At 41.0% G+C, this 57,671-nt stretch carries 54 protein-coding genes, 1 riboswitch and 2 other annotated features (2 of these 57 cut by a window edge); of the genes, 49 read left to right on the top strand and 5 right to left on the bottom strand.

The annotated features are described in order from the left end of the window. The 7 genes from dnaE to pyk form a co-directional block, all read left to right on the top strand. A protein-coding gene (dnaE, locus tag AA980_RS19760) for a DNA polymerase III subunit alpha (RefSeq protein ID WP_024028592.1) crosses the window boundary here: on the top strand, positions 1–1,417 show its 3' end. The gene continues 1,949 nt to the left of window position 1, outside the view; only the last 1,417 of its 3,366 coding nucleotides appear in the window; its start codon lies beyond the left edge, outside the window; its stop codon occupies positions 1,415–1,417. 126 nt (positions 1,418–1,543) lie between these two features. After that, positions 1,544–2,782: an NAD(P)-dependent malic enzyme gene (locus AA980_RS19755; RefSeq protein ID WP_024028591.1), complete on the top strand. Its 1,239-nt coding sequence runs from the start codon at positions 1,544–1,546 to the stop codon at positions 2,780–2,782. A 56-nt stretch (positions 2,783–2,838) separates the two neighbouring features. Beyond that, positions 2,839–3,426 carry a FadR/GntR family transcriptional regulator gene (locus AA980_RS19750; protein ID WP_034724081.1) on the top strand — a complete coding sequence of 196 codons (588 nt, stop codon included), beginning with the start codon at positions 2,839–2,841 and terminating at the stop codon, positions 3,424–3,426. Between the two features lie 175 nt (positions 3,427–3,601). Beyond that, positions 3,602–4,480: an acetyl-CoA carboxylase, carboxyltransferase subunit beta gene (accD, locus tag AA980_RS19745; RefSeq protein ID WP_024028589.1), complete on the top strand. Its 879-nt coding sequence runs from the start codon at positions 3,602–3,604 to the stop codon at positions 4,478–4,480. Next, complete coding sequence (accA, locus tag AA980_RS19740; RefSeq protein WP_024028588.1) at positions 4,474–5,451, top strand: acetyl-CoA carboxylase carboxyl transferase subunit alpha; 978 nt, start codon at positions 4,474–4,476, stop codon at positions 5,449–5,451. The genes accD and accA overlap by 7 nt, the downstream gene beginning before the upstream one ends. A gap of 303 nt (positions 5,452–5,754) precedes the next feature. Continuing rightward, the gene (gene pfkA / locus AA980_RS19735; RefSeq protein WP_024028587.1) at positions 5,755–6,714 is read left to right on the top strand and encodes a 6-phosphofructokinase; all 960 of its coding nucleotides are present in this window, start codon (positions 5,755–5,757) and stop codon (positions 6,712–6,714) included. Positions 6,715–6,746: 32 nt separating this feature from the next. Then, positions 6,747–8,510: a pyruvate kinase gene (pyk, locus tag AA980_RS19730; protein WP_024028586.1), complete on the top strand. Its 1,764-nt coding sequence runs from the start codon at positions 6,747–6,749 to the stop codon at positions 8,508–8,510. A gap of 37 nt (positions 8,511–8,547) precedes the next feature. Here pyk and ytvI read toward each other — a convergent pair whose 3' ends face one another. Further along, positions 8,548–9,663: a sporulation integral membrane protein YtvI gene (ytvI, locus tag AA980_RS19725; protein WP_024028585.1), complete on the bottom strand. Its 1,116-nt coding sequence runs from the start codon at positions 9,661–9,663 to the stop codon at positions 8,548–8,550. A 156-nt stretch (positions 9,664–9,819) separates the two neighbouring features. On the opposite strand from ytvI, the gene AA980_RS19720 reads away from it, so the two are divergent. From AA980_RS19720 to AA980_RS19605, 23 genes are all read left to right on the top strand, one after another. Continuing rightward, complete coding sequence (locus AA980_RS19720; RefSeq protein ID WP_024028584.1) at positions 9,820–10,281, top strand: DUF441 domain-containing protein; 462 nt, start codon at positions 9,820–9,822, stop codon at positions 10,279–10,281. A gap of 357 nt (positions 10,282–10,638) precedes the next feature. After that, entirely contained in the window at positions 10,639–11,757 is a 1,119-nt protein-coding gene (gene citZ, locus AA980_RS19715) for a citrate synthase (protein ID WP_024028583.1), read from the top strand. A 119-nt stretch (positions 11,758–11,876) separates the two neighbouring features. After that, positions 11,877–13,145, top strand: a complete 1,269-nt coding sequence (gene icd / locus AA980_RS19710; protein WP_024028582.1) for an NADP-dependent isocitrate dehydrogenase — start codon at positions 11,877–11,879, stop codon at positions 13,143–13,145. Between the two features lie 66 nt (positions 13,146–13,211). Further along, on the top strand, positions 13,212–14,150 hold the full coding sequence (mdh, locus tag AA980_RS19705) for a malate dehydrogenase (protein ID WP_024028581.1): 939 nt from the start codon (positions 13,212–13,214) through the stop codon (positions 14,148–14,150). A gap of 82 nt (positions 14,151–14,232) precedes the next feature. Continuing rightward, positions 14,233–14,709: a MaoC/PaaZ C-terminal domain-containing protein gene (locus AA980_RS19700; RefSeq protein ID WP_024028580.1), complete on the top strand. Its 477-nt coding sequence runs from the start codon at positions 14,233–14,235 to the stop codon at positions 14,707–14,709. Between the two features lie 283 nt (positions 14,710–14,992). Next, a complete protein-coding gene (locus AA980_RS19695) occupies positions 14,993–15,709 on the top strand; it encodes a response regulator transcription factor (protein WP_024028579.1) in 717 nt (238 codons plus the stop codon). Further along, on the top strand, positions 15,706–17,130 hold the full coding sequence (gene pnpS / locus AA980_RS19690; protein WP_024028578.1) for a two-component system histidine kinase PnpS: 1,425 nt from the start codon (positions 15,706–15,708) through the stop codon (positions 17,128–17,130). The genes AA980_RS19695 and pnpS overlap by 4 nt, the downstream gene beginning before the upstream one ends. Positions 17,131–17,135: 5 nt before the next feature. Continuing rightward, entirely contained in the window at positions 17,136–19,772 is a 2,637-nt protein-coding gene (polA, locus tag AA980_RS19685; RefSeq protein WP_024028577.1) for a DNA polymerase I, read from the top strand. A gap of 26 nt (positions 19,773–19,798) precedes the next feature. Then, positions 19,799–20,626 (top strand): DNA-formamidopyrimidine glycosylase, encoded by an 828-nt coding sequence (gene mutM / locus AA980_RS19680; protein ID WP_024028576.1) that lies wholly within the window; start codon positions 19,799–19,801, stop codon positions 20,624–20,626. A 205-nt stretch (positions 20,627–20,831) separates the two neighbouring features. Continuing rightward, entirely contained in the window at positions 20,832–21,467 is a 636-nt protein-coding gene (ytaF, locus tag AA980_RS19675) for a sporulation membrane protein YtaF (RefSeq protein ID WP_024028575.1), read from the top strand. A 21-nt stretch (positions 21,468–21,488) separates the two neighbouring features. Beyond that, entirely contained in the window at positions 21,489–22,094 is a 606-nt protein-coding gene (gene coaE, locus AA980_RS19670) for a dephospho-CoA kinase (protein ID WP_024028574.1), read from the top strand. Positions 22,095–22,259: 165 nt separating this feature from the next. Next, positions 22,260–23,291 carry a glyceraldehyde-3-phosphate dehydrogenase gene (locus AA980_RS19665; protein ID WP_024028573.1) on the top strand — a complete coding sequence of 344 codons (1,032 nt, stop codon included), beginning with the start codon at positions 22,260–22,262 and terminating at the stop codon, positions 23,289–23,291. Positions 23,292–23,608: 317 nt separating this feature from the next. Then, positions 23,609–23,983, top strand: a complete 375-nt coding sequence (gene speD, locus AA980_RS19660) for an adenosylmethionine decarboxylase (protein ID WP_024028572.1) — start codon at positions 23,609–23,611, stop codon at positions 23,981–23,983. Between the two features lie 109 nt (positions 23,984–24,092). Further along, positions 24,093–24,473, top strand: a complete 381-nt coding sequence (locus AA980_RS19655; RefSeq protein WP_024028571.1) for a hypothetical protein — start codon at positions 24,093–24,095, stop codon at positions 24,471–24,473. 100 nt (positions 24,474–24,573) lie between these two features. Continuing rightward, positions 24,574–25,035 carry a transcriptional regulator NrdR gene (gene nrdR / locus AA980_RS19650; protein WP_024028570.1) on the top strand — a complete coding sequence of 154 codons (462 nt, stop codon included), beginning with the start codon at positions 24,574–24,576 and terminating at the stop codon, positions 25,033–25,035. A 57-nt stretch (positions 25,036–25,092) separates the two neighbouring features. Further along, positions 25,093–26,481 (top strand): replication initiation and membrane attachment family protein, encoded by a 1,389-nt coding sequence (locus tag AA980_RS19645; RefSeq protein ID WP_034724079.1) that lies wholly within the window; start codon positions 25,093–25,095, stop codon positions 26,479–26,481. 12 nt (positions 26,482–26,493) lie between these two features. Continuing rightward, positions 26,494–27,420 carry a primosomal protein DnaI gene (gene dnaI / locus AA980_RS19640; RefSeq protein ID WP_024028568.1) on the top strand — a complete coding sequence of 309 codons (927 nt, stop codon included), beginning with the start codon at positions 26,494–26,496 and terminating at the stop codon, positions 27,418–27,420. Positions 27,421–27,578: 158 nt separating this feature from the next. Then, positions 27,579–28,460 carry a putative sporulation protein YtxC gene (gene ytxC / locus AA980_RS19635; RefSeq protein WP_024028567.1) on the top strand — a complete coding sequence of 294 codons (882 nt, stop codon included), beginning with the start codon at positions 27,579–27,581 and terminating at the stop codon, positions 28,458–28,460. A 410-nt stretch (positions 28,461–28,870) separates the two neighbouring features. Then, positions 28,871–30,802: a threonine--tRNA ligase gene (thrS, locus tag AA980_RS19625; RefSeq protein WP_024028566.1), complete on the top strand. Its 1,932-nt coding sequence runs from the start codon at positions 28,871–28,873 to the stop codon at positions 30,800–30,802. 165 nt (positions 30,803–30,967) lie between these two features. Further along, positions 30,968–31,099: a sequence feature (ribosomal protein L20 leader region), on the top strand. Positions 31,100–31,233: 134 nt separating this feature from the next. Next, positions 31,234–31,737, top strand: coding sequence for a translation initiation factor IF-3 (infC, locus tag AA980_RS19620; RefSeq protein ID WP_024028565.1), 504 nt, complete (start codon positions 31,234–31,236; stop codon positions 31,735–31,737). A gap of 17 nt (positions 31,738–31,754) precedes the next feature. Then, positions 31,755–31,955 (top strand): 50S ribosomal protein L35, encoded by a 201-nt coding sequence (gene rpmI / locus AA980_RS19615; protein ID WP_024028564.1) that lies wholly within the window; start codon positions 31,755–31,757, stop codon positions 31,953–31,955. Positions 31,956–31,993: 38 nt separating this feature from the next. After that, the gene (gene rplT, locus AA980_RS19610) at positions 31,994–32,353 is read left to right on the top strand and encodes a 50S ribosomal protein L20 (RefSeq protein ID WP_024028563.1); all 360 of its coding nucleotides are present in this window, start codon (positions 31,994–31,996) and stop codon (positions 32,351–32,353) included. A gap of 63 nt (positions 32,354–32,416) precedes the next feature. Then, entirely contained in the window at positions 32,417–32,677 is a 261-nt protein-coding gene (locus tag AA980_RS19605) for a DUF1294 domain-containing protein (RefSeq protein ID WP_024028562.1), read from the top strand. 17 nt (positions 32,678–32,694) lie between these two features. On the opposite strand, the gene AA980_RS19600 is transcribed toward AA980_RS19605, so the two are convergent. Then, positions 32,695–33,072 carry a hypothetical protein gene (locus tag AA980_RS19600; protein WP_024028561.1) on the bottom strand — a complete coding sequence of 126 codons (378 nt, stop codon included), beginning with the start codon at positions 33,070–33,072 and terminating at the stop codon, positions 32,695–32,697. Between the two features lie 88 nt (positions 33,073–33,160). Between AA980_RS19600 and AA980_RS19595 the strand changes: the two genes are divergently transcribed. Continuing rightward, positions 33,161–33,652 carry a dUTP diphosphatase gene (locus AA980_RS19595; RefSeq protein WP_024028560.1) on the top strand — a complete coding sequence of 164 codons (492 nt, stop codon included), beginning with the start codon at positions 33,161–33,163 and terminating at the stop codon, positions 33,650–33,652. A 75-nt stretch (positions 33,653–33,727) separates the two neighbouring features. Beyond that, on the top strand, positions 33,728–34,813 hold the full coding sequence (locus tag AA980_RS19590; RefSeq protein ID WP_024028559.1) for a M42 family metallopeptidase: 1,086 nt from the start codon (positions 33,728–33,730) through the stop codon (positions 34,811–34,813). 90 nt (positions 34,814–34,903) lie between these two features. Here AA980_RS19590 and sspI read toward each other — a convergent pair whose 3' ends face one another. Continuing rightward, the gene (gene sspI / locus AA980_RS19585) at positions 34,904–35,110 is read right to left on the bottom strand and encodes a small acid-soluble spore protein SspI (RefSeq protein ID WP_024028558.1); all 207 of its coding nucleotides are present in this window, start codon (positions 35,108–35,110) and stop codon (positions 34,904–34,906) included. Positions 35,111–35,224: 114 nt separating this feature from the next. Here sspI and AA980_RS19580 point away from each other — a divergent pair, with 114 nt between their 5' ends. The 4 genes from AA980_RS19580 (at position 35,225) to AA980_RS19565 (ending at position 41,240) form a co-directional block, all read left to right on the top strand. Continuing rightward, on the top strand, positions 35,225–35,992 hold the full coding sequence (locus AA980_RS19580; protein WP_024028557.1) for a TrmH family RNA methyltransferase: 768 nt from the start codon (positions 35,225–35,227) through the stop codon (positions 35,990–35,992). A gap of 236 nt (positions 35,993–36,228) precedes the next feature. Continuing rightward, positions 36,229–36,476, top strand: a binding site (T-box leader). A gap of 68 nt (positions 36,477–36,544) precedes the next feature. Next, positions 36,545–37,582: a phenylalanine--tRNA ligase subunit alpha gene (pheS, locus tag AA980_RS19575; protein ID WP_024029198.1), complete on the top strand. Its 1,038-nt coding sequence runs from the start codon at positions 36,545–36,547 to the stop codon at positions 37,580–37,582. 12 nt (positions 37,583–37,594) lie between these two features. Continuing rightward, complete coding sequence (gene pheT, locus AA980_RS19570) at positions 37,595–40,009, top strand: phenylalanine--tRNA ligase subunit beta (RefSeq protein ID WP_024029199.1); 2,415 nt, start codon at positions 37,595–37,597, stop codon at positions 40,007–40,009. Between the two features lie 211 nt (positions 40,010–40,220). After that, on the top strand, positions 40,221–41,240 hold the full coding sequence (locus tag AA980_RS19565) for a nuclease-related domain-containing protein (protein ID WP_024029200.1): 1,020 nt from the start codon (positions 40,221–40,223) through the stop codon (positions 41,238–41,240). A 267-nt stretch (positions 41,241–41,507) separates the two neighbouring features. Here the strand turns inward: AA980_RS19565 and AA980_RS19560 are convergent, their stop codons facing one another. Next, complete coding sequence (locus tag AA980_RS19560; protein ID WP_024029201.1) at positions 41,508–41,798, bottom strand: 4a-hydroxytetrahydrobiopterin dehydratase; 291 nt, start codon at positions 41,796–41,798, stop codon at positions 41,508–41,510. A gap of 18 nt (positions 41,799–41,816) precedes the next feature. Beyond that, a complete protein-coding gene (gene rnhC / locus AA980_RS19555) occupies positions 41,817–42,833 on the bottom strand; it encodes a ribonuclease HIII (protein ID WP_024029202.1) in 1,017 nt (338 codons plus the stop codon). A gap of 118 nt (positions 42,834–42,951) precedes the next feature. On the opposite strand from rnhC, the gene zapA reads away from it, so the two are divergent. From zapA to AA980_RS19490, 13 genes are all read left to right on the top strand, one after another. Then, positions 42,952–43,212, top strand: a complete 261-nt coding sequence (gene zapA / locus AA980_RS19550; RefSeq protein WP_024029203.1) for a cell division protein ZapA — start codon at positions 42,952–42,954, stop codon at positions 43,210–43,212. A 6-nt stretch (positions 43,213–43,218) separates the two neighbouring features. Continuing rightward, positions 43,219–43,740, top strand: coding sequence for a CvpA family protein (locus AA980_RS19545; protein WP_024029204.1), 522 nt, complete (start codon positions 43,219–43,221; stop codon positions 43,738–43,740). Positions 43,741–43,845: 105 nt separating this feature from the next. Next, positions 43,846–45,561 (top strand): DNA polymerase/3'-5' exonuclease PolX, encoded by a 1,716-nt coding sequence (gene polX, locus AA980_RS19540; protein WP_024029205.1) that lies wholly within the window; start codon positions 43,846–43,848, stop codon positions 45,559–45,561. Positions 45,562–45,578: 17 nt separating this feature from the next. After that, positions 45,579–47,936 carry an endonuclease MutS2 gene (locus AA980_RS19535; RefSeq protein WP_024029206.1) on the top strand — a complete coding sequence of 786 codons (2,358 nt, stop codon included), beginning with the start codon at positions 45,579–45,581 and terminating at the stop codon, positions 47,934–47,936. Positions 47,937–47,954: 18 nt separating this feature from the next. Beyond that, on the top strand, positions 47,955–48,362 hold the full coding sequence (locus AA980_RS19530) for a DUF350 domain-containing protein (RefSeq protein WP_024029207.1): 408 nt from the start codon (positions 47,955–47,957) through the stop codon (positions 48,360–48,362). 303 nt (positions 48,363–48,665) lie between these two features. Beyond that, on the top strand, positions 48,666–50,372 hold the full coding sequence (locus AA980_RS19525) for a long-chain-fatty-acid--CoA ligase (RefSeq protein WP_024029208.1): 1,707 nt from the start codon (positions 48,666–48,668) through the stop codon (positions 50,370–50,372). A 298-nt stretch (positions 50,373–50,670) separates the two neighbouring features. Further along, entirely contained in the window at positions 50,671–51,255 is a 585-nt protein-coding gene (locus AA980_RS19520) for a TetR/AcrR family transcriptional regulator (protein WP_024029209.1), read from the top strand. A gap of 32 nt (positions 51,256–51,287) precedes the next feature. Next, positions 51,288–52,061: an enoyl-CoA hydratase gene (locus AA980_RS19515; RefSeq protein ID WP_024029210.1), complete on the top strand. Its 774-nt coding sequence runs from the start codon at positions 51,288–51,290 to the stop codon at positions 52,059–52,061. Between the two features lie 106 nt (positions 52,062–52,167). After that, positions 52,168–52,941: an electron transfer flavoprotein subunit beta/FixA family protein gene (locus AA980_RS19510; RefSeq protein ID WP_047771883.1), complete on the top strand. Its 774-nt coding sequence runs from the start codon at positions 52,168–52,170 to the stop codon at positions 52,939–52,941. A gap of 41 nt (positions 52,942–52,982) precedes the next feature. Continuing rightward, on the top strand, positions 52,983–53,960 hold the full coding sequence (locus AA980_RS19505; RefSeq protein WP_024029212.1) for an electron transfer flavoprotein subunit alpha/FixB family protein: 978 nt from the start codon (positions 52,983–52,985) through the stop codon (positions 53,958–53,960). A 167-nt stretch (positions 53,961–54,127) separates the two neighbouring features. Further along, on the top strand, positions 54,128–54,442 hold the full coding sequence (gene trxA, locus AA980_RS19500; RefSeq protein ID WP_024029213.1) for a thioredoxin: 315 nt from the start codon (positions 54,128–54,130) through the stop codon (positions 54,440–54,442). Positions 54,443–54,597: 155 nt separating this feature from the next. Then, a complete protein-coding gene (gene uvrC, locus AA980_RS19495) occupies positions 54,598–56,373 on the top strand; it encodes an excinuclease ABC subunit UvrC (protein WP_024029214.1) in 1,776 nt (591 codons plus the stop codon). 67 nt (positions 56,374–56,440) lie between these two features. Then, positions 56,441–56,618, top strand: a riboswitch (Lysine riboswitch). Between the two features lie 112 nt (positions 56,619–56,730). Further along, a protein-coding gene (locus tag AA980_RS19490) for an aspartate kinase (protein ID WP_024029215.1) crosses the window boundary here: on the top strand, positions 56,731–57,671 show its 5' portion. Its footprint extends 277 nt past the window's final position; only the first 941 of its 1,218 coding nucleotides appear in the window; the start codon lies at positions 56,731–56,733; its stop codon lies off the right edge, out of view.

The raw sequence follows: 57,671 nt of genomic DNA, 5'->3' as shown, positions 1-57,671 counted from the left end.
AGAGAACACATATGGTGTTATTGTCTATCAAGAACAAATCATGCAAATTGCTTCGGTAATGGCGGGATTCTCACTTGGTGAAGCCGACCTATTAAGGCGGGCAGTCGGGAAGAAGCAAAAAGAGGTACTTGATAAAGAGCGTCATCACTTTGTTCAAGGGGCCCTAAAGAAGGGCTACAACCAATCTCTTGCCAATGAGATTTATGATTTAATTGTCCGCTTTGCAAATTATGGATTTAATCGCAGTCACGCAGTGGCATATAGTATGATAGCCTATCAGCTTGCCTTTTTAAAAGCTAATTTTCCGGTTCATTTTATGGCAGGGCTGCTTACCGCGGCAATAGGAAATGAAACAAAAATTGCTCAGTATATCATGGAAACAAAGCAAAAGGAAATTACGGTCCTGCCTCCATCTATTAACCATAGCGGTTTTTCATTTCAAGTAGAACAAACAGGAGACATCCGGTACAGTCTTGCTGCCATCAAAAGTGTGGGTGCTCAAGCATTGAGGGAAATCTTCCAAGCAAGGAAGAAGAAAAAATTTGCTGACTTATTTGATTTCTGTATTCGAGTTTCTTCTAAAGCGATTAACCGGAAAACACTGGAGTTCCTTGTTCACTCAGGATGTTTTGATGAGTTCGGTGAGGATCGGGCAGTCTTGCTGGCAAGTTTAGATGTTGCGATTGAGCATGCTACCATTTTTAAGCCTGACGATGACAGTCAAATTGATTTATTCGATGATGAATTTGTCCCTAAGCCGAAGTATGTTCAAGTCGATCCGATTAGTCAGGAGCATAAGCTGACATTTGAAAAAGAGGCACTTGGTTTCTATCTTTCTGATCATCCCATTTCTATTTTTGCAAAAGAGCTTAAAGTGTGCGGTGCAGATGTTTTATTCGATTTGAAAAATGAGGCAAAAAGGGTTTTTACGGGTGTCTATCTTTCATCAGTGAAAGCTATCCGCACCAAAAAAGGGGATTCAATGGCCTTTTTAACGATAAGTGACGCAACTGGTGAAATGGAAGCAGTCGCCTTCCCGATGGTCTATAAAAGGTATATACAGCTTTTAAAACAGGGGAACTTTGTGCTGCTAGAAGGTAAAATCGAAGAACGAGTTGGGGAACTGCAATTTATCATTCAGCAAGTTTCTGACTTAGAACAATGGATTCAAACAAAATTAGCAAAGCAGTCAGTACTATATTTAAAAATTGTTGAGAATAAACAGGATGAGCCATCACTGAAAAAAATAAATCAACTCCTTAAAGAAAATAAGGGGGAAGCTGGCGTAATTTTGCATTATGAATCGACCCGAAAAACAGTAAGACTCGGTAAGGAGATTAATGTCAATCCAACCTCCGAATTACTGCAGCAATTAAGAAAAATACTCGGTTCTAAAAACGTTGTCCTGAAAGATTAATTCTTTACAACTTTCGAAGATATGTTATAGTGATAAAGAGACAAGTGTGGTCTGACCACCAATGTCGGCTTGTTATTTAGAGGGATGTACCTATTCTTTTTGTACAAATCAAAGGGGTGACATATCTTGACTTTACGTGAAGAAGCATTACATATGCATCGAGTTAATAAGGGAAAGTTAGAGTCGAAATCAAAAGTTCCTGTCCGGAATGCTCATGATTTAAGTTTAGCCTATTCACCAGGTGTGGCAGAGCCATGTAAAGATATTTATGAAAAGCCAGAAACGGTTTATGATTATACTATGAAAGGAAACATGGTTGCGGTAGTATCCGATGGGACGGCCGTTCTCGGACTTGGTAATATTGGACCCGAAGCAGCACTTCCTGTAATGGAAGGAAAAGCTGTTCTATTTAAAAGCTTTGCCGGCGTTGATGCATTTCCAATCTGCCTAAACACGACAGATGTGGATAAAATTGTTGAAACCGTAAAGTTGCTTGAGCCTACATTTGGCGGTGTGAATTTGGAAGATATCGCTGCTCCCAATTGTTTCGTGATTGAGGAACGATTGAAGAAGGAAGCGAATATTCCAATTTTTCATGATGACCAGCATGGTACAGCCATTGTTACCGTGGCAGGCCTTGTCAATGCCCTTAAAATTATTGGTAAAAAAATGACGGAAATTAAAGTGATAGCAAGCGGTGCTGGTGCAGCCGGGATTGCGATCATTAAGTTGTTATATAGCTATGGTGTCAGAGACATTATTATGTGCGATACAAAAGGTGCCATTTACGAAGGACGCCCACAAGGGATGAATGCGGTAAAAGCAGAAGTAGCGAAATTTACTAATCGGGATAGCCTAACAGGAAATCTTGCTGATGTAATTAAAGGCGCTGATGTATTTATCGGGGTTTCAGTTGCTGGCGCATTAACTAAAGAAATGGTAGCATCGATGAATCCGGATTCGATTATTTTTGCGATGGCTAATCCAGACCCTGAGATTATGCCGGATGAAGCGAAATCAGCCGGAGCCAAAGTAGTTGGAACTGGCCGGTCTGATTTTCCCAATCAAGTAAACAATGTCCTTGCATTTCCTGGGATTTTCCGTGGTGCGCTTGATGTTCGCGCAACGCATATAAATGAAAAAATGAAAGTAGCAGCAGTGGAAGCTATTGCCGGCTTAATAAGTGAAGATGAGTTAAATGCTGACTATGTCATTCCAGCACCTTTTGACCCTAGAGTAGCTCCAAATGTGGCTGCAGCAGTAGCAAAGGCTGCGATGGAAACAGGGGTAGCCCGCATCAAAGTCGATCCAGAAGATATTAAAGAAAAAACACAAAGGCTCGCTATTATTGGTAAAAGTGAGTGATTAAGTAAGTGACGAGTACAAAAGTATACTTAGAGATTGTCAAGCAATTACGAGAAATGATAACCATAGATGGTCTAAAGACCGGAGATAAGATTCCATCGGAACGGGAATTGTCTGAGCGCCTGAATTTCGGGCGCTCTTCCGTTCGCGAAGCCCTAAGGGCATTGGAATTGCTCGGTTTAATTGAAACACGGCGGGGCGAAGGAACGTTTATCAGAGACTTTCGCGGCAATCAGCTTGTGCGTCTTCTCAGCACCTTTATTTTGCAGGATGAAAAAGCAAAACGGGATGTATTTGAAACCAAAAATTTTATTGAGATGGACTGCCTGCGCTTAAGTCTGCAACGAATGGACACTAAAAGTGTGGCCAATTTGCAGGAATGGGTAAGAACTGCAGACAGCTTTAGTGATGATGAGTTTTTTAATCGGATTATCGAGATGGCAGGTAATCACCTATTCGCCAGAATATGGCTTATTTTAAAGGATTATTACTATTCACTTGACTCGAAGCCAGTTGATTATAAGCGTAAGAACTATCAAATATTAATAGATGCATTAGCAGAAAAGGATGAGGAAAAAACACTTTCTGCTTATTGTGCTCTCCGAAATTTGTCTTTTTTATCGACAAATACTAACAGATTTTGAAATTATTTTATTTTATAGTAAAAGATATACAAGCCCTTGGGTAAGGGTATTTTTAATTGTCTAGTGGTCAGACCACTAAGTGAGTATAGAGTTGATAAAGGATAGAAAGACTTCTGAATAGACTATCAGGAAAAACCTGCTTGTTAGGCAGGAGTGTTACAAAGGAGGATACATTTTGGCACTAAAAGATCTTTTTGTGAAACCAAATCAAAAAAAGAAAAAATATGCAACAATTCCTACAGAGACTGCTAAACATGACGTACCTGAAGGAATTATGACTAAATGCCCTTCATGTAAAAAAATCATGTATACGAAGGAATTAGCGAAAAACTTTAAAGTTTGTTTACATTGCGGACATCATTTTCAAATGAATTCAAGAGAGCGGATTGACAGTTTTCTTGATGAAAAGAGCTTTGAAGAAATCAATGAAAATATGATATCTAAAAATCCATTGGATTTCCCGGATTACCTTGAAAAACTTGAAAAGGATCGCCAAAAAAGCAAATTAAATGAAGCAGTGGTTACAGGCATTGGAACTGTCAATGGCAATAAAATTGTCCTGGCAATCATGGATGCTTCGTTCAGAATGGGAAGTATGGGCTCAGTAGTCGGCGAAAAAATAACACTTGCGATAGAAAAAGCCAATGAACTTTCTGTACCGTTTATGATCTTTACTGCTTCAGGCGGTGCAAGAATGCAGGAAGGTGCCTTGAGTTTGATGCAAATGGCAAAGACAAGTGTTGCCTTAAAGAAGTTTAGTGAAAATGGCGGCTTAATTATTTCTATGATGACCTATCCGACAACAGGCGGTGTTTCCGCCAGCTTTGCGTCATTGGGGGATTTCAACTTTGCTGAACCAGAAGCTTTAATCGGCTTTGCCGGCCGCAGAGTAATTGAACAATCCATTCGTGAAGAACTGCCTGCAGACTTTCAAACGGCTGAGTTTCTCTTAAAGCATGGCCAGTTAGATGCAATAATTTCACGACTAGAATTAGTTGAAAAAATCACAAACATTTTAGAAATACATCAACCAGGAGGTGAACTCGAGTGGTAGGAGAATTGGAATTCGAACGCCCAATCGTAGAGTTAAGAAAGAAAATCAACGAAATAAAAGAGTTCACTAAAACTACAGATGTTGATTTAAGTTCAGAAATTGTTAAATTAGAAGCGCGGCTTGAAAAGTTGGAACAGGATATATATTCCAATATTAAACCGTGGGACCGCGTGCAAATAGCTAGACATCCAAACCGGCCGACAACACTGGACTATATTTCTTATTTATTTGAAGGATTCTTTGAATGTCATGGAGACAGAACCTTCGCTGATGATGCAGCCATTGTTGGCGGTATAGCAAGATTCAAGGGACTTCCTGTTACCGTTATTGGCCATCAAAGAGGAAAAGACACGAAAGAGAATATTCGCAGAAATTTTGGCATGCCGCATCCCGAAGGTTACCGAAAAGCCCTGCGTTTAATGAAACAGGCGGATAAATTTAAGCGCCCTATTATTTGTTTTATCGATACAAAAGGAGCCTATCCAGGTAAAGCTGCAGAAGAGCGCGGTCAGAGTGAAGCAATTGCCCGCAACCTATTTGAAATGGCAGGCCTCCGGGTACCGGTTATTTGTATTGTTATCGGCGAAGGCGGCAGCGGCGGTGCGCTGGCGCTTGGTGTTGGCAATCGGATATACATGCTTGAAAACTCAACCTACTCCGTCATTTCACCTGAAGGGGCAGCGGCTATTTTGTGGAAGGATGCAGCCCTCGCCAAAAACGCAGCGGAAACGATGAAAATTACGGCACCTGACTTAAAAGAATTAGGTGTTATCGATGATATTATTCCTGAAATCAAGGGTGGAGCCCATAAAGATGTGAAAAAGCAGGCTGAAGAAATCGAAAAGCTACTTAAGACTTCACTGCGAGAGCTCCTAAAACTTTCTGAAGAGGAGTTAATTGCCGATCGCTATAATCGATTTAGGACAATTGGCGAATATAATTTATTAAATGATTATATTGGTGTAAATTAAAAAAATCGTGCTCATGCGGGCACGATTTTTACGCATGTTCAGTTCATAAAATGTTCACGAAAATGTCTTAAAAAAGGTAATGATAACGTTTTCAAACAGTAATAAAACGTTTTCATCTTACTGACTATTCCGTCTTTTTTAATTACTAATATGAATCGGTTGTTAAGGGCATATCTTCATGGTATTTTATTATTATTCAAAGCTTTTATGTTAATAATAGAATTAGTTGTGGAAACAGTATCTTTCCAATCTTAATGATACTATATATATATGTTTTCTTATTCTATAATTGGGGTGATACACATGAAAAAAATAGGGGTACTTACAAGCGGCGGCGACGCTCCGGGAATGAATCCGGCGATTCGGGCGGTTGTCCGAAAAGCAATATTTCATAATGTGGATGTGTATGGCATTTATGGCGGTTACTCAGGATTAATTTCCGGAAATATTAAGAAGCTGGAACTTGGTTCTGTTGGTGATATCATTCATAGGGGCGGAACGATGCTTCATTCGGCACGGTGCATAGAGTTTAAAAATAAAGAAGGGCAGCAAAAAGGTATCGAACAGCTAAGAGCACATGGAATCGAGGGACTTGTTGTTATCGGTGGAGATGGCTCCTACCGCGGTGCAATGGCATTATCAGAGCAAGGATTTCCGTGTGTCGGTGTGCCGGGGACAATAGATAATGATATCCCAGGTACCGAACAGACAATTGGTTTTGATACAGCCTTAAATACCGTTATCGATGCGATTGATAAAATTCGTGATACAGCTACATCCCACGAAAGAACCTTTGTCATCGAAGTAATGGGCCGGAACGCTGGTGACATTGCTTTATGGGCTGGACTTGCCGGCGGGGCTGAAACGATTTTAATTCCTGAAGAGAACTATGATATGAACGAAATAGCAGAAAGGCTGCGCAGCGGCCAGGAACGCGGGAAAAAGCACAGTATCATAATTGTTGCTGAAGGTGTATGCAGCGGGTACGAATTTGCCCGTCAGCTTGAAGAAGCAACTAATTTTGATACAAGAGTATCGGTATTAGGCCATATTCAGCGCGGTGGTTCTCCAACTGCAGCAGACAGAGTGCTTGCCAGCAGATTAGGTGCAAGAGCTGTCGAGCTTTTAATTGAAGGAAAAGGCGGCCGGGCCGTAGGAATTGAAAAGAATAAGCTTGTTGATTACGACATTATTGACGCTCTAAACCAAAAACATACATTGGATCTTGACCTTTTTAATCTTTCAAAGGAATTATCTATCTAATTATTTGTTTTAACCAAATAGGAGGCTTTAAAATGTTACGAAAAACGAAAATCGTTTGTACAATTGGTCCTGCTAGTGAAAGTGTAGAAAAATTAATTCAATTGATTAATGCGGGTATGAACGTTGCCCGCTTAAATTTTTCACATGGTGATTTTAAAGAGCATGGTGCTCGAATCGAAAATATCCGCGAAGCGTCAAGAATTACGGGAAAAACGGTTGCCATCCTGCTGGATACAAAAGGTCCGGAAATCCGCACAAACAATATGCAGAACGGTGCGCTTGAACTTACTGCAGGCGAAAATATCATTGTTTCAATGATTGAAGTTGAGGGAACCTTAGATAAATTTTCTGTTACATACCCTGGTTTAATAGACGATGTTCATGTGGGTTCAAAAATTCTTCTTGATGATGGTTTAATTGGCCTTGAAGTAATAGAAATAAATAAAGCAGCTAATGAAATTCATACAAAAATATTAAACAGCGGTACATTGAAGAATAAAAAAGGTGTTAATGTTCCGGGTGTTTCAGTTAACTTACCAGGCATAACCGAAAAGGATACACAGGATATTTTATTTGGAATTGAACAAGGGCTTGACTTTATTGCTGCATCCTTTGTCCGCCGTGCAAAAGATGTGTTGGAGATTCGTCAGCTTTTAGAAGAAAACAACGCTGCACATATCCATATTATTCCTAAGATTGAAAACCAAGAAGGCGTCGATAACATTGATGAAATCCTTGAAATCTCTGATGGCCTGATGGTGGCACGTGGTGACCTCGGCGTAGAAATTCCGGCAGAAGAGGTCCCGCTTGTTCAAAAAATGCTGATTAAGAAATGTAATGCCCTAGGCAAACCGGTCATTACGGCTACCCAAATGCTTGATTCAATGCAACGGAATCCAAGGCCGACTCGTGCGGAAGCGAGCGATGTTGCGAATGCCATTTTTGATGGGACAGATGCCATCATGCTTTCTGGTGAAACGGCTGCGGGTCTTTACCCGGTTGAAGCAGTTCAAACAATGAACAATATTGCTTCAAGAGCCGAGCAGGCATTAGATAATAAAGAAATTTTATCAAGCCGCAGTAAAGATACGGATCATAATCTTACGGATGCGATCGGACAATCTGTTGCCCACACAGCTTTAAACCTAGACGTGAAATCAATTATTACTCCTACTGAGAGCGGTCATACTGCTAGGATGATTTCTAAGTATCGTCCGAAAGCATCGATTGTGGCTGTCACAGCAAATGAACATGTGTGCCGTCGTTTACAGCTTGTCTGGGGTGTTTATCCGCAGCACGGTCGGGTATGTACGACTACAGATGAAATGCTCGATATCGCTGTAGAAGAAAGTTTAAATAGCGGAATTGTTAAACATGGTGATTTAGTTGTTATCACTGCAGGCGTTCCTGTTGGGGAAGCTGGAACGACGAATTTAATGAAGATTCATGTTGTCGGTGAAACACTCGCCAAGGCGCAAGGAATTGGCCGCAAATCCGCTTTTGGTAAGGTGGTCCTTGCCCATGATGCACAAGAGGCCTTAGAAAAGGTTAAGCCGGGTTCAATTCTTGTGACAATCGGTTCAGACCGTGACATGGTACCAGCGATCGAGAAATGTGCTGCCCTTATTACTCAAGAGGGTGGATTAACCAGCCATGCAGCTGTTGTTGGTTTGAACCTTGGGATCCCAGTTATAGTCGGCGTAGATCATGCTTTGGATTTGTTCAAAGATGGCCAAGAAATAACCGTTGATTCTGCTAGAGGTGTCATTTATAACGGACACGCAAGCGTCCTATAATATAAAAAAACGTCAGCCCTTCAGAGCTGACGTTTTTTCATACTTCTTTTCCTTTTATAAATGCCCAGGCATCATGGAAGACATTTGCACGGTGGAGTGTACCAATAATGACAAGCATGACCGGTCCGACAATTAATCCTAAAAAGCCTATCGTTTTAAATCCAACAAATAACGCAATTAGCGTTGCTAAAGGATCTAAACCAATACTCGAAGAAAGAATTTTTGGCTCCGTAACTTGTCTTTGAACGAGTACGATTATATAAAGGACACCAAGACCGATAGCAAGACCTGTATTGCCGCTAATAGCCGTATAAATAATCCACGGAACAAACACAATACCTGTACCGAGATACGGGAGAATCTCTACAAGACCTGTTATTAGTGCAATCGTTATTGCATAATCGACACGTAGGATAAGCAATCCGATTAAAATAATAACAGTAGTAATTGAAATCAAGGTAATCTGTGCTTTAATAAAACCAAATAACGCCTTTTTTAAATCATTAAATACGGTTCTGCCGCTTCTCTTTGCTTTCTCGGGAACAAGTTTGCCGCCGATTACTGATAATCGGTACCAATCTTTGCTGATAAAAAAGGTTGCTAACAACGAAAATATCAGCACGGTTGCTGCATTCGGTAGCCAGGTTAAAATATTTGGAATGATTCCGAACAGGTTCTTAATAAACGAGCCCGCAGTTGTTCCGATTTTCTGTCCGATATTTTGAATATTATTGCTAATTGTCTCTCTCTGTCCTGCCCCAAGCTTATTAAATAAACTTGTTAAATGATCATAGAACGGAAGGATTTGTCCTGTAAAATAGTCCTCAATATAGTTAATCAACGTATCGAGATGCTCTGGTACTACTGTAGCTAAATAGTTTGCACCCGTAACAATTTCAGCAACTAAAAGTGTTATTAACCCCGCAAATACAGCAAAGATAATGATAAGCGCCACAAAAACGGCAAGGACACGTGGCATTTTCCACTTTTTTTCAAAGAAGTTAACAAGCGGATTAATGAAAAGGGCGATAATCAGCCCAATTAAAAATGGATACGTCAACGTCGACAAATAGTAAAAAGCGTAAAGTCCGAGTATAACACCACCTACAACAAGTAAAAATCTTATTGTCCGGTATATGTACTTAGGATTCAATGACAGTCCTCCTTTTTAATAATCTAGTTATTATAGTTTAACATTATATGAATGAAGCTGCATAATTTTCCAATAGAAAGTTACAACAATAATTATTATTTCGATTTTTTAGTGGATAATATAGTACGATAATTTAAGTGAAGGATGGATGGTTAAATGTTTAGTGAGTCATTATTATTCTTATTATTACTGCTATTGATAGGCTTTATTGCCAAAAACAGTTCACTAATGATTGCGATTGCAGTTTTGCTGCTCTTAAAGGCAATTGGTATGGAGGCAAAGTCGTTCTCTTTTATACAATCAAAGGGAATTAATTGGGGTGTCATCATTATCACAATAGCTGTTTTAGCGCCGATTGCAAGTGGAGAAATTGGCTTTAGGGACTTATCAGGGGCGTTTAAATCACCGTTTGCATGGATTGCACTTATATCTGGAATGATTGTAGCCTTACTGGCAAAAGGTGGTGTGAAATTACTAGCAGATGATCCGCATATTACAACGGCATTGGTTCTAGGAACCATCCTATCTGTTTCTATTTTTAAGGGTGTAGCGGTGGGGCCCTTAATTGGGGCTGGCATTGCTTATGCAGCGATGAAAGTTTTTAGTTTTTTTGGGTAGATTTTTTTTAAAATAATATTTTTTTTGTATTTTTCAACTCCTTTTGTTCACAAAAATTTGATAATTGTTTATAATAGGCTTGTAAGCGTATCCTTTTTTACATAAACCATATATATATGCTGATTTACTTGTAAAATAATTTTTTAATGCGAATGAAAGGGTATACAATCAATATGTGTAGAACTCGAGCAATCGCTCAGTCAGTTTAAACTGGATAACCTTTTTGGGGAATACTGGGACAGGACTTTATGCCAATTCTTCAGGCTATTCTGGAACAGGCAGGTTATCGCAGCGGCGTTGTTTTTGTTTACAAATTGAACAATGGGGAAATTAAGAATTGTGAAGGAGAGATTTATTATGACAGTAACAAGGGGTCTCGAAGGGGTAGTAGCAACAACTTCCTCAATCAGCTCTATTATTGATGACACGCTAACATATGTTGGCTATGACATTGATGATTTAGCTAAAAATGCCAGCTTTGAAGAGGTTATTTATTTGTTATGGCACCGTAAGCTGCCTAATGCAGAACAATTGGCAGAATTGAAACAACAGCTTTCTGAAAATGCTGCCCTTCCACCTGAGGTAATCGAGCATTTTAACATGTATCCGATTCAAAAGGTACATCCAATGGCAGCGCTTCGCTCAGCAGTCTCTTTATTAGGACTATATGATGATGAAGCTGATGTCATGGATACTGAAGCGAATTTCAGAAAAGCGATTCGACTCCAAGCGAAAATGCCTGCGATTGTGACAACTTTTGCTCGGGTTAGAAAAGGCCTTGAACCAATCGCTCCAAAACAGGATTTAAGCTATGCAGCTAATTTTCTTTACATGCTAACAGGCAAGGAACCAGAAAAGATCGCAATCGAGGCAATTGATAAGGCTCTTGTCTTACATGCAGACCATGAATTAAATGCTTCTACATTTACAGCACGTGTATGTGTGGCGACATTATCTGATATTTATTCAGGTGTCACTGCAGCAATTGGAGCTCTTAAAGGACCACTTCACGGCGGCGCAAATGAAGCAGTTATGAAAATGCTGACTGAAATTGGTACAATCGATAATGTTGAACCATATATTCACGGCAAGCTTGAAAACAAAGAAAAAATCATGGGCTTTGGTCACAGAGTTTACCGCAAGGGAGATCCTCGTGCCAAGCATTTGAAAGAAATGTCAAAAAAATTAACCGAGCTGACTGGCGAACCGCATTGGTATGATATGTCAGTGAAAATTGAAAGCATCGTTACGGGTGAAAAGAAACTGCCGCCAAACGTAGATTTCTATTCTGCCTCCGTTTATCACAGCTTAGGCGTTGATCACGACTTAATGACACCAATCTTTGCTGTAAGTCGTGTTTCCGGATGGCTGGCACATATTTTAGAGCAATATGAAAACAATCGTTTAATCCGTCCACGAGCAGAATACACGGGTCCTGGAATGCAAAAATACATTCCAATCGAGCAAAGAGATTAATATTTTACTTTTTTTAATATTATTGATGTAATAGTATTGAATGGGAAGGTTAGGGGCTCTGGCTCTCTAACCTTTGATTCAGGACAAAGGGTTTTTACATAATAGGAGGGAGAACAACTATGCTAGGCGAAAAAATTACGGTAAAAGATGGAGTATTAAATGTACCAAACAATCCAATTATCCCATTTATTGAAGGGGACGGTATCGGACCAGATATTTGGGCAGCTTCTGAGAGAGTTTTAAATGCAGCGGTTGAAAAAGCGTATAAAGGCGAACGCAAATTAGTTTGGAAAGAAGTTTTAGCAGGTGAAAAGGCCTTTAACCAAACAGGTGAATGGCTCCCATCAGCAACACTTGATGAAATCAATGAATATTTGATTGCGATTAAAGGACCACTAACTACCCCTGTCGGTGGCGGAATTCGTTCCTTGAACGTTGCACTAAGACAAGAATTAGACTTGTTTGTTTGCTTACGCCCTGTAAGATGGTTTGAAGGTGTTCCTTCACCGGTTAAGCGTCCGCAAGATACAGACATGGTGATCTTCCGTGAAAATACTGAAGATATTTATGCTGGAATCGAGTATGAAAAAGGTACTGAAGCAGTTAAAAAGGTTATCGACTTCCTGCAAAACGAAATGGGTGTTAATAAAATCAGATTCCCTGAAACTTCAGGTATCGGTATTAAACCTATTTCTGAAGAAGGTACATCTCGTCTTGTACGCGCAGCTATTAACTATGCGATAAAAGAAGGCCGTAAATCCGTTACACTCGTGCATAAAGGAAATATCATGAAATTCACTGAAGGTGCGTTTAAAAACTGGGGTTATGAGCTTGCAGAAAAGGAATTTGCCGATAAAGTCTTTACTTGGGCTCAATATGACCGCATTAAGGCAGAGCAAGGATCAGATGCTGCCAACAAGGCACAAGCTGATGCAGAAGCTGCTGGCAAAATCATCGTGAAAGATGCAATCGCTGATATTTTCTTACAACAAATTCTTACTCGCCCACGTGAGTTTGATGTTGTGGCTACAATGAACTTAAACGGCGACTTCATTTCAGATGCACTTGCGGCACAAGTTGGCGGCATCGGAATTGCTCCTGGAGCTAACATCAACTACGAAACAGGACATGCCATTTTTGAAGCTACACACGGTACGGCACCAAAATATGCTGGTCTTGATAAAGTAAACCCATCGTCTGTTATCTTATCCGGGGTGTTAATGCTTGAGCACTTAGGCTGGAACGAAGCAGCTGCAATGGTTATTAAATCCGTAGAAAAAACAATTGCATCCAAAGTTGTAACCTATGACTTCGCGCGCTTAATGGACGGTGCAACAGAAGTTAAAACATCAGAGTTTGCTGACGAACTAATTAAGAATATGGAATAAAAAAGCTGGGGCTTATTTTAAGCCCCGACTTGGATAATTAATATATCCGTAAAAGGGGAGAGTCACATGTCATTAAAACGTAAAAAGGTTTCTGTAATCGGCGGCGGTTTTACTGGCGCAACAACTGCATTTTTACTTGCGCAAAAAGAACTTGGAAATGTTGTTTTAGTTGATATCGCTCCAATGGAAAACCCTACAAAAGGTAAAGCGCTAGATATGCTTGAAGCAGGTCCAGTTCAAGGCTTTGATGCCTCAATCACAGGTACTTCTAATTACGAAGATACCCGCGATTCTGATATCGTTGTTATTACCGCTGGGATTGCACGTAAACCAGGCATGAGCCGTGACGATTTAGTGCAGACCAACCAAAAGGTAATGAAAAGTGTAACGCAAGAGATTGTGAAATACTCTCCAAATTGTACGATTCTTGTGTTAACAAACCCTGTTGATGCGATGACATATACTGTATTCAAAGAATCAGGTTTCCCTAAGAACCGTGTAATCGGTCAATCAGGCGTTCTTGATACAGCTCGTTTCCGTACATTTGTGGCTCAGGAATTAAATTTATCAGTTAAAGATATTACGGGATTTGTTTTAGGCGGACACGGAGATGACATGGTGCCGCTTGTACGTTATTCTTATGCTGGTGGGATTCCATTAGAAACATTAATTCCTAAGGACCGCTTGGAAGCAATTGTTGAACGGACAAGAAAAGGCGGCGGCGAAATCGTTAACCTTCTAGGGAACGGCAGTGCTTACTATGCACCTGCAGCTTCATTGGTAGAAATGTGTGAAGCGATTTTGAAAGACCAACGCCGTGTGTTACCATCGATTGCTTACCTTGAAGGGGAATTTGGTTATGAAGGTATCTACCTTGGAGTACCAACCATTCTTGGTGCAAACGGGATTGAAAAAGTAATTGAGCTAGAACTTACTGCAGACGAGAAAGCAGCCTTAGATAAGTCTGCTGAATCCGTCCGCGGTGTTATGAATGTATTGGCGTAATTGATAGGAATTCGGGGCCTTTTTGGGGTCCCCGGATTTTTTTCGATTTAATAATGAAATCGCTTTCAGTGAGGTGTGTTTGATGCTTTTAGGAAAAAAAAGAAAGCTTGGCCGAAGGATTGATGAAATAACGGTTGGTGAAAAGTTATCCTTGACGGAGAAAATCGAAGATAAAGATCTTCTGCTATATTTAGGATTAACTGATGACGCGAACCCTCTTTACATACAACATGACTATGCGTCACAGACGCCATTTGAAAAACCGATTGTTCCAAGTATTATGCTTACGGGGATGATTAGCTCAGCTATCTCAAAATATTTACCTGGACCAGGAAGTCATATCTTAAGCCAGGAAATTGAATTCACGAAGCCGGTCTATCATTACGGAACAGTTGAGTTTTTGTTTGAGGTGATTGAAGTAAATAGTGGTGAGCATACTGTGGTTATCAATGTTACTGGTACGAATGAAAAAAATGAAGCAGTTATCACCGGTCAAATAAAAGTCTGCCCGCCGCATCGATTGGAAGAATTCCATGGGAAGGCTTTGGAGAATTTCTAATTGTAGATCAGTTTTACCTCTGGAGAGTTCATGAGGACAAAAACCGATAGAAAAGAGCTGGAATTGTCCTCATGAAGGTTCATGAGGACAAAAATCGATAGAAGAGAGCAACCTTAAACGAATAGCATTCCTTTCAAATCCCACCTTTTTGTAAACTACAATAATTATACTTTTATAAAAAAAATCCCACCAATTACCCCTTTTTCTTTTACCAGTCCGTAAAACTAGATAATCCCTATTCCTTAACTATATAATGAAGGTATCTTGAATTGCGGGGGATCGTATGAAAAATAAAGTACTTGTTGTCGATGATGAGCAATCGATTGTAACCTTACTTCAATATAATTTTGAACAGGCTGGATATGAAGTTATCACGGCAATGGATGGGCAAACAGGAAAAAAATTAGCTGAAACTGAGTCACCCGATATGATTGTGCTCGATTTGATGCTGCCACATTTAGATGGGATGGAAGTTTGCAAACAGCTTCGCCAAAAGGGGATCATGACCCCGATATTAATGTTAACGGCAAAAGATGATGAATTCGACAAAATACTAGGCCTCGAGCTTGGCGCTGACGACTACATGGTTAAACCATTCAGTCCCAGAGAAGTGATTGCCCGTGTAAAGGCAATCCTAAGAAGAACCCAGGTTCAAACGGAGGCAGTTGAAGAGAACGATAATAATGAGGGGAACATTGAAATAGGGAATTTAACTATCTATCCTGAAAAATATGAAGCCTATTTCCAAGCCCAGCAATTGGAGTTGACCTTAAAGGAATTTGAATTACTGGTTTATCTCGCCCAGAATAAAGGCCGGGTATTAACTAGAGATCAATTACTAAGCTCTGTTTGGAATTATGATTTTGCGGGCGATACTAGAATTGTTGATGTACATATCTCGCATTTACGGGAGAAAATTGAAGTAGATACGAAGAAGCCGGTCTATATTAAAACCATCCGCGGTCTGGGCTATAAAATGGAGGAGCCTAAAGGAGAATGACAAAATTTCGAACTAGGCTTCTAATTACGCTAATTACCTTAATTATTACTGTACTAGTTGGATTAGGAATATTGCTTGGACAGATATTTAAAATTGATTTCTTAGACTCACTTAATGAAACTCTCCAATTGGAAATCTGGTGGAGCCTCTTGATTATTCTTGGGATTGCAGTGGCAATCATTATTTTTCTGGGATTAAGAATTACCTCCAGGTATACAAAACCGATTAAAGCGGCAACTGAAGTCGCAATCGAATTAGCTAATGGAAATTACCGGGCCAGAACAAAGGTTGAGCGTTTGGATGATGCAGGCATGTTGGGTAAATTCCTTAATATGTTGGCTGAAAATCTGCAAGAACTGACAAAAGCACATGAAATGCAGCAGGATCGTTTGTCCGCTTTAATTGAAAATATGGGGGCAGGGCTGGTCTTAATCGACAGCCGCGGGTACATAAATCTCATTAATAAAGGCTATAGTGATATTTTTCATGTAAAAACAACTGATTATTTATCAAAGCTTTATTATGAGGTAATTGAACAAGAAGAAATTTGCTCTATCGTCGCTGAGGTCTTCCGGACAGAACAGATGGTAACAAACCAGCTGCACATTCCATTAATCATCGAAAGAAAATATTTTGTTGTCTATGGTATTCCTATTATTGGAACGAACAATGTTTGGAAAGGTGTTTTGCTCGTTTTCCACGATATTACCGAACTAAAAAAACTCGAGCAAATGCGCAAGGACTTTGTCGCCAATGTTTCACACGAACTTAAAACTCCAGTTACATCTATTAAAGGATTTACAGAAACTCTCTTGGATGGAGCGATGAACAATCAAGAAACGTTAGAAGCATTTCTGTCGATTATTTTAAAAGAAAGTGACAGGCTGCAGTCGCTCATTCATGACTTATTAGAGCTTTCTAAAATTGAGCAGCAAGGCTTTGAATTAACACTCCAGCAGGTCGACTTGCATCCAATGCTCGAAGAAGTCATTGCCCTTCTGTCTGGAAAAGCAGAAGCGAAGAATGTTGCCCTTGAATTTTACAGCAAGCAGAAGCATGTACTCATTAACGGTGACTTTGATCGTTTAAAGCAGGTGTTTATCAATTTAATTGGAAATGCGATTACATATACGCCATCTGGAGGAAATGTGAAAATCATCCTTCTTGACTATGAGCGAAATGTTCGGATTCATGTTAAAGATTCAGGTGTTGGAATTAAAAAGGAAGAAATTCCGCGCATCTTTGAACGGTTTTACCGAGTGGACAGGGATAGGAGCCGTAATTCCGGAGGAACGGGACTTGGCTTAGCGATTGTTAAACATTTAGTAGAAGCACATCACGGAAAAATTAGTGTAAAAAGTGATGTCGGTGAAGGTAGTGAGTTTATTCTAGAACTAGACAAAAAGAATTTGGAAGGGTGAACAAGGTGGAAAAGAAAAAGCTTGTACTTATAGATGGGAATAGTATAGCCTACCGTGCTTTTTTTGCACTCCCCCTGCTTAATAACGATAAAGGAATTCATACAAACGCGGTATACGGTTTTACAATGATGCTGATGAAGATTTTGGAGGATGAAAGACCAACACACATGCTTGTCGCATTTGATGCTGGAAAAACTACCTTTCGTCATAAAACCTTTACAGAGTACAAAGGCGGAAGGCAGAAAACCCCGCCGGAATTATCAGAGCAATTTCCATTCATTCGTGAACTATTAGACGCCTACGGGATATCGAGATATGAGCTTGAAAATTACGAGGCGGATGACATTATCGGAACCCTTTCTTTAACCGCGGAAAAAGATGGCTATGAGGTAAAAGTGATCTCCGGGGATAAGGACTTAACACAGCTATCCTCTCCTGCTATAACCGTGGGAATCACCCGAAAAGGGATTACCGATATTGAAGAATATACCCCGAAGCATATCGGAGAAAAATACGGCCTGACTCCCGAGCAAATTATCGATATGAAGGGCTTAATGGGCGATGCTTCCGATAACATACCTGGTGTTCCAGGAGTAGGTGAAAAGACCGCTATAAAACTGTTGAAAGAGTTTTCAACGCTGGAAAACTTGTTAAACTCGATTGATCAAGTATCGGGAAATAAACTGAAGGAAAAGCTGGCGGAATTTAAAGACCAGGCAATCATGAGTAAAGAACTTGCGACAATTGAACGGCAAGCGCCAGTAGAAGTCGATATAGAAGCAATTGCCTATGAAGGGTTTACCCGGGAAAAACTAGTCGGTTTGTTTAAGGAATTAGGCTTTCAAACGTTATTAGACAAATTAGGCGATGATACAGCTGTAACAGAAGAGCCGGAGCTTGAAGAGGTTGACTATATTATCCCTACTGAAATAACAGAAGCGATTTTTGCTGATGACAATTATTTCTATGTGGAAATGCTTGATGATAATTATCATTATGCTGATATTATTGGTTTTTCCCTTGTGAATAAAAAAGGAAAATACTACTTGCCAACGGATCTTGCGTTAAAATCAGAAGCTTTTAAAAAATGGGCAGAAGATGAAGGAATCAAGAAAACGGTTTATGATGCGAAGCGTTCGGAGGTTTCCTTAAGAAGGTATGACATCCATTTAAAAGGGGCAAATTTTGATATTTTGATGGCTTCCTATCTCATTAATCCTTCAGAAAATATTGAAGATCTAGCCGCAATCGCGAAAAGGTACGATCTCTATAATATCCAGGCGGATGAATCGTTTTATGGGAAAGGTGCGAAACGAAGGGTTCCTGAAACTGCTAATCTTGCTGCACACCTGATTCGTAAAGGACTTGCCATGTCCGATTTAAGAGAAAAACTCGAAGATGAATTAAGACGTAATGAGCAGTATGAATTATTTACGGAACTTGAAATGCCTTTATCACTTATTTTAGCCGATATGGAATCATACGGAATCAGGGTTGAGCGAGAACGCCTTCAGTTGATGGGAAAAGAGCTAAATGAGCGATTAATTGAAATTGAAGAGAAAGTTTGTGAATTAGCGGGTGAGAAATTTAATATTAACTCACCAAAGCAGCTTGGGATTATCTTATTTGAAAAGCTCGGTCTGCATTCATTTAAGAAAACGAAAACAGGTCACTCAACTTCTGCAGATGTTTTAGAAAAATTAGCAGGCGACCACGAAATTATTGAACATATTCTGCTATATCGGCAGCTGGGGAAGCTCCAGTCTACTTATATTGAGGGACTGCTAAAAGTAATTAATCCAAAAACGGAAAAAATCCATACAAGATATCAACAGACATTAACTGCGACAGGCCGGCTGAGCTCGATAGACCCTAATTTGCAAAATATCCCGATTCGTCTTGAGGAAGGCCGAAAGATTCGTCAGGCTTTTGTTCCATCTGAAAAAGGCTGGGTCATTTTTGCCGCTGATTACTCGCAGATTGAACTTCGGGTCCTAGCAGACATTGCTGGCGATGAAAAGCTAATTCAAGCCTTTAAGGATGATCTCGACATCCATACGAAGACAGCGATGGAGGTCTTCCATGTTGAAAAGGATGAGGTTACCTCAAACATGAGACGCCAGGCAAAGGCTGTTAACTTTGGTATTGTCTATGGAATTAGTGATTATGGTCTTTCTCAATCGTTGGGGATTACAAGGAAAGAAGCCGGCCAATTTATTGAGCGTTACCTTGATACCTATCCGGGCGTAAAGGAATATATGGACGACATTATTCACTCAGCAAGACAAAAAGGGTATGTGACCACCCTGATGCAAAGAAGACGGTACATCCCTGAAATTACTGCCCGTAATTTTAACATTAGAAGCTTTGCGGAAAGAACGGCGATGAACACCCCAATTCAAGGCAGTGCTGCCGATATTATTAAAAAAGCAATGATTGACATGGACGAAGCATTGAAGGATAAGGGCTTAAAAACAAGGCTGCTACTACAGGTGCATGATGAATTAATTTTCGAAGCTCCCGAGGACGAAGTGGAGATTCTTAAAAGTTTAGTTCCTTTAGTGATGGAGAATGCCCTTGAATTAAAGGTTCCGTTGAAAGTGGACTATTCTTACGGTCCAACCTGGTTTGACGCAAAATAAATTTACAGCAAAGGTGGGCCTTCTATATGCCAGAACTGCCTGAGGTGGAAACCGTCCGGAACACATTAATACAGTTAGTTGCCAATAAGACGATCGATAATATTACCGTCTACTGGCCGAAAATCATTAAAAATCCGTTAGAGGTTGAGCAATTTATTGATGCCTTAAGAGGAGAGACGATTATAGATGTCGGCAGGAGAGGGAAATTTTTAATTTTTTATACGGATCATTACGCATTGGTGTCCCACCTGCGAATGGAAGGGAAATACGGACTTTACCCAAAGCACGAGCCATTTGATAAACATACCCATGTCATTTTTCACTTTACTGATGATACTGACTTAAGGTATCGAGACGTTCGAAAATTTGGCACGATGCATTTATATAAAAAAGGCGAAGAATTTCTAAAACCGCCCTTGCTTGACCTTGGTCCGGAACCTTTTTCAGAAGAATTTACGGAAAAGTATCTGGCTGGGAGACTGGAAAAAACGAACCGGAAAATTAAACCGGCGCTTTTAGACCAGAAAGTTTTTGTTGGTCTTGGCAACATTTATGTCGATGAAGCGCTCTTCCGGGCAGGAATCCACCCGGAGCGGCTTGCTAGCACATTAAATGAAGCGGAAATTGCCACCCTGCACCGTGAAATTGTTGCTACCTTGACTGAGGCGGTCAAAAAAGGCGGCAGTACAATCCGCTCATATGTTAATTCTCAGGGGGAAATAGGGATGTTTCAGCTTGAATTATATGCCTACGGGCGCAAGGGAGAAGAATGTAAACGTTGTGGAACTCCGCTTGAGAAAACGACTGTAGGGGGCAGGGGCACACATTATTGCCCGACATGCCAGAAACTTTAATGTAGACTTTGAGAACTGTCCAGCTCCAGCGCCTAGGGTCTCGCAGGTCTACAGCCAATCCGTCAAGAAGGCTAAAAAGCAGCCTTCTCGCCGGCTCGTCTAGATTCACGACCCTGATCAAGGCGCTTCCGCTTTTCTGTTAACATCGGATGGGCTCCTGCCATATACTATCTTAGTGATTGTGGAGGAAGGAGTCCTAAAAGCAATGGTTCAGTTGTTCTCACTTCTCATTTTAGCTTTTGCTCTCAGCCTTGACAGCTTTAGCGTAGGGTTTACGTATGGCTTGAGGCAAATGGTAATGCCGATTAAGTCAGTTCTCATTATTGCAACATGCTCGGCTGTTTCTTTAATGCTTGCCGTGTCAATCGGGCATGGCCTTGAAAAAATATTATCAGCGAGCATCACAGCAAGCCTGGGAGGAGTCATCCTAATAGGTCTCGGTGCCTGGGTTTTGTTTCAATATTTCCGGCCAGTAAAAGAAAAGGAAATCTTAAAACAAGAAAAAACAATTGTAAATTTTGAAATACGCTCCCTAGGATTAGCGATTAATATCCTGAAAAAACCTATGTCTGCTGATTTTGATCAATCAGGTACGATTACCGGAATTGAGGCGTTGATGCTTGGTTTTGCTCTATCACTAGATTCATTTGGTGCAGGAATTGGAGCAGCAATGCTTGGATACTCTCCCATTTATTTAGCGGCATCTGTTGCGATTATGAGCTCACTATTTGTCCTCTTAGGCATTAAAAGCGGAACTTTTTTTCATAAATTTGAATGGATTCAAAAGTTCACATTCTTACCAGGGATCCTGCTAATTATTATTGGGGTATGGAAATTATAATTATGTCGAAAGGAATAGCATATGTCACTAGTCATCGGGTTAACAGGCGGAATTGCCAGTGGAAAAAGTACCGTATCAAAGATGTTTAAAGAAATGGATATTTCAGTAGTCGATGCCGATGTAGAAGCACGCCTGGCGGTAGAAAAAGGAGAACCTGCTTACAATAAAATCATTGCTGAATTTGGTGCGGAGATTTTAATGGAGAATGGGGAAATTGACCGCCCGAAGCTTGGCTCAATTATTTTTCATCAAGTAGAGAAAAGACTTCTCTTAAACGAAATCGTCCATCCCGAAGTTAGAAGAAGGATGATGGAACAAATTGAGGCAGCTAAACAGAATGGCGAAAGCGTCATTGTTCTTGATATTCCTTTATTATTTGAAAGTAAATTAACCTATATGGTGGATAAAACGATTCTTGTTTACGTGGACGATGACACACAATTACAGCGATTAATCGACAGAAATCAACTGTCCAACGATGATGCCGAGGCAAGGGTACGCTCGCAAATGCCTCTGGCTAATAAAATAAAGCTAGCAGATGAGGTCATTGACAATAATGGAACGCTAGAAGAAACAAAAAAACAGCTCACCGATTTATTAAATCGCTGGGGAATTTATTCGAAATAAATGGGAGAAGGCACTCAGCCTTCTCTATTTTATTGTTGTTATTATCAGAATTATCGAACATTTAAGAAATCCGCCTTTTGTTCATCACAATTACACCTAATTATGTTATACTAATACCAACAAAACAAGTCATAAGTATAACATTAATACGGAAGGGGCCGTCAAATGAAGGCGAGAGTTGCAATTAATGGTTTCGGGAGAATTGGAAGGATGGTTTTTAGAAAAGCAATCCTGGAAAAAAAGCTGGAGATTGTGGCCATAAATGCGAGCTATCCGGCAGAAACATTAGCTCATTTACTTAAATATGATACAAACCATGGACCTTTTCAGGGAGATGTGATCCCTTTAGATAATGAGTTAATCGTGAATGGAAAAAGAATCAAGCTATTAAGTAATCGTAATCCCGAAGAGCTTCCTTGGAGAACACTTGGTGTAGATATCGTGATTGAGGCTACTGGAAAGTTTAATGCCAGAGAAAAGGCCGCTCTTCACTTGGAAGCAGGAGCCAAGAAAGTAATTTTGACAGCTCCGGGAAAAAATGAGGATGTTACCATTGTGATGGGTGTTAATGATGAAATGCTTGATATTTCGGAGCATGATATTATTTCAAATGCCTCTTGTACCACCAACTGCCTGGCACCGGTAGCCAAGGTGCTAGACGAAAGATTTGGAATTGAAAGCGGCTTAATGACCACCATTCATGCTTATACAAATGACCAAAAGAATATCGATAATCCGCATAAAGACCTGCGAAGGGCACGTGCATGCGGACAATCGATTATTCCAACGACAACGGGGGCTGCCAAAGCATTGTCACTTGTTTTACCACAGCTTCAGGGGAAATTGCACGGGATGTCACTCCGTGTTCCAACACCAAACGTTTCGCTGGTGGACTTAGTAGTAGACTTAAATCAAGATGTGACGGTTGATGATATCAATAAGGCTTTCATTGAAGCGGCCAACGGTTCATTAAAAGGAATCTTAGACTTCACAATGGAACCATTAGTATCCGTAGATTTTAATACCAATGATCATTCTGCTATCATTGATGGACTTTCGACAATGGTGATGGGAACAAGGAAGGTAAAAGTGTTAGCGTGGTATGACAATGAGTGGGGTTATTCCTCACGTGTAGTTGATCTAACTCTCTATGTAGCAAAACACCTGGCAAAAACGACGCAGGTGAAGGTCGGATAGTCCAATTAGGCGAAAGAATAAAAAATGCTGTCGATTGACAGCATTTTTTTGTTCCATTTAGGACAATTATGCATATTATAGCTTTGAAATTACTGTTTTTTTATTCATGCGCTTTTCGTGGATAAATTTTTTTTGATAGGTTGCAAAATAAATATAAACAAAGTATACTAGTCATCGTGAACTTCTTGAAATTAGGTGCCGATTAGCTGCTTAAAGGGTTAGGACCTCTTTGGACTAACTTTCCCCCGTGGCCGCTCAAAGATACCGTCAATAACGGATTTCAAGTGGGATCTCAAAAAGGTTAGGGGGAATTAAATATGGAAACAATGGGACGTCATGTCATCGCTGAACTTTGGGGATGCGACTTTGAAAAATTGAATGATATTGATTTTATTGAAAGAACTTTTGTCGATGCAGCTCTTAAATCAGGTGCAGAAATTCGGGAGGTAGCTTTTCATAAATTTGCTCCGCAGGGTGTAAGTGGAGTGGTTATTATTTCTGAATCACACCTTACCATTCATAGCTTTCCGGAACATGGATATGCAAGCATTGATGTCTATACATGCGGCGATCTAAATCCGAATGTAGCGGCTGATTATATTGCTGAAGCTTTAAATGCCGATACACGTGAAAATATTGAAATTCCACGCGGCATGGGTCCTGTAAATCTAAATCAGGCAAAGGCTCTGTAATTCTAATAAAAATTGTAGCTAAGAGGTGTATGTAATAGTACACCTCTTTTTATATTTCGTCGATAATGTTGTAAACTAAGAGAAAAGAAATGAATAATGGAGGGATAGTATGGTTAATTTATTTACTCGATTCAAGAAGCAAATTGAAACGTCTGACCGACAGACTGACGAATCTTTGAAAACGCATTATTATAAGGCAACCTTCAATCAGTTGTTTGCATCAGTTGAAAAGTTATTTCATGAGGATGCCGATTGCCGGGTGACGACCGTATCGAAAGAGCATGGAGAAATTGCAGTCGAAGTCAGTAAACCGTTTTCCTGCTTCTTGATTGTGACAATAGTATCTGTAAAACCGCTGGAAACTGCTGTTGATTTTAATATATCATCTGAAAAATTTTCACTTCTCGGTGCTTATCCCGACTTGAAAAAGCGAATTACCTCCTATTACGAGCGGATTAATCGAATACATACATCCTTAGGAACAAGATAAAACGGATAACACTTTTACTTGTATAAGAATCCTCTTTTTCATAAAATAAAGGTAAGGATTTTGTTCGGGTTTGATTGTGTAGATTTGGAGCTGATTATTAATGAAATGCCCCTCATGTCAAAATTATGGTACACGCGTGCTTGATTCCCGGCCTGTTGACGAAGGACGTGCAACAAGGAGAAGGAGGGAATGCGAAGAATGCGGCTATCGCTTTACTACCTTTGAAAAAATTGAAGAGATTCCTTTAATCGTCGTAAAAAAGGAAGGGACAAGAGAAGAATTCAGCCGTGATAAAATACTAAGGGGATTAATTAAGGCCTGTGAGAAACGGCCTGTTGCCCTAAAGGAATTAGAAGATATCACCCATGGTGTCGAAAAGGAGCTTCGCAGCCAGGGGATTTCCGAAATTAAAAGTGATGCAGTTGGCGAAATGGTGATGGACAGGCTGGCACATGTAGACGAAGTCGCCTACGTAAGATTTGCCTCAGTCTACCGTCAATTTAAAGATATTAATGTGTTTATTGATGAATTAAAAGAATTAATAAAACGAGAAAAATCCTGAGGAGCTAAAGGGGTCTTTGGCTCTTTTTTTCAATAAATGAGGAAAGGTTGGGTGGATATGGCGCAGCATTGGCAGGAAATTCTTCCTATCGACCGGTATCAAGTAGCGGCTAATGGGCTCTTGCATGAGTATGACCGAAAAGTGCTGACGTTTCTATATCAGCCTTTGATCGGCTCAACTTGCTTTAGTTTGTATATGACTCTCTGGGCAGAACTTGAGGAAAATCGGCTTTGGTCGGAATCCTCCACGCACCATCTTTTGATGAATTTATTAGGAATGAATTTAAAGGATATTTACGAAGCGAGACTAAAGCTTGAAGGTATTGGGTTAATAAAAACATTTGTCAAAACTGATGAAAATGGACGGTCGTTTATTTACGAGCTATCCCCTCCATTGAACCCAGAGCAATTCTTTTTAGATGGGATGCTAAATATTTATCTTTATCGAAAGATAGGAAAAAATCATTTTGCTCGGTTAAAACGATTCTTTACTGACCAGCTCATACAAGAGGAAAAAGAATATCAGGATGTGACAAAAGCCTTTCAGGATGTGTTTGAATCGGCCACACCTGCTAGTCTTCAGTATCTCCAGGATATTTCAACAGATATTGAAGCGGGTGAAAATCAGCAGTTTATCGGGCGAAATGAAGCAACCCCGATTCAGATTGATCATAGCACGTTCGATTTTGAATTATTAGAAGCAGGTCTGAATGAATCGCTTGTCCCGAAAAAGGCACTAACCACTAAGGTCAAGACTGTGATTAGCAATCTTGCATTTCTTTATAAAATTAATCCGATTGAAATGAAGAACTTCATTTTAGGCGCTGTTAATCCGAACGATGAGATTGATATTGAGGAATTAAGAAAAGGGGCTCGAGATTGGTATCAATTCGTCAATTATGACCAGCTGCCGAGTCTGATTAACCGAACCCAGCCAGCTGCCTTCCAAGTTCAATTAGATGAACCGAAAACCCAGGAGGAAAAATTAATCCGTTATTACGAAACTACCTCCCCGCTAACTGTTTTTAAAGATCGTTCAGGTGGAGTAGAGCCTTCAGAGGCAAATTTGAAGCTTTTAGAAGAAGTAATGATTAAATATAAGCTTCCTCCTGGCGTAGTAAATGTTTTAATTGATGTAGTCCTAATAGAAACGAAGATGAAATTTTCAAAGAACTATGTCGATGCCGTTGCCAGTACTTGGGCGCGGCTGCAGGTAAAAACGGTGAAAAAAGCGATGGATCTTGCAAAAGATAATAAAAATGCCCAAAATGAAAGAAAAAAGGCTGGAAAGAGTACTAACAAAAAGCCTATACGGAAAGAGCTAATCCCTGAGTGGTTTGATGAAAGCTCTGAAACAGCAGCAAAAGATGCTTCACAAGAAAATAAAACAGAAGATGAAGCGAAAAAGCGTGCCATAGAAGAAAAATTAAAGGCCTTTAGGAAGTAGAGGTGACTGATTGTGGAGAAAATAAATAAAACATTACAGCGGCTGGCCTCGAATGAAAATTTTCAAAAGCGTTATCAGCAGCAGCGTGAACAAGTCCTTCAACATCCGGATATTAAAGCATTTTTAGCTAAGCATCAAGCCGAGATGACACAAGAGATGATTGAAAAAAGCATGAGCAAACTATTTGAATACACAAATCAGAGCAAGGAATGCGATCACTGCGAAAGTCTTGAAAAATGTATTAACTTTATGAAGGGTTATCACCCTGAATTAGTGTTTGCCCGGAACTCTATTGATGTTATTTATAAACGTTGCCCAAGAAAAGTCATGGCCGATGAAAAGAAGAAAAATGAAAAGCTAATTAAAAGCCTTTATGTACCAAAAGATATTTTGGAAGCGACCTTCGAGGACTTTGAAGGGGATTCAGGAAGGCTTGATGCGGGTGATAAGGCCGCAACCTTCTTAATGAATTATGAAGCTGGTAAAAAAGCAAAAGGCCTATATCTTTACGGGAAATTCGGAGTAGGGAAATCCTATTTGCTAGGGGCGATTGCAAATGAACTAGCGAAAAAACAAATAGGCTCGATGATTGTGTATGTCCCGGAGCTACTTCGAGAAATGAAAAGCTCCATTGCGGATTCTACCTTAAACGAAAAGATTGAAGCCTTGAAAAAGGAATCTATCCTCATGTTAGATGATATTGGTGCTGAAGCGGTATCAAGCTGGACAAGGGATGAGGTGCTGGGACCAATTCTCCAGTTCCGGATGCTTGAAAGCCTGCCGACATTCTTTACTTCTAACTTTGATTTTGAAGCACTGGAACATCATTTGACCTACAGCCAGCGGGGCGAAGAGGAGAAAATGAAAGCAAGACGAATTATGGAGCGGATTCGAACCTTGAGCGAGCCAGTGCATGTAGTTGGACCGAATCGCAGATAAGTTAAAATAATTGCCAGGAACACTGAAAAATATCAGTGTTTCTTTTTTTATATTTATTTTCAGTAAATAATATAAAATGCTGCTGTCTGCCAACTTCTATTTTGGCCAAGTCCCCCATATATATTAAAACAGAGATTGGCTGAAAAGGGGGGTTTTGGTTGGCAGAAATCATCTTCCGAAGCAAGCAGGAGGCACAAAGGTTCTATAACCACTTGCTGAAATATTTATCGCTAAATCCAGATAATCAAAATATTCTTCTTTTAGAAGATCGACATATAGTAAAAATTTTAGATGGCGGCATTTCCATTGAGATGTTTGATTGGATTAAAACTGCATTTTATGATTTTATTACCAATGTCAAGCGCGATGACTGGTTTAGAGAGATATTAAAAGAACAATTTTACTATGAGGATTTAGAAGAGCAGCAGCAAATAATTGAGATTATTTACTCTGTATTTGATGGTCAAAGAAAGGACCTCGCTGTTTTCATAAAGGAAACAAGTATTGAACCCGATTATATTATGGCAGCAATCGATCATATTTTTCACGATGATATCTCATTTTCGTTTGATTCTTTCCTTAAATTCCGCCTGCGTCCCTATCTGCAGAATTTAGAAAGCTATGTAGAGATTGCAATTGATGAATATAAAATGGAACAGGAATATCAAATGTTTGTGCAAATGCTGAGGGAGTTTTTGGCAAACCGGGAGCCGAAAATGGAAATTCTTCATTTATTATTTGATGAGGAAATTACTTTTTATAATGAACTTTTTGTCGAGATAAAAAGAGGGGAATTAGCAAGAATGATTGATCGAAAATTATTAGTTAATCATCCTGTATATGTTGATTCTGTATCAATTGCACCGCTGTTATCGCTGGCACCGACATCTATTTATATTTATACAAAAGACCCTGACGAACCGCTGGTTAGAACAATCAAAAATATCTTTGAAGAAAGAGTGAACATCAAAACGTTTGCAGCCCTCCGTGAGCAAAGGAAATGGGCAGCTGAAAAAAATTCTTCAGAAAATCAGGCATAATGAATAAATTTATGACAATATTTAGTTTTATGTGCCTTGCTTTTTAAATTCGAAGTCATTATAATAACATACATAATAAATATTACAGCAACAGTAATGATAAGGATAACAGTATTTTTTTACGGTTTAATAGAGAGGGAGTCCGCGGCTGAAAGTCTCCTAACACGAAAAATATACTTACCACCTTTAAACTTCAGCAGTGAACACTTCAGCTTTTTATGGGGCAAGTAATTGTTGACGGCTACAGCCGTTACCTGACCAAAGTCTTTTTCAATACGTATTTTATTGAAAATGAAAAATTGGGTGGAACCACGTGTTATTCAAAACTCGTCCCTATTCCAGGGACGGGTTTTTTTATTTTTATTAGAAAAGCGACCTTAATTGGCGCTCAATTTTAAGGAGGAGTTGTTATGTCAGACGTTGTTAAGTTTTCGTTTCCTGATGGGGCAGTAAAGGAGTTCCCGCGTGGAACCACAACAGAAGATATCGCCGCTTCCATTAGCCCTGGCCTTAAGAAAAAGGCGATTGCCGGCAAATGGAACGGTCAATTGGTCGACCTTCGCCGTCCAATTTTTGAGGATGGTTCGATAGAAATCGTTGTTCCTGATTCCAGTGATGCTTTAGAGGTATTGCGTCACAGCACAGCACATTTAATGGCCCAAGCTGTTAATAGGCTTTATCCAAACGTCAATCTTGGCGTTGGGCCGGTCATTGAAGGCGGCTTTTATTATGACATGGATCTTGAGGAATCATTAACACCTGAAGATCTGCCGAAAATAGAAAAAGAAATGGCGAAAATCGTCAACGAAAACCTTGAGATTATTCGCAAAGAAGTAAGCAGGGATGAGGCTGTTCAGCTTTTTAAAGAAATGGATGATCCCTATAAGCTTGAACTCATTGAAGCGATACCCGATGGGGAAACGGTCACACTTTATCAACAAGGTGAATTTGTCGACCTTTGCCGAGGTGTACATGTTCCGTCAACGGGAAAAATTAAAGAATTTAAATTATTGAGTATAGCTGGTGCCTACTGGCGCGGTGACAGCGATAATAAAATGCTGCAGCGCGTATACGGTACAGCCTTTTTCAAAAAAGAAGATTTAGCGGAACACCTTCGTCTGCTTGAAGAAGCAAAAGAGCGTGATCACCGTAAAATTGGGAAAGAATTGAGCCTGTTCACTAATTCCCAATTAGTTGGTCAAGGATTACCGTTATGGCTCCCTAAAGGGGCAACAATCCGCCGCATCGTCGAGCGCTATATTGTCGATAAGGAAGTCCGCCTAGGGTATGACCATGTTTATACTCCTGTGATGGGCAGTGTTGATCTTTATAAAACTTCAGGTCACTGGGACCATTATCAAGAAGATATGTTCCCGGTTATGGACATGGATAATGAGCAATTAGTCCTTCGTCCGATGAACTGTCCGCACCATATGATGGTCTACAAAAATGCGATTCACAGCTACCGTGAACTTCCGATTCGAATCGCTGAACTTGGAACAATGCATCGCTATGAAATGTCCGGCGCCTTATCAGGACTTCAGCGTGTACGGGGAATGACGTTAAATGATGCCCATATCTTTGTTCGGCCTGACCAAATTAAAGATGAATTCAAACGGGTAGTTAATCTTATTTTAGCTGTATATAAAGACTTTAATTTAAATGAATATTCCTTCCGTCTTTCCTATCGTGATCCGCAAGACACTGAAAAGTATTTTGACGATGATGCGATGTGGGAAAAAGCTCAGGGCATGCTTAAGGAAGCAATGGATGACTTAGGTCTTGACTATTTTGAAGCGGAAGGTGAAGCGGCGTTCTATGGTCCTAAACTAGACGTTCAAGTAAAGACTGCTTTAGGCAAGGAAGAAACACTTTCCACTGTTCAATTAGACTTCTTGCTGCCTGAGCGTTTTGACTTAACTTATGTCGGAGAAGATGGCAAACAACATCGTCCTGTTGTTATCCACCGCGGTGTCGTATCAACAATGGAACGATTTGTAGCCTTCTTAATTGAAGAATACAAGGGAGCATTCCCAACATGGCTCGCTCCGGTGCAGGTTCAGGTTATTCCGGTATCGCCGGGTGCGCATTATGATTATGCGAAACAAGTTCAAGAACAGCTGAAAAATGAAGGCTTCCGTGTTGAACTGGATGGCCGTGATGAAAAAGTAGGCTATAAAATCCGTGAAGCACAAATGCAAAAAATACCATACATGCTTGTGGTCGGCGACAAAGAAGTAGAAAACCAGGCCGTAAATATCCGCAAATATGGCGAGCAAAACTCTGAGACAAAGCCATTTGCTGAATTTTTAGCCGCAATAATGGCTGAAGTGAAAAAATGATAGCATAGCAAAAAAAGAGGGCTTCCTCTTTTTTTGTTTTAAAAAACTGTTGAAAATTCTTTAGATTCTTGTTAAACTAAATTTCGTTGTCATTTGTTAATTGTTCATTTGACATTACATCTTTGTTCATGTTATAGTTACTAAGGTGAAAATTGAATACTGTTTTGGGAAAAGAAGAAGCACCCGCTTCTCACCTGATTAACGCAAATGAGCAGTTGGCAGGTTTTACTTGAACTTTTTGTTTCTTACTTATGTTCTGTAAAGTGTGGGTGTATTCATCCACACTTTTTTATTTGTGTACTTAAGCAAAAACACTGATAAAAAGTTTTTCATACCTGTCGATTCGGTCGTGATGTTAACTCAGATGTTTCTTGACCTAGACGAAAGTATTCGTGATACAACCTTGGAGGTGGCTAATTATTAGCAAAGACATGTTGTTAAATGAGGGTATTCGCGCTCGTGAAGTTCGTCTAATTGATCAAAACGGCGAACAATTGGGGATTAAAACCAAATTTGAAGCGTTAGAGATTGCCGGACGAGTGAATCTTGATTTGGTACTTGTAGCGCCAAATGCAAAGCCTCCGGTAGCCCGGATTATGGACTATGGCAAATTTAAATTCGAGCAGCAAAAGAAAGAAAAAGAAGCTCGTAAGAATCAAAAGATCATCACGACAAAAGAAGTTCGTCTGAGCCCGACAATTGATGAGCATGACTTTAATACAAAGCTGCGCAATGCAATTAAGTTCTTGGAAAAAGGCGACAAGGTAAAAGCTTCAATCCGCTTCAAAGGCCGAGCGATTACCCATAAAGAAATTGGTCAACGTGTGTTAGACCGTTTTTCAGCAGCGTGCAAGGAAGTTGCGACCATCGAGTCACATCCTAAAATGGATGGACGTAGCATGTTCCTAGTCTTAGCACCTAAAATCGAAAAGTAATAAGGAGGATATCCCAAATGCCAAAAATGAAAACTCACCGCGGCGCTGCAAAGCGTGTTAAGAGAACTGGTTCTGGTCAGTTAAAACGTGACCATGCTTATACAAGCCACTTATTCGCAAACAAATCTACAAAAGCAAAACGTAAACTTCGTAAAGCATCTCTTATTTCTAAAGGAGATTTCAAACGCGTTCGTCAAATGTTAACTTACGTTAAATAATCAAGAAGTGATCGATTTCGATATTGGAGGGAAATTACATGCCACGTGTAAAAGGCGGTACAGTTACGCGCAAGCGTCGTAAAAAAGTTTTAAAATTAGCAAAAGGTTATTTCGGTTCAAAACATACATTATATAAAGTTGCTAACCAACAGGTTATGAAATCTTTAATGTATGCATTCCGCGATCGTCGTCAAAAGAAGCGCGACTTCCGCAAACTTTGGATTACTCGTATCAACGCAGCAGCTCGTATGAACGGTCTTTCTTACAGCCGTTTAATGCACGGCTTAAAGCTTGCTGGTATCGAAGTAAACCGCAAGATGCTTGCTGAATTAGCAGTAAGCGATGCAAACGCATTTGCTGAATTAGCGAATGTTGCAAAGCAACAAAACAACAAGTAATTATATAGTAAAGCCATTCTCTTATGAAGAGGATGGCTTTTTCTCATAAAGGGGTGGAAGGATATGAAAGTAATGTTGGCCGTCATTTTTATCATGAATATTATTGGACTTTGGATTATGGGAGAGGATAAAAAGCGGGCGAAAAAGCACGAGTATAGAATTCGCGAACGGACCTTGTGGCTTGTGGCGCTATTTGGAGGAGCTGTTGGAGCAACGGCCGGAATGCAGCTTTATCGTCATAAAACAAAGCATGTTTCGTTTAAAATTGGCTTCCCCGTCCTTGCAATTATTGAACTTATTCTTTTCGTTAATTGGCTAATATAAAAAGCCGCGATGCGCGGCTATTGCTGTAAGAATTCCTTCACAGGGCTTTTCCAATTGATTTCGGCATTTGGATAGTTCTCAAGTATTTTTTTATCAATATAAAAAAAGTCATCCTTTACAAGCCCTTTAAGTGAAATTGCACTCTCGGGCCAAATCGAGATGGAAACAATGTCAAAGGTGTTATCGGCAGTACCCATGTATTTTTCACCGGCAAACACCGCACCTTTATAGGTGAGCATAAAGTTTTTTCTAACATCGTCATTGTCGATTAATAAAAATCGGTTATGTTTACGTGCAGATTCAAGTTTTCTGCTCGGTGTAAAAAGAATTTTTACCACAGCATACAATAAGAAAAAAATGAAAAACAACAATACGAAGCGCAGTAACCAAATCATGGCCAAGCCTCCTACACCTATTTTTCTTTTAATACGAACCATGATGAAAAAGGTTTCAATAATTTTTCATAAAGGAGTAATGATTGAGATGCAATTTGAAAAACTATTCGAAATGCAAAAGGCGTTGGATCGCCATATTGAAGAAAAGCATGGGCTGCTGAACGAAGATTTATTTAACAGAAAGGTGGTTGCATTGCTTGTAGAAATAGGCGAATTAGCTAATGAAACCCGCTGTTTTAAATTTTGGAGTGTGAAGCCGTCTTCTGCTAAAGAGGTAATTCTCGAAGAGTTTGTGGATGGGATCCATTTTATTTTGTCACTAGGGATTGAATGCGGCTTCGCTCCAGCACAGATTGAATTGAATGTGCATGGGTCGTCCTTAAATGCTACTGATCAGTTCCTTCGTGTTTATGAACAGGTAAATATTTTTCAGCAAGCGAAAAATTTATCGAGTTACATAGACTTGTTTGCCGCCTATTTAGGATTAGCGGAACAGCTGGGATTTACGGAGGAAGAAATAGAGCAGGCATATTTCCGGAAAAACGAAGTAAATTATCAAAGACAGCAGAATAACTATTAGCAGAAAATTTGTAACCTTACAGTTTTTTTCTGTATAATGAATTTCGTACAAATTCATAAATCAGGGGGCTATTGGATGGCAAATTTAGATGAAACATTAACGATGTTAAAAGACTTAACTGATGCCAAAGGAATTCCTGGCAATGAGCGTGAAGTCCGCGAAGTAATGAAGAAATACATAGAGCCATTTGCAGATGAAATTACTACTGACGGACTTGGCAGTTTAATTGCCAAAAAGGTAGGGAAAGAAGGCGGCCCGAAAATCATGGTAGCCGGCCACTTAGACGAAGTCGGCTTCATGATCACTCAAATTGATGACAAAGGCTTCCTGCGTTTTCAACCAGTTGGCGGCTGGTGGGGCCAGGTTATGCTCGCCCAGCGCGTGACGATTGTGACGAAAAAGGGCGATGTAACCGGTATTATCGGTTCTAAGCCTCCGCATATTTTATCAGCGGAAGCCCGCAAGAAGCCAATCGAAATTAAAGATATGTTTATTGATATTGGGGCATCAAGCCGTGAAGAAGCTGCGGAGTGGGGCGTCCGTCCTGGCGATATGGTTGTACCATATTTTGAATTTACGGTCATGAACAATGAAAAAATGCTGTTAGCCAAAGCCTGGGATAACCGCATTGGCTGTGCGATCGCAATTGATGTCTTGAAGCAATTAAAGGGCGTTGAGCATCCTAACGTTGTTTATGGTGTTGGGGCGGTTCAAGAAGAGGTTGGCCTGCGTGGCGCTAAAACGGCAACCTACAAAATCCAGCCGGATATCGGCTTTGCGGTCGATGTCGGTATTGCCGGCGATACACCAGGAATTTCTGAAAAAGAAGCAATGAGTAAAATGGGCAAAGGACCGCAAGTAGTTGTCTATGATGCGTCTATGGTAGCCCATAAAGGCTTGCGTGATTTAGTTACCGATACAGCCGATGAATTGAACATCCCGTATCAATTCGAGTCTATTCCCGGAGGCGGTACGGATGCTGGTTCCATCCATTTAACGCATAATGGGGTTCCAGCGCTTGCGATTACAATTGCGACTCGCTACATCCATTCACATGCTGCCATGCTCCATCGCGACGATTTCGAAAATGCTGTTAAGCTAATTGTTGAAGTCATTAAGCGCCTAGACCGTGAGACGGTTGATAAAATTACATTTGAATAATAGGTTTGGATCCCTGGCTTTAGTTTCTGGCTGGGGATTTTTTAATTTAAAAAAAGCTGCCGATTGATGTAGGGCAGCTTCGGGGAGATTTTACTTTAACCCGTTTTCAAGGGTTGAAAGCATCTCTTTTTTCTCTTCTTCAGATGAATTTTTCCAAATGACTTCAAATAGTACACCGAGACCAGGGAGCATTTTTTCTTCACCATTTTGAATCGCATCAACGATGGTATCTTCTAATTCATCTTGCGAATTACCGGTAACATTGTGAATAATCGCATTTCGTAAATTTAAGTTCATTACCCCACACTCCTTTTTATCCTGACTTTCTTTAATATGTTTTCTATTTTTGGTTTTATTATGTATTATTGTTATGATAAAGTCAGGTGAGATTTTTAAAAAGGAGAACCAGTTTTGAAACATATAGAATCTGTCAATAATCCTAAAGTAAAACAATGGAAAAAGCTTTTAACGAAGAAAGAGCGGGATAAGTCGGGCACGTTTTTAGTAGAAGGGTTTCATTTAGTTGAAGAGGCAATCAAACAAGGGGAGCAAATTTTGGAAATGATCGTTTCTGAAAAAGTCGGGCTTCCGCCGCGCTGGGATTTAGGTTCCACGCCACTTACCACAATAACGGAAGAGATTTCCGATGCTTTATCCGACACCGAAGCCCCGCAAGGAATTTATGCGGTTTGCCGTCAAGCAAATTCGGGAGCAGGTGATGCAAAATCTTTACTGCTCATTGATGCCGTCCAGGATCCAGGAAATCTAGGTACGATGATTCGCACCGCTGATGCAGCAGGGATTGACGCCGTGATTGTCGGCCGCGGAAGCGTAGATATTTATAACTCAAAGGTGCTAAGGTCAGCTCAGGGAAGCCATTTTCACCTCCCAATTATCAGAGGCGACCTCCATGAGTGGATGGACAAGCTGCAAGAAAAAAATATTCCTGTTTACGGAACCGCACTTGAAGGGGCATCCGCTTATACTGATATTTCCGGCGGTGATTCTTTTGCATTGATAGTTGGAAATGAAGGGAACGGCGTCGGAAAAGATTTCCTAGCCAACACGACTGCCAATCTATATATACCGATTTACGGCAAGAGTGAGTCGTTAAATGTAGCAGTTGCAACCGGAATTCTTCTTTATTATTTAAAAGGCAGTGTTAAAGCACACAGTTGATTTTGAGCACAATGTTGCTCTACGTTTCAGGCGCGAGACTCCTGCGGGAGCAGCGGGACAGGTGAGAGCCCGCAGGCGCATTAGCGCCGAGGAGGCTCACCGCCCGCCCCGCGGAAAGCGAAGCGCCTGGAACGGAAATCAACATTCACATTAAACAGAGCCATTTAAAAAAATAGGCGCAAACACGTTTGACCTTTTACTGAAAATTATTATATAATAATGAACAATTGATTATTATAAAAACGATGACGGAGAAAAGTATCTTGCCTAAGGACCATTTAGGGAGAAAGTGCCGCGACTGGAAGCACTTTTATGGTTCAGGACATGAGAAGTTCACCTCCTGAGTTGGCATCGGGACCATTTTTCTAGGAAGAATGTAAAGATGCACCGGCACATGCCGTTATCCGAATGAAGCGAACACTTGTGTTTTATACATATCGTGTTTACAAGGGTGGTACCGCGAAACTATAACCTCGTCCCTTTCCAGGGATGGGGTTTTTTTGTTTTTTTCTCGGTGCCTGACACCAATGAAAATATTAAGGAGGAATAGACATGCAAGAACGTTTGAAGGAATTGCAAGAAGAGGCTATTCAAAAGATTGAACAGTCTGCAAGCTTAAAAGAATTGAATGACATTCGCGTCGCCTACCTAGGAAAAAAAGGCCCAATCACCGAAGTGCTGCGCGGAATGGGCAAGCTTTCCGCTGAAGAGCGTCCAGTAATGGGGGCACTCGCCAACGAAGTCCGCGAAGCGATTGCCGTGAAAATCGAAGCAAAACAAAAAGGGTTGGAAGAGGCTGCTGTCCTTGAAAAACTCGCGACTGAACGTATTGATGTTACGCTTCCAGGACGCCCAGTGAAAGTTGGAAACCACCACCCGCTCACAAGGATTATTGAAGAAATTGAAGACTTATTTATTGGGATGGGTTACCAGGTAGCCGAAGGTCCTGAAGTTGAGCAGGATTATTACAACTTCGAAGCACTTAATTTACCGAAAGGGCACCCTGCCCGCGATATGCAGGACTCCTTCTATATCACGGAGGAAATCCTTCTGCGCACACACACATCGCCAGTCCAAGCGCGGACGATGGAGAAGCATGAAGGCAAGGGTCCAATCAAAATTATTTGTCCGGGTAAAGTGTACCGCCGTGACAATGACGACGCGACACACTCCCACCAGTTCATGCAAATCGAAGGCCTTGTCGTTGGCGAAAATATTCGCATGAGTGACCTTAAAGGTACATTAGAAGTTTTTGCGAAAAAGATGTTCGGTGACGATCGCGAAATCCGCTTAAGACCTAGCTTTTTCCCATTCACAGAGCCGTCTGTTGAAATGGATATTTCTTGTAAAATTTGCGGCGGCAAAGGCTGTAGCGTTTGTAAGCAAACAGGCTGGATTGAAATCCTTGGGGCCGGCATGGTTCATCCAAACGTCCTTGAAATGGCTGGATATGATTCGAAAAAATACACTGGGTTTGCCTTTGGTATGGGGCCAGAGCGGATTGCGATGTTGAAATACGGTGTCGATGACATCAGGCATTTCTATACAAATGACGTACGTTTTCTAAAACAGTTTTCGGTAGAAGAATAGGAGGTTGACAAAATGTTCGTTTCATATAAATGGCTCCAAGATTATATCGATTTATCAGGAGTAACAGCAGCTGAATTAGCTGAAAAAATTACAAAAAGCGGGATTGAAGTTGAGGGAGTAGAAATCCTTAACGAAGGCATTAAAGGTGTTGTTGTCGGTCATGTATTAGAACGGGAGCAGCATCCAAATGCCGACAAATTAAGTAAATGTCTTGTTGATGTTGGCGAAGAGCAGCCAGTGCAAATTATTTGCGGAGCACCGAATGTGGCGCAAGGACAAAAGGTTGCTGTTGCCAAAGCAGGTGCCGTTTTACCAGGCAATTTTAAAATTAAACGGGCAAAGCTTCGCGGTGAGGAATCAAACGGAATGATTTGCTCCCTTACTGAGCTAGGAATGGAAGGCAAGGTTGTTCCGAAAGAATATTCCGAGGGTATCTTTGTTTTTCCAGCAGATGCTGAGGTGGGCGTCGATGCCCTTGGCTTGTTAAATAGGGACGATGAGGTCCTTGAGCTTGGTTTGACGCCTAACCGTGCAGATTGCTTAAGCATGCTGGGTGTTGCTTATGAAGTGGCAGCAATTCTAGGCAGAGAGGTTAAACTTCCGGAAATTAGTTTGGAGCCAGTTGCTGAAAAAGCTTCTGATTACGTAAAAATTACTGTAGAAGCAAAAAAGGATAACCCATTATATGTGGCAAAAATGATCAAAAATGTAAAAATCGGCCCCGCACCGCTATGGATGCAGACACGCTTAATGTCAGCCGGTATTCGCCCGCATAATAATGTCGTTGATATTACGAACTATATTTTATTAGAATACGGCCAGCCGCTTCATGCGTTTGACTATGACCGCTTAGGATCCAAAGAAATACTTGTCCGCCGTGCTGCCGATGGCGAAAAATTTGTGACACTTGATGATGTGGAACGGACATTAACCCCCGATCATCTTGTAATTACAAATGGTACGGAGCCAGTTGCCCTTGCAGGTGTGATGGGCGGAGCGAATTCTGAGGTAACTTCCGACACAACAACAGTTTTATTGGAATCAGCTTATTTTAGCGGGGCTGCCGTAAGAAAAGCATCGAAAGACCACGGTTTAAGAAGTGAAGCAAGCGCCCGGTTTGAAAAAGGCGTTGATCCAAACCGCGTTCGGGCAGCTGGCGAACGTGCGGCCTATTTAATGGCGAAGTATGCCGGCGGTGAAGTTTTAGAAGGAGCTGCTGAGGCTGATACATTAACAGTTGAACCAGCAGTAGTTTCGATTACGCTTGAAAAAATCAACCGTGTCCTTGGAACAGAGTTAGTGATGAAGGATGTTAAAGAAATCTTTGACCGCCTGCAATTCGCAGTTTCTATCGAGGAAGATACTATTACAGTTACGGCACCAACACGCCGGGGAGATATTAAAATTGAAGAAGATTTGTTGGAAGAGGTCGCACGCCTGTACGGGTATGATAATATTCCGAAGACATTGCCGATTGGTTCATCCACTCCAGGCAGATTGTCAGACTACCAGAAGAAGCGTCGTGAAGTCCGTCAATACCTTGAAGGTGCAGGATTGTACCAGGCAGTAACGTATTCATTAACAAGTGAAGAAAAAGCTACCCAATTTGCCCTAGAAAAAGGCGATACAATTCGTTTAGCAATGCCAATGAGCGAAGAGCGCAGTATTCTTCGTTTAAGCATTATGCCGCAGCTATTGGAAGTCCTTAAATACAATAGTGCCCGTCAAAACGATAGCTTGGCCGTTTATGAAACAGGTGCGGTATTTTTATCAAATGGGGATGAGTCACTTCCTGTTGAAAGAGAGCATTTAGCAGCAGCGGTTACTGGCTTGTGGCATAGCCATTCATGGCAAGGGGAGAAGAAGGCGGTTGACTTCTTCGTTGTTAAGGGAATAGTGGAAGGAATGTTTGCTAAGCTTGGCTTGATGGATCGCGTTGATTACGTCCAGGCACAGTTAGACGGCATGCATCCTGGCCGTACCGCAGAAATCCGCTTGAATGGTGAAAAAATCGGCTTCGTCGGTCAAGTACACCCAAGCATTCAAAAAGAGCTTGATTTAAAAGACACCTACGTATTCGAATTATCACTAAAAGCAGTCCTTGAAGCAGAAGCACCAGTCTTACAATACGAAACCATCCCACGCTTCCCATCCATCACAAGAGACATTGCCCTTGTGGTAAACAGAGAAACGGTGTCAGGCACCTTATGGGAAATTATAGTAAATGAAGGGGCTCCGCTTCTGAAGGAAGCTGAAGTATTTGATTTATATGAGGGAGACAAGATTGAAGCAGGCAAGAAGTCGATTGCTTTCTCATTAAAATATGCTGACCCTGTGCGTACGTTAACGGATGATGAGGTTACCAAGGTTCATGGGCGTGTGCTTAATGCTTTGCAAGAAAAGACAGGCGCGGTGTTAAGAGGTTAATTAATAGAGGCTGGTCCGAAATTTCGGGCTGGCTTTTTCTTTTTTAGGGAGAGAATATCGGATTCGCTGATAAAATGAAAAATTCGCTGATATATGGTGGAGATTCGCTGATAAACATGCTAGATTCGCTGAAATAGCTCACGAAATCGCTGATAAAAATTAATAGACATAAAACGTTAACAAATTTCGCTAAAATTCGGCAGGGATCTTGGTGGATTATGAGAAATTCTTATCTAAAATGAAAGGAGTGATTGTATTGGTTATAAAAGAAAGGACAATTCCATTAGTAATTCTAATTTTGCAGGCATTATGCCGGCGTCTTCCACTGAACTACCCCAAATATCAGCAAATTTTAGAGGAACTAGGAAGGAGGCAAGCGGGTTATCAAGGGGAGGTAGCTTTAGATTATTATTTACGTCTACTTCCGATAGATAAATACTTAATTCTCCATGATTTAAATCTTCCTGATGGTGACTACAACTGCCAAATTGATACCCTCCTGTTGACACCAGAATTCGCCCTTATTATCGAAGTTAAAAATATGACTGGTAAATTAATTTTTGATACTGAAAATGAACAATTTATACAAATAAACAATGAAAAGGAAAAAGGTTATACTTATCCAATAGCACAGGCAGAAAGACATCAAGAGTATTTAAAGAAACTGATGGCTGAACATAAATTTCCCCAAGTTCCAATTGATCACTTAGTAGTCATCAGCAATAATTATGCCTCATATGTCATCACCGGAAAAAATTCTCATAAAGTCCGGCCACGGGTATGTAAGGCAGATGTTTTCAATAATAAAATTAAGTATTTTGAAAAACTATATTCCGATCCAATCCTAACCTCGAAGGATCTTCGCAAGCTAAGCCGCCTACTCGTAAAAATGAATAAAGTCCCGACCAATTATATTTTAAATAAATATGAAATTAACAAGACGGACCTAGTAACCGGTGTTTTTGACCCAGCTTGCAATCATGGTCCACTTATACGTAAGAAACAGAAATGGTACTGCACTAAGTGTGGTGAATATTCAAACGATGCTCATCTACAAGCACTGATGGATTACTTTTTACTTATAGATACGAAAATAACAAATCAGCAGTTCAGGGAGTTTGTACATTTAAAATCACACGACACAGCAAAAAGATTATTACTTTCTGCCAATCTTTCTTATTCAGGAGCAACAAAGGGTCGTTTTTATTTTCTAAAATCTTTTCCAAGGTAAATTTTCAATTCGCTGATAAAATGAAAAATTCGCTGAAATATGGTGGAGATTCGCTGATAAACATGCTAGATTCGCTGAAATAGTTCTCAAAATCGCTGATAAAATTTAAAAAGGACGTTTTGACCGGATAGTCGACCTATTTTTGTACGAAAAATGACTCCAAAATGAGCAGGAATTTTACTTATTAAGTTTTTTCATCGAACAAATCTCGAAAATACACAAAAAAGGCTGCCCCTCCGACCAAACTGCGGGGCAACCTCTTTTAATTTACATTTTTTCATAAATGGTATCATAGTTTTTCGCCAAGGCGACATCCAAATCGGTTAATCCCCCCGCATTCCAGGAAGTCAGCCGGAGCGTCACCATTTTATAGTCAATCGCGATAAACGGGTGATGATTCTTTTCTTCGGAAAGCGCAGCAATTTCATTTACGAACGCTACACCCTTTAAAAATTCGCGAAAACGGTATTTTTTCACGATAAATTTACCGTCTAATTTCCAGCCCGTTAATTCAGCAACAGCTGTCGTTATTTCCGCATCACTAAGTCTATTCGCCACTTAAAGCCCCTCCATATCCTATTTACGTTTTTTATTGACAAGCGCCAGTGCCTTATCGGTATTGGCAAAGTGAAGCTTTACAAAGGAAGGCAGCACATCTCGCCCCTTATTTACAATCAACTTGGCAGCCGCAACATCAACCTGTGCCCCGGCGCCTTTCGGAATCTTAAAGCCCGCGGTCTCGCTAAGCTTATCAATATATTGAATAAAAGCATAGCGGGCAAGAATGCTGGCGGCCGCGACCGCCAGATGGATTCCCTCCGCTTTCGTGCTAAAATAAACATTTTCCTTTGCAATCGCTTTTTGATTTTTTAAATGTTGAAAATAAGTACTCGATTGGACAAATTGATCAATAAGAATCACTTCCGGCTTTTCTGGTGAAATTTTCCCCAGCACATTTAATATTGCCTGGTTATGAAGAACAGCCTTCATTTTTCCTTGGGACCAGCCTGCTTGCTGCACTTGATTGTATTTTTCATTTTTCAGTGTCAACAGGCTGAAGGGAACGACATCTTTGATAACCTTGGCAATCGCAATGATTTTTTCATCGCCTAAATCCTTCGAATCTCGGACGCCTAATTCTTTTAATAATGGAATGTGTTCTTTTTTTACATAAGCCGCAACAACAGTAATCGGACCGAAAAAATCACCCGTTCCGACTTCATCTGATCCGATGGCTGACATCCCGCCGATACCGATGGGCAGGTCGCCCTTCGCCGCAGATTTTCCTTTGGCAGCAGCGGGCTTTTTAGCAGTCCCCCCGGCAACGGTAACGCTGCGGCCACCATCAGAACCACGGCCATCGCCACTCCCGGCACCACCACCTCTAGCGGCGCCGCCCCATTTCCCCGCCTCTTTTTCACAATCATTTCCTTGGAATAGAACTTTCCCAGATTTATAAGCTGTGACCATACAGGCAGAAGTTTTCGCGGCGAACACACTTCCTGGTGGATTCTTATCGACTAACTGTTTACTGTAATAATCGTGCATTTTCATGATTTCGGTCATTCCCAGAATAATTACCACATTTCCCACTATAAAAACACCACATTTCTACTAAATATATCCGACTCTCTTAAATAGGTTTGACTTTTCCACATCCATACGTTCGTGTTATGATATAGAGTAGGATTCTTTGAAGGGAGCATTTACTTTGTCAAAAACAGAAAAAAATAGAACCACCGTTGATATTTACGGACAGCATTACGTCATAATGGGAACGGAAAGCTCAAGTCATATTCGGCTTGTTGCCGCGTTAGTTGACGATAAAATGCGTGAAATCAATTCTAAGAATCCAGCTCTTGACGTCAGTAAACTTGCTGTTTTAACGGCGGTAAATGCTGTCAATGATTATATTAAACTAAAGGATCAATTAGAACGACTGCAAGCAGAACTACAAAAAGAAAAGGACTAAAAAAATATGTTCGATTTAATTATTATCATACTTTTAATCATGGGATTCTTTGTCGGCCTTAAAAGAGGCTTTATCCTCCAGCTTGTACATTTAACAAGTTTTATTATTGCATATATTGTTGCCTATTTATACTACGATCAGCTGGCGCCAAAGCTAATTCTTTGGATACCTTACCCGAAGTTTAGCGAAGGAACAACATTAAAATTATTAACAGACTCTACTGATGTAGAAACGGCTTTCTACCGGGCAATTGCTTTTGTGATAATCTTTTTTGCTGTCAAGATTTTATTCCAAATCATCGGTTCCATGCTTGATTTTATTGCCCATTTACCTGTACTAAAGCAGTTGAATGTATGGGCTGGGGGACTGTTCGGTTTCTGTGAGGTCTACTTAATTATTTTTATTGTATTATATATTGCTGCCTTAATTCCAATCGAAATGATTCAGACTCATTTGGACCATTCTGTATTGGCAAAGGCAATTGTCAATCACACGCCATTTCTTTCACAGCAAATCAAAGGCCTGTGAAAAGTATATTCAGCTGCTTGAACTTCTCCTTAGCAGAGAAGTTTTTCTTTTTTAACCTTAATAAGATAAAATGAAGATGCTAAACTCCGGGGGAAGGTGGATATTATGGCAGTCAATAAAAGGGAATTAATACGTTTATTAGAAACGGTTGCGATTTATATGGAATTAAAAGGAGAGAACCCATTTAAGGTTTCGGCTTTTCGTAAGGCAGCTAATGCTCTTGAAACCGATGAACGCAGCTTAGCTGACATTGAGGACTATACCAGTATTTCAGGAATCGGCAAAGGGACAGCTGCCGTAATTGATGAGTATATAAAGGAAGGTTCTTCCTCGGTATTAAAAGAACTGAAGGAAGAAGTCCCGGCTGGATTGATTCCGTTACTGCAGCTGCCGGGTCTTGGCGGCAAGAAAATCGCCAAACTTTACAAAGAATTAGCAATCATCGATGTTTCCAGTTTAAAGGCAGCCTGTGAAGCAGGGAAGGTACAAGCACTCGCAGGTTTTGGCAAAAAAACCGAAGAGAAAATCTTAAGCGCCATCGCTAGCGTTGGTTCAAGGCCTGATCGGCTCCCAATTGCCTATATGCTGCCGATAGCAGACCAAATAGAAGCGCAGCTTGCCGTGATACCGGAGATTAACCGTTTTTCACGGGCAGGCAGTCTAAGAAGAATGCGCGAGACCATTAAAGACCTTGATTTTATTATTGCGACCGACAACACTGATCGAGTTCGCGAGCAGCTGCTCCAATTGCCTGATATCAATGAAGTGATTGGTGCCGGTGATACGAAGGTTTCCATTGTCTTAGGCTATGAATTTGATATCTCCGTCGATTTCCGGCTTGTGAGACCAGAGGAATTTATTACGACTTTACATCATTTCACTGGTTCAAAGGAACATAATGTCCGGATGCGGCAGCTTGCCAAGGAACGCGGCGAAAAAATCAGTGAGTATGGTGTAGAGAACGTGGAGACTGGGGAAGTCCGCACCTTCACTTCTGAAGAGGAATTTTTCAAGCATTTTGATCTTCCATTTATTCCTCCGGAAATCAGAGAGGACGGGAAAGAAGTAGAGACATTCAGCGGCAATGAGGAATTTATCGAGCTTGAAGATATTAAAGGCGATCTGCATATGCACACGACCTGGAGCGATGGAGCCCATACAATTGAAGAAATGGTGGAAGCGTGCCGGAAGCGCGGCTATCAATATATGGCGATCACCGACCATTCACAATATCTTAAGGTGGCAAATGGACTTACACGCGAGCGGCTTTTGAAACAGGGAGAGGAAATCAAGAACCTGAATAAAAAATATGATGATATCCTCATCCTTCGCGGTGTTGAAATGGACATATTACCTGATGGCACCTTGGATTATGATGATGAAATACTTGCTGACATGGATTTCGTCATCGCTTCGATTCATTCAGCCTTTACCCAATCAAGAGAAAAGATTATGGAGCGGTTAAAGTCAGCCTTAACCAATGCCCATGTCGATTTAATTGCTCATCCAACTGGCAGAAAAATCGGCCGTCGTGAAGGCTATGATGTGGACATCGATTTGCTTATCCAGCTGTCAAAGGAAACGAATACCGCGTTAGAATTAAATGCTAACCCGAACCGGCTTGACCTAACGGCCGAATATCTAAGGAAAGCGCAAGAGGCCGGTGTTAAGATTCTCATCAATACGGACGCCCACAAATTGGATACCTTAAAGCATATGGAAATTGGCGTTTCCGCTGCTAAAAAGGGCTGGATTAGAAAATCATCGGTGCTAAATGCGCTTGATAAAAATGACTTACTTGAATTTTTGCATAATAGATAAGAGGAGGTTTTAACTCCATGCAAGATAGAGTTCTAAAGGTATTAGAATTTACGAAAGTGAGAGAGCAGCTGTTAGAACATGCCGCATCTTCACTTGGCAAAGACAAAATCAAACACCTGGCGCCATCCACTGATTTTGCAGAAGTGGTCAAGCTTCAAGCAGAAACAGATGAGGCAGCGACGGTATTTCGGATAAAACCAACGATCCCACTTGCAGGGATTCATGATATCCGCGCTCATATTAAGCGTTCAGTTATTGGAGGAGTTCTCAGTCCGCACGAACTCATCCAAATCGCAAGCACGATCCATGCCAGCCGGCAGATGAAGCGATTTATCGAGGATATTGCTGAGGAAAGAACGGAACTGCCAATTTTGTTAGAACAAGTAGCACAAATCATTCTACTCACAAACCTTGAGCAGGCTATTAAACTGGCCATCGATGAAAGCGGCGAGGTGCTTGATAGTGCCAGTGAGCTATTACGCTCATTAAGACATCAGCTCAGGACTAATGAATCACGCGTCCGTGAAAAGTTAGAGAGCATGATTCGGTCCTCGAATGCCAGTAAAATGCTGTCCGATGCGATTGTCACAATACGAAATGATCGCTTTGTGATTCCTGTCAAACAGGAGTACCGCGGCCACTACGGCGGAATCATTCATGATCAGAGTGCGTCTGGACAAACTTTATTTATTGAACCGCAGGTGATTGTTCAGCTGAATAATCAATTACAGGATATTCGTGTCAAGGAACAGCTTGAAATTGAGAGAATTCTCACCGAGCTTTCGGCCCATGCGGCAGAGCATGAAGGCGAACTTCAAGTAATCGTCGCTGTCTTAGCGAATTTAGACTTTATTTTTGCCAAAGCAAGATATGGAAAAAAAATCAAAGCAACGATGCCAGTGATGAATAATGAAGGAAGAATCGCGTTATATAAAGCACGACATCCGTTAATACCGATTGACGAGGTCGTGGCCAACGATATTTTGCTCGGGAATGAGTTTACCACGATTGTCATTACCGGACCTAATACGGGCGGGAAAACAGTCACCCTAAAAACATTGGGTTTGTGCTCGTTAATGGCTCAGGCGGGATTGCAGGTGCCGGCATATGACGGTTCTGAACTTGCCGTCTTTGATGCGATTTATGCCGATATTGGCGATGAGCAATCGATTGAACAGAGCTTAAGTACATTTTCGTCCCATATGGTCAATATTGTTGAAATCTTAAACCATGTCGATTTCAACAGCCTTGTCCTATTTGATGAGCTTGGTGCCGGGACCGATCCGCAGGAAGGAGCGGCATTGGCGATTTCGATTTTAGATGAAGTTCACAATCGGGGGGCACGGGTGATCGCGACAACCCACTATCCGGAATTAAAAGCGTATGGCTATAATCGCGAAGGGGTGTTAAATGCCAGCGTCGAGTTTGATGTTGAGACATTAAGCCCGACTTATAAGCTGCTCTTAGGGGTACCTGGTCGGAGTAATGCCTTTGAAATTTCGAAACGCTTAGGCTTAAATGATCGGGTTATTCAGTCAGCCCGTTCACATGTGAGCGAGGATACGAATCAAATCGATAAGATGATTGCATCACTCGAAGCGAGTAAGCGTCAGGCGGAAATTGAGAGTCAGGAAGCCAGAGATTATTTAAAGTCCGCCGAGATGCTTCATCACGACCTGCAAAAGCAAATGATGGAATTTTACGAGAAAAAAGATGCGATGCTGGAAAGGGCTGCTGAAAAAGCAGCTGACCTCGTGGATGAGGCTAAACAAGAGGCGGAGCAGGTTATTCGTGATCTGCGCAAAATGAGAACTGAGAAGCATGCTGAAATAAAGGAACATGAATTAATTGATGCAAGGAGGCGCCTAGAGGAAGCAGCGCCGGAAATCCAAAAGTCCGTAAAGCTGGCAAATAAGAAAACCAAGAAACAAGTCTTTATGCCTGGAGATGAAGTCAAGGTGCTTACATTTAACCAAAAAGGGACGCTTGTCGAACGAGTGTCTGCAAATGAATGGCAGGTTCAAATCGGCATTTTGAAAATGAAGGTAAAAGAAAAAGATATGGAATATATGAGTACGCCGAAACAAATGGAAACAAAGCCGATGGCAATTGTCCAAGGGCGCGATTCCATTGTTAAACTGGAGCTTGACCTGCGCGGCGAAAGGTATGAAGATGCACTTCTAAAAGTAGAAAAGTATATTGATGATGCCTTGCTTTCCAATTATCCCCGGGTTTCCATTATCCATGGGAAAGGTACAGGCGCGTTAAGACAAGGCGTTCAGGAATATTTGAAAAACCATCGTTCCGTTAAGAAAATTCGTTTTGGTGAAGCCGGAGAAGGTGGTTCAGGGGTAACCATCGTAGAATTTAAATAATGTCCGGGGAGATAAGCTATGAATCAGTTCTGGGAGAACGAATACATTCAAATCGCGGCCTATTATAGTGTCGTCATTTTATGTATGATTGTCTTTTTAGCCGTTTTTGAAGCGGTAACCAAATATAAAAATTGGGAAGAGATAAAAAAAGGGAATTTAGCCGTGGCGATGGCCACCGGTGGAAAAATATTTGGCGTCGCCAATATATTCCGCCATACCATTGCCCTTCACGATTCGTTACTGACAATGGTTGGCTGGGGGATATATGGATTTATCCTGTTATTAACCGGCTATTTTATCTTTGAATTTTTGACGCCAAAGTTTAAGATTGACGATGAAATCCAAAATGATAATCGGGCAGTAGGTTTGATTTCAATGGTCATTTCCATTGGCTTATCTTATGTGATTGGTGCAGGAATATCGTAAGGGGAGAAGAGACTGTGGAGACATTAGCTAAGGTACTTCTTGGATTATGCGGCTTGTTTTTGCTGATTGGAATTGTATATATGATATTTTTTGCCTAATGGAAAAATCATCGCTGGAATTATTCAGTGGTGATTTTTTATTTGGAAAAATGACTGAGCGCCGCATGTATTACTCACATCATATTCCTTTCCACACGAGGGTTGAAAGTTGTAACTGGGGTTTCCATTTCGTGAAATACTGTACTATAATAGAGATGGTTGTTAGAATTTTTTAAATAATTTAATAAAGAAAAGGGAGGTTTGTATGTTGGAGTCGAAACCATGGCTGGACGTGTATCCAAAAGAAATTCCTGCCACACTTGAATACTCCTCAGAACCAGTACAGAGTTGCTTGCAGAAATCAGCTGAGAAGTTTCCGGAAAAGAGTGCCATTCATTTTATGGGAAAGGAATGGACCTATAAACAACTTTACGACGATGCCTTAAATTTTGCAGGCTACTTGCAAGGAACCCTTGGTATCTCAAAAGGCGACCGGGTCGCTATCATGCTTCCGAATACACCCCAGGCGGTCATCAGCTATTTTGCTATTTTACTAGCTGGCGGAATTGTCGTCCAAACCAATCCGCTATATACAGAGCGTGAACTTGAGTATCAAATGAAGGATTCCGGAGCAAAAGCCATCATCACCTTAGATATCCTCTACCCGCGTGTTTCTAAAGTAATGCCGAAAACGGAATTACAGCATATTATTGTCACTGCCATCAAAGACTTTCTGCCGTTCCCAAAAAATCTCGTTTATCCTTTCATTCAGAAAAAACAATATGGAATTGTTGTTAAAGTAAAGCATGAAGGAAACATCCATCTGCTAACGAAAATATTAACTAGCAGTCCACAAAAAGTAACCGCATACAATTTCGATGTAGAGGAAGATGTGGCCTTACTGCAATATACAGGCGGTACGACCGGTTCTCCGAAGGGTGTCATGTTAACCCACAAAAATTTAATCGCCAACACAGAAATGAGTGAAAAGTGGCTATACAAATGCAAACCAGGGGAAGGATCTGTGCTCGGAATCATTCCTTTTTTCCATGTTTACGGGATGACAACGGTCATGATATTTTCGATTAAGATGGCCTATCGAATGATTCTGCTGCCGAAATTTGATGCGCTGACCACGTTAAAAACAATCGAAAAACAGCGCCCAACTTTATTTCCCGGTGCACCTACGATTTATATTGGCTTGTTAAACCATTCGGATTTGAAGAAATATGACCTTTCATCAATAGAAGCTTGTATAAGCGGTTCGGCCCCGCTCCCGATTGAAGTCCAGCAAAAATTCGAGGAAGTTACCGGCGGGCAGCTTGTTGAAGGCTATGGATTAACAGAAGCCTCACCTGTCACCCATTCCAACTTCCTGTGGGACGCTCCGAAAATAAAAGGCAGCATCGGTGTTCCATACCCTGATACGGATGCCGTGATACTATCGATGGATAATGGTGAGCCAATACCTGTAGGGGAAATTGGTGAAATTGTCGTAAAAGGTCCGCAGATTATGAAGGGTTACTGGAATCGACCGGAAGAAACAAAGGAAGTCCTCCGCAACGGCTGGCTGTACACTGGAGACCTTGGCTATATGGATGAACAGGGATATTTTTATGTGGTCGACCGCAAAAAGGATATGATTATAGCTGGCGGCTTTAATATTTATCCACGAGAAATCGAAGAAGTATTGTATGAGCATCCGGATGTCCTTGAGGCAGTCGCTGCCGGCATACCTGACCCATACCGCGGTGAAACAGTGAAGGCATATATAGTCTTAAAAGAAGGATCGAGGATTACCGCTGATGAAATAAACGAATATGCAAGAAAATATCTGGCAGCCTACAAAGCGCCGCGGCTATATGAATTTAGGCCAGAATTACCAAAAACCGCTGTTGGAAAAATTTTAAGGAGAATGCTTGTAGAGGAAGAAATCCAAAAAATAGAGGAAGAAAGCAAAAAGCACGCGTAATCAATTTTTTTTGCGGATAAAGGCTTGTCTAATCGAAAGATTTGCAATATTATGAAGAAGTACTTTCAGAATTTCTTGACAGAAATAACTTTAAAAACTATTATTAAAATATGAATGATGATTCATTCATATTTTTCTTTTATAATACTTTGAGAAATGTCCAGCTACAGCGCCTAGGGGCTCGGGGTCATAAGCCAATCCGTCAAGAAGGTTAAAAAGCAACCTTCTCGCCGGCTCATCTTATACCTGTCGCCCCTGCCCAAGGCGCTTCCGCTTTTCTGTCAAAGGGGGGATAGCATTGAAAAAAACGAAGCCAAAATACATGCAGATTATTGATGCAGCAGTAATTGTAATTGCTGAAAATGGCTACCATCAGGCACAGGTTTCAAAAATTGCCAAACAGGCAGGAGTGGCTGACGGCACGATCTACTTGTATTTCAAAAACAAAGAAGACATTCTTATCTCCCTCTTTGAAGAAAAAATGGGAAACTTTATTGAAGAAATAGATCAAATGATAGCAGGAAAAGGGACGGCGATAGAGAAGTTATTAATGATGGTCGAAGCTCATTTTAGCCTGCTTTCAGCGGACCACCACCTAGCCATCGTCACGCAATTAGAACTGCGCCAATCGAACAAGGAGTTACGGCTCCGAATTAACGATGTGCTCAAAGGCTACTTAAAGGTGATTGATAAGATTATTATCGAAGGCATTGAATCTGGAGAGTTTTCAAACGATCTAGATGTTCGACTCGCCCGGCAAATGATCTTCGGTACGATTGATGAAACCGCAACATCCTGGGTGATGAATGAGGAGAAATATGATCTCGCGAAGCTGGCTTCCCCAGTCCATCGTCTTTTGGTTAATGGTTTTAGAAGCCGCTAGCACTTAAAAAATTAAGTAGAGGGGGAGTTTAATTGGAATACTTAAAATGGTCTAGTGAGGATAATATTGCGACAATTACGCTTCAGCGGCCTCCGGCAAATGCCCTTTCATCAGGTGTTCTAAGGGAATTGTCGGCAGTCTTTGATGAAATTGAACCGAACAGTGATATCCGGGTCGTTGTCATTCATGGCGAAGGGCGCTTTTTCTCGGCTGGTGCGGATATTAAAGAATTTACCACTGTTACCTCGTCTGAAGGTTTTGCCAATCTTGGCAAGTATGGACAAGATTTGTTTGACCGGATGGAGAAATTTCCAAAGCCAATTATTGCGGCAATCCATGGGGCTGCCCTTGGCGGCGGATTAGAGCTCGCAATGGCTTGTCACATCCGCATTGTCAGCGAAACCGCTAAACTTGGTCTTCCGGAGCTGCAGCTTGGGTTAATTCCTGGATTCGCTGGCACGCAGCGTCTGCCGAAATATGTTGGCACTGCCAGAGCAGCGGAAATGCTGTTCACCTCTGAACCTATCACTGGAGTAGAGGCAGTTCAATACGGTTTAGCCAATCATGCCTATCCAGAAGCAGAAGTATTGGAGCAAGCCCATAAACTGGCTGTTAAAATTGCCAAGAAAAGTCCCGGCTCAATTCGCGCTGCTATACAACTTTTAAACTATGCGAAAACGTCCGAGTTTTACGAAGGGATGAAAAAGGAAGCGGAGCTGTTTGGCGAGGTATTCGTCTCGATTGACGCGAAAGAAGGCATCCAAGCTTTTATGGAAAAAAGACAGCCTCACTTTAAGGGCGAATAAACTTACCTTAGCGGGTTGACCGCAAAGGGTTTATTTTTACTTAAAATTTTCTCAATCTTTCAAACTGAGCGAATGCTCGAAATTATATTAGGAGGGGACCATGACTATGAATATTTTTGTATTAATGAAAAGAACCTTTGATACCGAAGAAAAGGTTGTCCTTAAAGGTGGAAAAATCAATGAGGATGGTGCTGAATTTATCATCAACCCATATGACGAATATGCGATTGAAGAAGCAATCCAAGTCCGCGATGCCAATGGCGGCGAAGTAACGGTTATTTCTGTAGGCGGCGAAGAAACGGAAAAGCAGCTTCGGACCGCACTGGCAATGGGTGCAGATAAAGCCGTACTCATAAATACAGAAGACGATGTTGAAAATGCTGACCAATTCACGACAGCAAAAATTCTCGGAGAATTTTTAAAAGATAAGGATGCTGATTTAATTATTGGCGGAAATGTTGCCATAGATGGCGGAACAGGACAAGTTGGCCCGCGTGTTGCCGAACTGCTTAACATTCCTTATGTGACTACGATTACCAAGCTTGAAATTAATGGCAGCAGCGTAACGGTCACTCGTGACGTTGAAGGGGATTCTGAAATCATCGAAACAAGCCTGCCGCTATTAGTAACGGCACAGCAAGGCCTGAATGAGCCGCGCTATCCTTCCTTACCGGGAATTATGAAAGCGAAGAAAAAGCCGCTGGATGAATTAGAATTAGACGATCTTGATCTTGAAGAAGATGATGTTGAGGCAAAAACGAAAACAATCGAGATTTATTTACCGCCTAAAAAAGAAGCTGGAAAGGTATTGGCCGGGGATTTAAATGATCAGGTAAAAGAACTGGTTCAACTTCTTCATACGGAAGCAAAAGTAATCTAAGTTTTTTAAAAAAAATTTGTTCTTTCAGGAGGTATTCATATATGTCAAGAAAAGTATTGGTCTTAGGAGAAGTTCGTGACGGATCACTAAGAAATGTATCATTTGAAGCAATTGCTGCGGCAAAAACCATTGCAGAGGGCGGAGAAGTAGTCGGTGTTTTAGCGGGCGAAGCTGTAAGCGCTTTAGGTATAGAATTGGTGCAATATGGGGCAGACCGCGTTGTTGTTGTTGAAAATGATAAATTAAAGCAATATACATCCGATGGTTTTGCCCAAGCGTTACTAGCTGTGGTTGACCAAGAAAAACCAGAAGGGCTGGTAGTAGGTCATACTGCGCTAGGAAAAGACCTTGCACCAAGAATTGCCGGCAAGCTTTCATCAGGACTCATTTCTGATGCAGTTGCCGTTGAAGCGGCAGGCGGCAATATCGTCTTTACAAGACCAATTTATTCCGGTAAAGCTTTTGAAAAGAAAATTGTCACCGACGGGTTAATTTTTGCGACGGTCCGTCCAAATAATATTGCGCCATTAGCGAAGGATGAAAGCAGAAGCGGTGAGGTAGCCTCCCTTTCCGTTGACATCAAAGACCTACGCGCCATCATTAAAGAAGTTGTAAGAAAAGCGAGTGAAGGCGTGGATTTAAGTGAGGCGAAAGTGGTTATCTCCGGCGGCCGCGGCGTGAAGAGTGCGGAAGGATTTGAACCGCTAAAAGAATTAGCAGCTGTTTTAGGCGGTGCTGTAGGTGCTTCCCGCGGTGCTTGTGATGCCGATTATTGCGATTACTCCCTGCAAATTGGCCAAACTGGTAAAGTAGTTACACCAGACCTGTACATTGCCTGTGGAATTTCCGGCGCGATTCAGCATTTAGCCGGCATGTCCAACTCAAAAGTAATCGTCGCCATCAATAAAGATCCTGAAGCAAACATCTTCAAAATAGCGGATTACGGAATCGTCGGCGACTTATTCGAAGTGGTGCCGCTATTAACAGAAGAGTTTAAAAAGTTAAAAGTTCATTCTTAATATTAACGTAAAGCGAGCGGTGCAAAAGCCGCTCGCTCCGTTATTTTAGGGAATACATAGAACAAAACAAGGGAAGTATGATTGGGGAGAGCAATTTATTAGCGTGATTTTCCAATCAATGCTATACTTTCCGTAGTATTTCAGTATTTATTAGGAGGGAAATTTAAATGACTATTTCACACTTAACAGATCAAAACTTTTCTGCTGAAACAGGTTCAGGTCTTGTACTTGTAGATTTCTGGGCGCCTTGGTGCGGACCTTGTAAAATGATCGCTCCCGTTCTTGAAGAACTTGACGCAGAAATGGGCGATAAAGTAAAAATCACGAAGCTTGATGTAGATGACAACCCGCAAACAGCGGCTAATTTCGGTGTCATGAGCATTCCAACCTTGTTAGTTATGAAAAATGGCGAAGTCGTCGATAAAGTAGTCGGCTTCCAGCCAAAAGAAGCATTAGCAAGCGTATTAGAAAAGCACGTATAAATGATTAAAACTTCAAAAAACCTTAGCCGGAAACCATTCTAGCTGAGGTTTTTTTTGCATGGTAAGGATTTTAAGAAAAACCTCCCACTATCATTTGTTGGCAGTTTGTTTTAAAATTTAAGGATAATAAAAAAGACGGATGGGAGTGGCCGGAGATGAATGATATTATCAAGCAAAAACTGACACTGCTGCCGGATCAGCCTGGCTGCTACTTAATGAAAGACCGGCAGGGGACAATTATTTATGTTGGGAAAGCAAAAGTATTAAAAAATCGTGTGCGCTCTTATTTTACTGGTTCGCACGATGGCAAGACGCTCCGGCTTGTAAACGAAATCGAGGACTTTGAATATATCGTAACCTCATCCAACATTGAAGCGCTCTTGCTGGAATTGAACCTAATCAAAAAATATGACCCAAAATACAATATCATGCTGAAGGATGACAAAACCTATCCGTTTATAAAGCTGACTGCGGAAAGACATCCGAAACTAATTATCACAAGAAAAGTAAAAAAGGACAAAGGCAAATACTTTGGTCCATATCCAAATGTTACGGCAGCTAATGAGACAAAAAAACTGCTTGACCGGATTTATCCGCTCCGCAAATGCTCAACGCTTCCCGACCGCGTCTGCCTGTACTACCATTTAGGGCAGTGCCTGGCACCGTGTGTCAATGAAGTTGCCGAAGAACAATACAAACAAATGACCGACGAAATTACTCGCTTCTTAAATGGTGGTTATAAGGAAATAAAAAAAGAGCTCACTGAAAAAATGACCGCTGCTGCTGAAGAGTTGGATTTCGAACGGGCAAAGGAATTTCGCGATAAAATCATCCATATTGAAACAATCATGGAAAAACAAAAAATTACGATGACCGATTTCACCGACCGTGATGTGTTTGGCTATGCCGTCGATAAAGGCTGGATGTGTGTTCAGGTCTTTTTTGTCCGCCAAGGAAAACTCATCGAACGGGATGTCTCCATGTTTCCTATTTATAACGAGCCAGAGGAAGAAATATTGACGTTCCTCGGGCAATTCTATTCAAAAGCCAATCACTTTAAACCAAAGGAAATTCTGATACAGAATGAAATCGATCAGAGCATGGCAGAACAGCTGCTGGAAGTAAAAGTACTGCAGCCGCAGCGGGGGCAAAAAAAAGACCTCGTCAAAATGGCAATAAAAAATGCAAAAATCGCTCTTAATGAAAAGTTTTCTTTAATTGAAAAGGACGAGGATAGGACAATTAAAGCGGTAGAAACCCTTGGCGAGCTTTTAGGAATCTATACGCCTCACCGTATTGAGGCGTTTGATAACTCCAACATTCAAGGGACCAACCCCGTGTCGGCAATGGTCGTTTTTATCGATGGAAAGGCGAACAATCGTGAATATCGTAAATATAAAATAAAATCGGTTCAGGGCCCGGATGATTATGAATCAATGCGGGAAGTGACGAGAAGAAGGTACTCGCGGGCCTTAAAGGAAGAACTGCCGCTGCCGGATTTAATTATTATCGATGGTGGAAAAGGGCATGTGGAGGCAGTCAGGGATGTGCTAGAAAATGAATTGGGTTTAGATATCCCGCTTTCAGGGCTTGTGAAGGATGAAAAACACCGAACCTCCCAGCTCCTATATGGAAATCCGTTGGGAATTGTTCCGCTGGCAAGAAACAGCCAGGAGTTTTATTTGCTCCAAAGAATTCAGGATGAAGTCCACCGCTTTGCGATAACCTTCCACCGCCAGCTTCGCGGAAAAAGCGCCTTTCAATCGTTACTGGATGATATTCCAGGCATTGGTGAGAAACGGAAAAAACTTTTGTTAAAACAGTTTGGATCAGTGAAAAAAATGAAAGAAGCTAGCGTGGAGGAATTCACAGCACTTGGAATACCAATAAATGTCGCCGAAGAGTTATCCAATAAACTTCATGCGGAATGATTGTCAGAAAAAAAAGAACATGCTATAATAAATGAAAATTTAATTTACTATCACTTTTACGTATTAAAGTGAAGGTAGAGGTGCGAGCTTCAAGAGTAGTGGTTCTGAGAAGGATGAGCTTCTGAGAAGAATCATGAAAGGGAAGGTTCGCCGAAGTAAAGGAGATCTCATTTCTTGCTTTGCTGGTCCTGTGTTGAATAAATACCGGATTGTCAAGACGTCTGTCTTGGAGAGCTATCTTACATTGTGTGCGCAATAATTTTTTGTGTTTACGAAGCAATGAGATGCCCTTCTCATTGCTTTTTTGCGTTAATGGGGAAAAATAAAGTATTCATTTGAAAGAGGGAGAAGTCAGGTATGGGGCTTATTGTACAAAAATTCGGGGGAACCTCCGTCGGCAGTGTAAACAAAATTTTAAATGTGGCAGCATGTGTGAAAGAGGAGAGAGAGAGAGGCAATAATGTCGTTGTCGTCGTTTCCGCAATGGGAAAATCGACCGATACTCTTGTCGGCTTGGCAAAAGAAATATCGCCTAAGCCAAATAAGCGGGATATGGATATGCTCCTTTCTACCGGTGAGCAAGTGACAATTTCGCTATTATCAATGGCCTTAAATAAACTAGGTATGGATGCGGTTTCTTTTACAGGCTGGCAGGCAGGAATCGTAACTGAACCAGTCCATGGAAACGCAAGAATCACGAAAATGAATACGGATGCCATCAAGACCCAGCTAACGGCGGGTAAAGTCGTCATTGTTGCCGGATTCCAGGGGATAACAGAAGACGGCGAAATCACCACGCTTGGCCGCGGCGGCTCTGATACAACAGCAGTAGCATTAGCAGCGGCACTAAAAGCAGATAAGTGCGATATTTACACCGATGTGACCGGAGTGTTCACAACCGATCCTAGGTATGTCAAAGACGCACGCAAATTACTATCTGTTTCTTACGATGAGATGCTCGAGCTAGCAAATTTAGGTGCGGGTGTACTGCATCCAAGGGCAGTGGAGTTTGCCAAGAACTATCAGGTCAGACTTGAGGTTCGTTCAAGTATAGAGAAAATCGAAGGAACAGTCATAGAGGGGGAAGCAGCAATGGAACAAAATCTAGTAGTCCGCGGTGTCGCATTTGAAGATGAAATAACGAGAGTTACCGTATTAGGTCTTACCAATTCACTAACAAGTTTATCAACAATTTTTACCACGCTTGCACAAAATAATATTAACGTTGATATTATTATCCAAAGTACAACGGAAACTGGAACAGCCAATTTGTCGTTTTCCATACATACAAATGATTG

This window comes from Neobacillus vireti, from assembly GCF_001026695.1.
Classification (GTDB): Bacteria; Bacillota; Bacilli; order Bacillales; family Cytobacillaceae; genus Neobacillus; species Neobacillus vireti.
The sequence above is the reverse complement of the archived record's forward strand: the minus strand, read 5'-3'. Positions and strand labels throughout refer to the sequence as shown.

Coding starts and splice junctions, on each gene's coding strand:
- AA980_RS19750 (WP_034724081.1), top strand. CDS start 2,839: ATGATAACCATAGATGGTCTAAAGACCGGAGATAAGATTCCATCGGAA.
- pfkA (WP_024028587.1), top strand. CDS start 5,755: ATGAAAAAAATAGGGGTACTTACAAGCGGCGGCGACGCTCCGGGAATG.
- pyk (WP_024028586.1), top strand. CDS start 6,747: ATGTTACGAAAAACGAAAATCGTTTGTACAATTGGTCCTGCTAGTGAA.
- AA980_RS19720 (WP_024028584.1), top strand. CDS start 9,820: ATGTTTAGTGAGTCATTATTATTCTTATTATTACTGCTATTGATAGGC.
- citZ (WP_024028583.1), top strand. CDS start 10,639: ATGACAGTAACAAGGGGTCTCGAAGGGGTAGTAGCAACAACTTCCTCA.
- icd (WP_024028582.1), top strand. CDS start 11,877: ATGCTAGGCGAAAAAATTACGGTAAAAGATGGAGTATTAAATGTACCA.
- mdh (WP_024028581.1), top strand. CDS start 13,212: ATGTCATTAAAACGTAAAAAGGTTTCTGTAATCGGCGGCGGTTTTACT.
- AA980_RS19700 (WP_024028580.1), top strand. CDS start 14,233: ATGCTTTTAGGAAAAAAAAGAAAGCTTGGCCGAAGGATTGATGAAATA.
- AA980_RS19695 (WP_024028579.1), top strand. CDS start 14,993: ATGAAAAATAAAGTACTTGTTGTCGATGATGAGCAATCGATTGTAACC.
- pnpS (WP_024028578.1), top strand. CDS start 15,706: ATGACAAAATTTCGAACTAGGCTTCTAATTACGCTAATTACCTTAATT.
- mutM (WP_024028576.1), top strand. CDS start 19,799: ATGCCAGAACTGCCTGAGGTGGAAACCGTCCGGAACACATTAATACAG.
- ytaF (WP_024028575.1), top strand. CDS start 20,832: ATGGTTCAGTTGTTCTCACTTCTCATTTTAGCTTTTGCTCTCAGCCTT.
- coaE (WP_024028574.1), top strand. CDS start 21,489: ATGTCACTAGTCATCGGGTTAACAGGCGGAATTGCCAGTGGAAAAAGT.
- AA980_RS19665 (WP_024028573.1), top strand. CDS start 22,260: ATGAAGGCGAGAGTTGCAATTAATGGTTTCGGGAGAATTGGAAGGATG.
- speD (WP_024028572.1), top strand. CDS start 23,609: ATGGAAACAATGGGACGTCATGTCATCGCTGAACTTTGGGGATGCGAC.
- AA980_RS19655 (WP_024028571.1), top strand. CDS start 24,093: ATGGTTAATTTATTTACTCGATTCAAGAAGCAAATTGAAACGTCTGAC.
- nrdR (WP_024028570.1), top strand. CDS start 24,574: ATGAAATGCCCCTCATGTCAAAATTATGGTACACGCGTGCTTGATTCC.
- AA980_RS19645 (WP_034724079.1), top strand. CDS start 25,093: ATGGCGCAGCATTGGCAGGAAATTCTTCCTATCGACCGGTATCAAGTA.
- thrS (WP_024028566.1), top strand. CDS start 28,871: ATGTCAGACGTTGTTAAGTTTTCGTTTCCTGATGGGGCAGTAAAGGAG.
- infC (WP_024028565.1), top strand. CDS start 31,234: ATGTTGTTAAATGAGGGTATTCGCGCTCGTGAAGTTCGTCTAATTGAT.
- rpmI (WP_024028564.1), top strand. CDS start 31,755: ATGCCAAAAATGAAAACTCACCGCGGCGCTGCAAAGCGTGTTAAGAGA.
- rplT (WP_024028563.1), top strand. CDS start 31,994: ATGCCACGTGTAAAAGGCGGTACAGTTACGCGCAAGCGTCGTAAAAAA.
- AA980_RS19605 (WP_024028562.1), top strand. CDS start 32,417: ATGAAAGTAATGTTGGCCGTCATTTTTATCATGAATATTATTGGACTT.
- AA980_RS19600 (WP_024028561.1), bottom strand. CDS start 33,072: ATGATTTGGTTACTGCGCTTCGTATTGTTGTTTTTCATTTTTTTCTTA.
- AA980_RS19595 (WP_024028560.1), top strand. CDS start 33,161: ATGCAATTTGAAAAACTATTCGAAATGCAAAAGGCGTTGGATCGCCAT.
- AA980_RS19590 (WP_024028559.1), top strand. CDS start 33,728: ATGGCAAATTTAGATGAAACATTAACGATGTTAAAAGACTTAACTGAT.
- sspI (WP_024028558.1), bottom strand. CDS start 35,110: ATGAACTTAAATTTACGAAATGCGATTATTCACAATGTTACCGGTAAT.
- pheS (WP_024029198.1), top strand. CDS start 36,545: ATGCAAGAACGTTTGAAGGAATTGCAAGAAGAGGCTATTCAAAAGATT.
- pheT (WP_024029199.1), top strand. CDS start 37,595: ATGTTCGTTTCATATAAATGGCTCCAAGATTATATCGATTTATCAGGA.
- AA980_RS19545 (WP_024029204.1), top strand. CDS start 43,219: ATGTTCGATTTAATTATTATCATACTTTTAATCATGGGATTCTTTGTC.
- polX (WP_024029205.1), top strand. CDS start 43,846: ATGGCAGTCAATAAAAGGGAATTAATACGTTTATTAGAAACGGTTGCG.
- AA980_RS19535 (WP_024029206.1), top strand. CDS start 45,579: ATGCAAGATAGAGTTCTAAAGGTATTAGAATTTACGAAAGTGAGAGAG.
- AA980_RS19530 (WP_024029207.1), top strand. CDS start 47,955: ATGAATCAGTTCTGGGAGAACGAATACATTCAAATCGCGGCCTATTAT.
- AA980_RS19525 (WP_024029208.1), top strand. CDS start 48,666: ATGTTGGAGTCGAAACCATGGCTGGACGTGTATCCAAAAGAAATTCCT.
- AA980_RS19510 (WP_047771883.1), top strand. CDS start 52,168: ATGAATATTTTTGTATTAATGAAAAGAACCTTTGATACCGAAGAAAAG.
- AA980_RS19505 (WP_024029212.1), top strand. CDS start 52,983: ATGTCAAGAAAAGTATTGGTCTTAGGAGAAGTTCGTGACGGATCACTA.
- trxA (WP_024029213.1), top strand. CDS start 54,128: ATGACTATTTCACACTTAACAGATCAAAACTTTTCTGCTGAAACAGGT.
- uvrC (WP_024029214.1), top strand. CDS start 54,598: ATGAATGATATTATCAAGCAAAAACTGACACTGCTGCCGGATCAGCCT.